Annotated in this window: 33 protein-coding genes, 1 tRNA gene and 1 pseudogene (1 of these 35 only partly in view); 16 read left to right on the forward strand and 19 right to left on the reverse strand. The window is 61.6% G+C overall.

Annotated features, from left to right (window positions below):
* The 6 genes in view from VMA09_11780 to VMA09_11805 are tightly spaced (at most 30 nt apart) and all read left to right on the forward strand, a layout consistent with a single transcriptional unit that may run on beyond the window.
* On the forward strand, positions 1-293 hold the 3' portion of the coding sequence (locus tag VMA09_11780) for a type II secretion system protein GspJ (GenBank protein HUA34279.1). The gene continues 367 nt to the left of window position 1, outside the view; only the last 293 of its 660 coding nucleotides appear in the window; its start codon lies beyond the left edge, outside the window; it ends in the stop codon at positions 291-293.
* Positions 287-1240: a type II secretion system minor pseudopilin GspK gene (gene gspK, locus VMA09_11785; GenBank protein HUA34280.1), complete on the forward strand. Its 954-nt coding sequence runs from the start codon at positions 287-289 to the stop codon at positions 1238-1240. Before VMA09_11780 ends, gspK begins: the two co-directional genes overlap by 7 nt.
* Positions 1241-1249: 9 nt before the next feature.
* Positions 1250-2743 (forward strand): type II secretion system protein GspL, encoded by a 1494-nt coding sequence (gene gspL / locus VMA09_11790; protein ID HUA34281.1) that lies wholly within the window; start codon positions 1250-1252, stop codon positions 2741-2743.
* A 3-nt stretch (positions 2744-2746) separates the two neighbouring features.
* Entirely contained in the window at positions 2747-3436 is a 690-nt protein-coding gene (gene gspM / locus VMA09_11795) for a type II secretion system protein GspM (protein ID HUA34282.1), read from the forward strand.
* Positions 3429-4283 carry a type II secretion system protein GspN gene (gene gspN, locus VMA09_11800; GenBank protein HUA34283.1) on the forward strand — a complete coding sequence of 285 codons (855 nt, stop codon included), beginning with the start codon at positions 3429-3431 and terminating at the stop codon, positions 4281-4283. Before gspM ends, gspN begins: the two co-directional genes overlap by 8 nt.
* Before the next feature lie 30 nt (positions 4284-4313).
* A complete protein-coding gene (locus VMA09_11805; protein HUA34284.1) occupies positions 4314-5312 on the forward strand; it encodes an LLM class flavin-dependent oxidoreductase in 999 nt (332 codons plus the stop codon).
* A 110-nt stretch (positions 5313-5422) separates the two neighbouring features.
* Here the strand turns inward: VMA09_11805 and VMA09_11810 are convergent, their stop codons facing one another.
* Positions 5423-6229, reverse strand: a complete 807-nt coding sequence (locus tag VMA09_11810; GenBank protein ID HUA34285.1) for an enoyl-CoA hydratase-related protein — start codon at positions 6227-6229, stop codon at positions 5423-5425.
* 135 nt (positions 6230-6364) lie between these two features.
* Here VMA09_11810 and VMA09_11815 point away from each other — a divergent pair, with 135 nt between their 5' ends.
* The 6 genes from VMA09_11815 to VMA09_11840 all read left to right on the forward strand — a co-directional run bounded on the left by VMA09_11815 (position 6365) and on the right by VMA09_11840 (position 14463).
* Positions 6365-8224 (forward strand): ABC transporter ATP-binding protein, encoded by a 1860-nt coding sequence (locus tag VMA09_11815; GenBank protein ID HUA34286.1) that lies wholly within the window; start codon positions 6365-6367, stop codon positions 8222-8224.
* Entirely contained in the window at positions 8217-10196 is a 1980-nt protein-coding gene (locus VMA09_11820) for an ABC transporter ATP-binding protein (GenBank protein ID HUA34287.1), read from the forward strand. Before VMA09_11815 ends, VMA09_11820 begins: the two co-directional genes overlap by 8 nt.
* A gap of 77 nt (positions 10197-10273) precedes the next feature.
* A complete protein-coding gene (locus VMA09_11825; protein ID HUA34288.1) occupies positions 10274-11764 on the forward strand; it encodes a circularly permuted type 2 ATP-grasp protein in 1491 nt (496 codons plus the stop codon).
* Positions 11764-12705 carry an alpha-E domain-containing protein gene (locus VMA09_11830; GenBank protein HUA34289.1) on the forward strand — a complete coding sequence of 314 codons (942 nt, stop codon included), beginning with the start codon at positions 11764-11766 and terminating at the stop codon, positions 12703-12705. The genes VMA09_11825 and VMA09_11830 overlap by 1 nt, the downstream gene beginning before the upstream one ends.
* Before the next feature lie 6 nt (positions 12706-12711).
* Positions 12712-13614, forward strand: a complete 903-nt coding sequence (locus VMA09_11835; protein ID HUA34290.1) for a transglutaminase family protein — start codon at positions 12712-12714, stop codon at positions 13612-13614.
* A gap of 120 nt (positions 13615-13734) precedes the next feature.
* The gene (locus VMA09_11840; protein HUA34291.1) at positions 13735-14463 is read left to right on the forward strand and encodes a tyrosine-protein phosphatase; all 729 of its coding nucleotides are present in this window, start codon (positions 13735-13737) and stop codon (positions 14461-14463) included.
* Positions 14464-14519: 56 nt separating this feature from the next.
* On the opposite strand, the gene VMA09_11845 is transcribed toward VMA09_11840, so the two are convergent.
* The 9 genes from VMA09_11845 to VMA09_11885 form a co-directional block, all read right to left on the reverse strand.
* Entirely contained in the window at positions 14520-15185 is a 666-nt protein-coding gene (locus VMA09_11845) for a zf-HC2 domain-containing protein (protein ID HUA34292.1), read from the reverse strand.
* A 258-nt stretch (positions 15186-15443) separates the two neighbouring features.
* Positions 15444-16040 (reverse strand): YkgJ family cysteine cluster protein, encoded by a 597-nt coding sequence (locus VMA09_11850; protein ID HUA34293.1) that lies wholly within the window; start codon positions 16038-16040, stop codon positions 15444-15446.
* 2 nt (positions 16041-16042) lie between these two features.
* Complete coding sequence (locus VMA09_11855) at positions 16043-16942, reverse strand: hypothetical protein (protein HUA34294.1); 900 nt, start codon at positions 16940-16942, stop codon at positions 16043-16045.
* Between the two features lie 74 nt (positions 16943-17016).
* Complete coding sequence (locus VMA09_11860) at positions 17017-17433, reverse strand: VOC family protein (GenBank protein ID HUA34295.1); 417 nt, start codon at positions 17431-17433, stop codon at positions 17017-17019.
* Positions 17434-17447: 14 nt separating this feature from the next.
* Positions 17448-18605 (reverse strand): acyl-CoA dehydrogenase family protein, encoded by a 1158-nt coding sequence (locus VMA09_11865; protein HUA34296.1) that lies wholly within the window; start codon positions 18603-18605, stop codon positions 17448-17450.
* A 6-nt stretch (positions 18606-18611) separates the two neighbouring features.
* Positions 18612-19016, reverse strand: coding sequence for a cobalamin B12-binding domain-containing protein (locus VMA09_11870; GenBank protein HUA34297.1), 405 nt, complete (start codon positions 19014-19016; stop codon positions 18612-18614).
* Entirely contained in the window at positions 19016-20650 is a 1635-nt protein-coding gene (locus VMA09_11875; GenBank protein ID HUA34298.1) for a methylmalonyl-CoA mutase family protein, read from the reverse strand. Before VMA09_11875 ends, VMA09_11870 begins: the two co-directional genes overlap by 1 nt.
* Positions 20651-20658: 8 nt before the next feature.
* Positions 20659-21804 carry an acyl-CoA dehydrogenase family protein gene (locus VMA09_11880; protein ID HUA34299.1) on the reverse strand — a complete coding sequence of 382 codons (1146 nt, stop codon included), beginning with the start codon at positions 21802-21804 and terminating at the stop codon, positions 20659-20661.
* Positions 21805-21971: 167 nt separating this feature from the next.
* On the reverse strand, positions 21972-22751 hold the full coding sequence (locus VMA09_11885; GenBank protein HUA34300.1) for an enoyl-CoA hydratase-related protein: 780 nt from the start codon (positions 22749-22751) through the stop codon (positions 21972-21974).
* Positions 22752-22943: 192 nt separating this feature from the next.
* Here VMA09_11885 and VMA09_11890 point away from each other — a divergent pair, with 192 nt between their 5' ends.
* Entirely contained in the window at positions 22944-23402 is a 459-nt protein-coding gene (locus VMA09_11890; GenBank protein HUA34301.1) for a hypothetical protein, read from the forward strand.
* Between the two features lie 304 nt (positions 23403-23706).
* Here VMA09_11890 and glpX read toward each other — a convergent pair whose 3' ends face one another.
* The 7 genes and pseudogenes from glpX to VMA09_11925 all read right to left on the reverse strand — a co-directional run bounded on the left by glpX (position 23707) and on the right by VMA09_11925 (position 31811).
* Entirely contained in the window at positions 23707-24660 is a 954-nt protein-coding gene (glpX, locus tag VMA09_11895) for a class II fructose-bisphosphatase (protein HUA34302.1), read from the reverse strand.
* A gap of 14 nt (positions 24661-24674) precedes the next feature.
* Positions 24675-25901: a cofactor-independent phosphoglycerate mutase gene (locus tag VMA09_11900; protein HUA34303.1), complete on the reverse strand. Its 1227-nt coding sequence runs from the start codon at positions 25899-25901 to the stop codon at positions 24675-24677.
* A gap of 27 nt (positions 25902-25928) precedes the next feature.
* Positions 25929-27029 (reverse strand): threonine synthase, encoded by a 1101-nt coding sequence (gene thrC / locus VMA09_11905; protein HUA34304.1) that lies wholly within the window; start codon positions 27027-27029, stop codon positions 25929-25931.
* A 2-nt stretch (positions 27030-27031) separates the two neighbouring features.
* Positions 27032-28339: a homoserine dehydrogenase gene (locus tag VMA09_11910; GenBank protein ID HUA34305.1), complete on the reverse strand. Its 1308-nt coding sequence runs from the start codon at positions 28337-28339 to the stop codon at positions 27032-27034.
* Positions 28340-28370: 31 nt separating this feature from the next.
* The gene (gene alaC, locus VMA09_11915) at positions 28371-29576 is read right to left on the reverse strand and encodes an alanine transaminase (protein HUA34306.1); all 1206 of its coding nucleotides are present in this window, start codon (positions 29574-29576) and stop codon (positions 28371-28373) included.
* A gap of 124 nt (positions 29577-29700) precedes the next feature.
* Positions 29701-30966, reverse strand: a pseudogene (locus VMA09_11920) (MFS transporter).
* Positions 30967-31175: 209 nt separating this feature from the next.
* Positions 31176-31811, reverse strand: coding sequence for a class I SAM-dependent methyltransferase (locus tag VMA09_11925; GenBank protein ID HUA34307.1), 636 nt, complete (start codon positions 31809-31811; stop codon positions 31176-31178).
* 71 nt (positions 31812-31882) lie between these two features.
* On the opposite strand from VMA09_11925, the gene VMA09_11930 reads away from it, so the two are divergent.
* Together VMA09_11930 and VMA09_11935 are read left to right on the forward strand one after the other, a co-directional pair.
* Positions 31883-33256, forward strand: coding sequence for an AarF/UbiB family protein (locus tag VMA09_11930; GenBank protein ID HUA34308.1), 1374 nt, complete (start codon positions 31883-31885; stop codon positions 33254-33256).
* 83 nt (positions 33257-33339) lie between these two features.
* Complete coding sequence (locus VMA09_11935; GenBank protein HUA34309.1) at positions 33340-34209, forward strand: inositol monophosphatase family protein; 870 nt, start codon at positions 33340-33342, stop codon at positions 34207-34209.
* A gap of 2857 nt (positions 34210-37066) precedes the next feature.
* Here the strand turns inward: VMA09_11935 and VMA09_11940 are convergent.
* The gene (locus VMA09_11940; protein HUA34310.1) at positions 37067-40309 is read right to left on the reverse strand and encodes an AAA family ATPase; all 3243 of its coding nucleotides are present in this window, start codon (positions 40307-40309) and stop codon (positions 37067-37069) included.
* Positions 40310-40544: 235 nt separating this feature from the next.
* Positions 40545-41342, reverse strand: a complete 798-nt coding sequence (locus tag VMA09_11945) for a class I SAM-dependent methyltransferase (GenBank protein HUA34311.1) — start codon at positions 41340-41342, stop codon at positions 40545-40547.
* A 91-nt stretch (positions 41343-41433) separates the two neighbouring features.
* Here VMA09_11945 and VMA09_11950 point away from each other — a divergent pair.
* A tRNA-Arg gene (locus VMA09_11950) sits at positions 41434-41505 on the forward strand.
* Positions 41506-41702 lie beyond the last annotated feature (197 nt).

Raw genomic sequence — 41702 nt, forward strand, 5'->3', positions numbered from 1 at the left:
TCGGAAACCCGCATCATCCGGGATGGCTGATGCTGCGCCGCTCGCAGCAGAGCGGGCTGCTCGACACCAACGACTCGGGCAATCCGGTGATCTTGGCGCCCAACGTAATCTCACTGCATCTGCGCTATTTCGACGGCGATCAGTGGACCGAGAACTGGGATTCAACGGCCCTGCCTCCCGGCCGCCAACTGCCGGTCGCCGTCGCGATCGAAATGCGGATGGCCACGCCGTCAGGCAGTATTCTGGATTTCGGAACCGAAGTAATGATTCCGATGGCGGTGTCGCAATGGTAAAGCGCGTTGGCAAACGCTCCGAGCGCGGCGTTGCTCTGTTGGTCGTGCTGCTCGGGCTCGCGCTGATGACGCTGATCGTGGTCGATTTCGCGTCCGAGAGCGGCCTCGGTTTCGTCTCGGCGGCGAATCAGGCCAATGAGATACGTGCCTACTACCTCGCGCGATCCGCGACCGGGGCCGGCCTCGCGCTGCTGGCCCAATCCGCCCGCATGCAGATGCTGTCCCAGCAACCGGCCGACTCGTTGCAAGACGTGTGGGCGGCGCCGTTTCCGCCGCTGAATCTGGATGGCGGCCAGGTTTCGCTCTCGATCGTCGACGAAGCGCGCAAACTCAATATCAATCTCCTGATCACCAATGAGGGCCAGCCCAATCAGCCGCAACTGCTGATTTTCGAACGCCTGTTCACCGTCCTCGGCGTCGACCCGCGAATCCTGCCCGCTATTATCGATTGGCTCGATCCCGACAGTATCGAATCACCGGGCGGCGCGGAGTCCGATTTCTACCTGCGGCTGAAACCGCCTTACCAGGCGCGTAACACTCCGATGCCGACGATCGGCGACCTCAAGATGGTGCGCGGCGTCACCGACGCGGTCTTCAATCGAATCGCGCCGTTTATCACCGTGATGCCGGAGACGCAGGTCAACGCCAATACCGCCCCGCCCGAAGTGCTGATGGCGCTCGATCCACAGCTCATGGAAGATCCCAAGGGCGTCAAGGAAATAATCGAGGCGCGCACGGTCAGGCCTTTCACCCAATCGACGGACGTGGCAAATTTGCCCGACATCCAGTCGTTCGGTACCCGTATCGCCCAGCTCTTAACCACCCGCAGCCAATTCTTTACTATTACCGGGATCGGTACGTACGCTGGGGCACGCAAGATTGTGACTTCAACTTTTCATCGCGAGCAGACCGGGGTCGGCACGTTGACTGTGTGGCACGAGGAATAGCGGGCGGGGATGGCGCAGCGGATTCTTGCAATTGAACTGGCCGGCGATCGGGTTCGCGCCGCTCTGGCCGAGCGCGCGTGGAGCACGTTCCAGTTTCTGGGCACCTTCGAAAAGGTTCGCGCCAACGATGAGCCCGATCTGAGCGGCGCCCTGAAACGCCTTGCGGGCGAGGCCGGCCCGGTCGATATTGTCATCTCGTCGCTGTCGGGCAGTCTGGTAGTGAAGCGGCTCCTGGAGCTGCCGTTTGCCGATATGCGCCGGCTGCATCAGGTGGTTCCCTACGAGCTTGAAGAGCATCTGCCGTTTCCCGTAGATGACGGCCTGGTTGCGTTCGCCCGCGTCGGCACCAATGGCGAGAAGACGCTGGTGATGGCCGCGATGGCGCGCAAGCAGGACCTCGAAGCGCATATCGCGCTGCTCGCCGGCGCGGGCCTCGATCCCAAGATAGTCACGCTCGCGCCTCTCGCGCTGGCAGCGCTTTTCGGCCGCGCTCAGAATGGTGCGACACCGACGTCGCATCTCGTGATCGAAGCCGATCAGAGTTTCACCTCGATGGTGTTGCTCGATTCCGCGGGGATGCCGCGCGCGCTGCGCACTCTCGATCGCAGTCTGCTGAGTCCTGACGGCACGCCCGCGCCCTTGAACGTATCCAATGCCGTGGTCGCCTCGGTGCGGCAGACCTTGCTGGCCCATGGCAGCGATGGCGAGCAAACCGATTTGATTCTGGCCGGCACCGCGTCGGCAGCGCCCGCAGTCCGCTCGATGCTCTCGGATGCGCTCGCAATCGCGGTGCGCGATCCGACTGAGTTCGACTATTCAGCGATCTTCGAAAACGGCACGCCCGCGAGCGGACGTTTCGCGTCATGCGTGGCGATGCTACTCGGTGAGATGCCATCGCGGCCGGTTGAACTGCTCAACTTTCGACAGGGCCAGTTCGCCTTCCGCGGAAGCGTGCGTGGCGATTTCTCGCCCTTCTATACTTCGGGAATCCTTGCCGGAGTTGCGCTCCTGTTCGCCCTGATTCACTTCGGCTTCGGCGTCGCCGCGGGACTGCATCAGCTGCATCTCATCAATGAACAAATCAGCGCTGTAACGAGGCCCGTCCTTGGGCCGACCGATCCGGCGCAGGCCGTGACGACGCTGCGCTCGGGGATCGCGCAGATGGACAAACGGCTCAAGCTGATCGGTGGCAACCTCGCGCATCATTCGCCGCTCGAAACGCTCGCGGTCGTGTCGCGCGCCCTGCCCGCGCGCTTTCCGGTTGAAATCGAGGACTATCAGCTCGACGAAAACGGCGTGCACATGAGCGGACAGGCCGACTCGTACACCACGGTGGATCAGGCCAAGCGCGCGCTCGACATGAGCGACTACTTCGGCGCGATCGAAGTCTCGCACGCCAAGGCTGGCACCGACGCGAGCAAGGTCGATTTCAAAATCGATGCGACCTTCAAGGACGCCGTCGCGCCCAGCACGCCAAGCTCGAGCGACCAGGGGGACAACTAGGCGATGCTGCGCGATTGGTTCGACTCCGTCCGCGAGCGCATCAGCGCGATTGTCGGTCCACCGCTGCGCGCGGCGACAAACCGCGTCGGCATCCTTGTCGCGCCCTATGCGCGGCAGGCCGGCGCACAGATCAAGCCGTACTACGATCAGGCGCGCTCGCGCTTTCAGAAGCTTGAGCCGCGCGAGCGCCTGCTCGTCCAAATCGCGGCCGGGCTGGTCGGCGCGCTGGCGGTCTACAATTTCGTTTATCTTCCGATCGTGAATATCGGCGATGACTTGCAGCAGAAGATCATCCAGCGCCGCGTCGATCTGATCCAGGTGCGGCATCTCGCGATGACCTATATCGATCTCAAGGCCGACCTGGCGCAGGCCGAGCATCATACGGTCCCGCTGAGCCGCGACTTCGCGCTCTTCTCAGTCGTCGAGACCGCGATGACAAAGAGTTTCGGCCGCGACAAGATCGCCGCGATCGTTCCCGATCCGCCGCGCAAGGTGTCCGACAGCTTCACGGAGTTCAGCGTCAAGCTGAGCCTCAGCAACGTCACCCTGCAGCAGGTGGTCGACGCGCTCTACGGGATCAGCTCACTGCCGGTACCGGTCGGAATCGACGATTTGCACATCCAGCGCCGCACGCCCGACACGCATTCGTTCGACGTGAACATGACCTGCGTCGCGCTCGCCCGAAATGGCTGAGCCGCAGCCGCGCGCGGCCAGCTACTCGCGCCTCACCTACGCGGCGTACGCGATTATCGGGTTATCGATCTTCTTCGCGTTCCTGGCCGCGCGATTTCCCTATCCGCAGGCGCTCTCCGACGGGCTCGCGCCGATGGGCTACAGCATCACGATCGGCTCGCAAGGCTATAGCTTCCCGTTCGGCGCCGAGCTCGACAACGTGACGGTTGCGCCGCTCTCGCCGCCCGGCGCGGCAGTATTGAGCAGCCCGCGTGTAATCGTCGCCCCGGCGCTTCTTTCCATCCTGATCTTTCATCCTGGCCTGCACGTCAAAGCCGATCTCTACGGCGGCAATATCAATACGGTCGCGCGGCCCAGCGCGGGCGGCACGCTGATCAGCTTTAAACTGAGGAACCTGCAGCTCGCGAACCTCAAGCTGCTCGATGTCTGGGGCCTCGGGATGGCCGGCGCGCTGTCCGGCAAGGGCACGGCCTGGGTGCCTCCGGTCAACCCCGTCGCAACGTCGGGCAACCTCGAGCTTGACGCGGAGAGCGTAAATCTCACGCCGCCGCCGCCGCTACCGGCGGTCGCGGTCGGTCAGGCCGAAGCGACGATCGGGGTGCAGAATCAAATCGTGACTATCCAGAACTTCAAGACGAGCGGCGGCGATATCGAAATCAGCGCCACGGGAACCGTGCAGCTCGCCGCCGATCCCCGCAACAGTGAACTTGACATCCAGTTTACGCTCAACGTGACACCCGACGCGCAGCAACGCCTTGCCTTCCTGCTCGCCGGCCTGCCGCATCCGCCAGGTCCGACTCCTTATCAGCTCACGGGCACGTTCCAGGCTCCCCGCATCACCGGCTGAAACGATAAGTTGCACAACAAGGAATCAATCGTGGCAAACAAACTTGGCTTGCAGACCTCGCTAACCAGCGGTCCCATGAACGAACGCTTCGCCCTGCTTAATGAAGCCGAAGAGGCGGGCTACACGTCGTTCTGGATCGCCGAAGTATCAGGCCCGGACGCGCTGGTCAGCCTCGGTGCGCTCGCGCTCAATTCGAGAAAGGCCGAGCTCGCGACCGGCGTCATCCCGATCCAGATTCGCACTCCGGGCGCGATGGCGATGAGCTTTCTCACCATCAACGAGTTCTCCGGCGGGCGTGCGATCGCGGGCCTCGGCGTGTCGAGCCCAATAATCGTTGAGCGCTGGCATGGCGCGTCGTATCGCAAACCGATCACGGCGATGCGCGAGTGCGTCACGATCATGCGCCAGCTCTTCAGCGAGGGCCGCTCGAAGTTCGCGGGCGAGGTTTACAAGTCTGATTTCCGCCTCGGGATGCGGATCACGGCGTCCCGTCCGCCGCGGATCTATCTGGCCGCGCTCAACGAGCCGATGCTGCATCTCGCGGGCGAAGTCGCCGACGGCGTTTTGATGAACTATTCGCCGCCCGAGGCGATTGCGCCGATGGTCGAGCAGATTCGGGCGGGCGCGATCGGCGCCGGGCGCGATCCCAACGCGGTTGATGTCGGAATCTACATCCGCATGTGTATCACGGAAGAGGAAGACAAGGCGGTCGACACTTTTCGACGCGAGCTCGCCGGCTATGCGTTCGTGGATAGCTACAACAAGATGTTCGCGCGCTACGGCCTCGCCGAGGAGTTCGAGCAAGTTCGCAAACTGTGGCGCGAAGGAAAACGCGACGAAGCGCCGCAGCAGATCAGCGAGGCCTCGTGCCGTAAGATCGCCGCCTTCGGACCGCCACAGGCCGGCCGCGACCTCGTCGCCCGCTTCCGCGCGGCCGGCGTAACCCATCCCGTCGTGTTCCCGATCGGCCCCGCCCAGACTGCCAAGCGCGATTATCCAAACACTGTAAGAGCGCTCGCCGGCGCCTGATACTGATTCTTTTTGAATCCCATCTCCTTATTGTCTGATCTCCTCTCCTTATCCTAGGAGAGGGGACCAGAAAGATACTGAGAGGCGCAGAAAGGGTGCTCACTGCGCGTTTATCTTCCTTTGTAAACCGGCTTGCGCTTTTCCATGAAGGCGCGGGGGCCTTCCTTGGCGTCTTCGGAGAGCATCACCTCGCGGGCGCATTCGTTTTCGATCTTGAATGCTTCCTCGTAGGGCCGGCCGGAGGTGCGGCGCACCGCTTCCTTGATTGCTTTCACCGCGAGCGGTCCGTTCTCTGCGATCGTCGCCGCCAGTTCTTCTGCTTTCGCGAGCAGCTTCTCCTGCGGCACGACGTAGTTAACGAGTCCGAGCCGCCACGCTTCGTTCGCGTCAATTCGATTACCCGTCAGGAGAATCTCCATCGCCTTGCAGTAAGGAATCTGACGTTGCAGACGCGCGAGCGAGCCGGCGCCCGGGATGATCGCCCACTTCACTTCCTGGAGCCCGAAGCTCGCATTCTCGGATGCGACGCGGAGGTCGGTGGCCTGGATGAATTCCATGCCGCCCGCGATACAAAAACCGTTGACCGCGGCGATTACGGGCTTTGAGGTATTGTAGCCGCGCAGCAGTGCGATATCGCTGAGCTTGCGCTTCGCCAGCAGCTTGCGATCCCATTCGTCCTCGGGCTTGCGCGCTTTCGTGAACAGCGGAATCAACTTGCCGAGATCGGCGCCCGCAGAGAATGCGACCTTGCCGGCGCCTGAAACGATCACGGCGCGCACGTCGTCATCCTTGTCGATCTCCTGCCAGGCCTCGCCGAGCCTGACGATAAGCTCGGGGTTGAATGAATTGTGGACTTCGGGACGATTGAAGGTGAGGTAGGCGATATGGTTGCGTTTTTCGAACAGGAGAGCCGGCATGACGAACTCCTCGCAGCGAATTTACTGCGGCGACGATAACATCGGCTGCCTTTACGGGGAACTTTCCCAGGCAGTATGATCCGGGCGTACACAATGGCTGAGCGCGCGCTCCAATGATGCAAGGTGCTGAATCTGATGCCCGTCTCTGAAATCGCAGCACCGCCCGCGCAAGAACTCAGCTTTCCCCATCCGCACCACATCCGCTCCCGCGACATCTTCCGGCTCTACAGCAGGATCTGGCCGTTCGTGAAGCCGTACCGGCGGCATCTGATGTTCCTGATGTTCGCGATCCTCCCCCTCGCGCTGCCGGTTGGGGTTATCGCGGTCGCGATCGCGCGCATCCTGTTCGACGTGATCGGCAACGGTCATCCACTAACGCGCATCGAGGCATTCCTGATCCATGCGCCGCTCGATGCGAGCCGCCAGACGGTCCTGATGCATCTGGTGGTCACTGCCGCAATCGTCGGCGCGATTGTGCTGCCGATCGTTGCGCTCGGTTACGGATATGTCGTCTGGATCCTCCAGCAGGTCACGAACCTCTTTCGCGTCGATCTCTACGCGCGCTTGCAGGATCTCAGCCTGCGCTTTCACGGCGAGGAGAAGATCGGCGACGCGATGTTCCGGATGTTCCAGGACTCGGCCGTCTTCTCGCGGGTGATCGCGACGCTGGTTATGCGGCCGCTGCTGGGCGTTCCGTTTATCGTCGCCGATCTGATCTGGCTCGCGCTTTTGAATCGTCCGATGGCGATACTGCTCGCGTTGCTCATCCCCGCCGCCATCGCGCTGGCGGTTTATTACAGCGCGAGCCTCAGACGCGCTTTCGTGACGGAACGCGAAGGGATGGCGCACGCAATTACCCGCATCGAAGAAACACTCGCCTCGATCAAAACGGTCAAGAGTTTTGGCACCGAAGAAAACGAGGGCGCAATCTACGCACGCGACAACTGGGACGCGTTCATGGCGGCGCGGCGGGCGCGCATGATGTTCGTGCGGTACAAGGTCATAAACAACACGATGCTAGGCATCGCGCAGATCGCGGCCATCTGGTTGGGCGCACGGCAGGTTCTCCTTGGGGGCGCGTTCCTGAGCGCCGCGGCCTCGCTCGGGACCTTCCAGGGAACGCTCGTCATCCTTAAGCGTTCCACCAAGCGCACCGCCGACCTGGTGAACGACTGGGGAGCGTTGCAGGACACGACGATCGCGATGGCGCGCGTGCTCGAGTTCCTCGCCACGCAAGGCGATTCCGAGTTGAAGAGCGGCTCGGAATTGCCACCATCGAAGATCGACGCGCTGCGCTTCGAGCGCGCCAGCTTCAGCTACGACGGCGGAGAGCCGGTGCTGCGCGACGTGAGTCTCGAGGCGCGCGCCGGCAAAATCACGGCGGTCGCGGGCGAAAGCGGCTCGGGCAAGAGCACGATGCTCAACCTGATGCTGAGATTCTTCGATCCCGCATCTGGAAAAATCACCGCGAACGGAATCGACATACGCGATTTTCAACTGGTTGCGTGGCGCGGAGTTATTTCCGTCGCGCTGCAGGAGAACCCGCTGTTCGCCGCATCGATTCGCGACAATATTGCCTATAGCAATCCGGCTGCATCGGAAGAGCAGATCCTGGTTGCGGCGCGGCGCGCGGGCCTCGAGCCGTATCTTCGCTCGCTTCCGGACAGACTCCACACGCTGCTTGGTGAGCAGGGATCGAAGCTTTCGACCGGGCAGGCACAACGAATCGGATTGGCGCGCGCCCTGCTCCGCGACGCGCAGATACTTCTGCTTGACGAGCCGACGGCCTCGCTCGACGGTGCTACCGAGCGCCAGGTCCTCGCGGGAATCCGCGAATGGATCGATGAAGCGCCGACGCGGATGGTGATTGTGGTGACGCATCGCGGCACGACTGCCGCGCTCGCCGACACGGTCTTTCGCCTCGACGCGGGCCAAATCGTCGCGAGCGATTCTGCTTCGCTCGATATAACGCTGGCCGGAGAGAGCAATGCCTGACGGCGAAGCGCGGCCGACACGTCTTTATCGCGACGAAACAGCCCCGCTCAGTGCCGCCGAGGCATGGCGCGTTCTGAAAAAGAGCTGGCCCTTCATCGCCGAGCATCGCCGCCTCGTGACGCTCAAGTGCTCGATCATTGCCTTCGCGCTGGTCTTCTATCTGCTCGGACCGTGGCCGATGAAGATCATCATCGACAACGTGATCGACGGGCATCCGCTGACCGGCCTGCCCGCGGCGATCCTGTTGCCGATCGTAGGTCCGGGACGATGGTCCCTGCTTACGGCGGTCATCGTGTTCTTAGGCTTCACCCTCGTTTTGATTGGTGCAGCGGGCGAGCAGCCGACCGGCCTCGATACCGAAGTTGGCGGTGGCAGCCTCGACCAGGCGGGATCGACTGGCAACGGTGCGAACGGCGGCGGCAGCGATTGGAACGGCCTGTTCGGGTATCTCGAAACGGCGATAACGATCGATCTCACGCAGCGCGTCAACCAGTCTGTACGAACTGCGGTGTACGATCGCTTCCTCGGCGCTCCACTGGCTGTTTACAACGATCAGAAAATCGGCGACGCGGTATTTCGCGCGATGAACGACAGCCAGTCGATCAACGACCTGCTCTACAACGGCATCGTGCGGCCGCTGCTGTCGTTGTTAACCTTTGTCTGCACGATTGTGATTCTGTGGGCCCAGTTCCGCAACGAGCCACTGATCCCGCTGATTGCCGCGCTGATGCTGCCGACGGTCGCGATCGGCTCGGGAATCTTTGGCCGGCTCTTTCGCAATCAGAATCAGCGGATGCGCGAGCGCGGCAGCGACGTGATGGCGGCCTTCGAAGAGCGCCTCGCTCACGTTCAGTTGATCAAGGCTTTCGGCCAGGAAGCCCGCGAAGCTTCAAATATCGACACCGCCAGCCGGCGCTCCTACACGGAGACGCTCAAGCTTATCGCGCTCATCATGGCGTGCGCGTTCGTCCTGGTCCCACTCGTCGCGATGCTCGCGGGCGTTGCCTTGTATCACCTGCTGCTCGAAGTGATTTACGGCCGCATCACATTGGGAGACGTCCTGCTCCTCGTCACCTATGGCGCAATGCTGATCGTACCGATGGGCTACATCGGCGTTACCTGGGCGAGCCTGCAGAGCGCGGTTTCCGGGATGCGCCGCGTGCATAGCGTGCTGGACAGCCTCGGCAGCGACAATAGCCTCAGCGGCAACGGCGCGATGCGGCAGTCGGTGACACAAATCGAGTTGAAGAATGTCGCGCTCGGATACAATGACGAACCGATCTTGCACGAGGTATCGCTGTTGATGCGGCGCGGCGAAATGATCGCGATCGCGGGTCCAAGCGGCGCCGGCAAGACCACGATCATCTATGCGATTCCGCGCTTCATCGAAACGCTCGCCGGCGATATTGATTTCGACGGACATTCGTCGCGAGCATTTTCGACTCGCGAGCTTCGGCGCCGCGTCGGCTTCGTCTTCCAGCAGGAGGCGCTGTTTTCCGCATCAATTGCCGACAACATCCGCTACGGCGTCCCAAATGCCTCGCTCGATGACGTAAAGGCGGCGGCGCGGGCGGCGGGCGCCGCGGATTTCATCGAGCAAATGCCTCAAGGATATGCGACGATGCTCGGCCGTCGTGGCGCACGGCTGTCCGTGGGTCAGAAGCAGCGCATCGCGATCGCGCGGGCGCTGCTGCGCAAGCCCGCGGTTCTGATTCTCGACGAGCCTACCGCTCCGCTGGATTCGGGCAGCGAGCACTCGCTGATGGCGACGCTGCGCGAGCTTGCACGTGATCGCATCGTGCTGATTGTCGCGCATCGCGCCAGTGCCATTGCGGCCTGCGATCGGGTATATTTTGTCGACCAGGGAACGATTGCCGCATCAGGGACGCATGCCGAGCTGCTGACCAAGTGGCCAGCCTACTCCCGCTATCTCGCAGGAATTCAGTCTGAAATCACCAGCCGAACGGCATAACGCTTGCTCATCCGAGCACGGGCTCGGATGCAAGCGCGACTAAATCGCACACATAGTCGGCACCGGGCGGAGGCTGGATGAGTACCACTGTAACCGAAATCAGCAAAGCGACGCCTCTTTGGGCGGCTTATCGGTCGCGCGATGGCGTCTTCGATGAGATGCTCGACATCTCGCGGCGCCCTGGCGCGGGATGCACAGGGATCGCCAACGCCCTGTTCTCAACTCCGCCGGATCGCCTCGCCGACCTCAGCGTGCGCGCCGAGCGGATGTTCCGCCGCATGGGCGTGACCTTCAACGTCTATGGCGAGGAAGCCGGCACGGAGCGCATCTTCCCTTTCGATCCGATACCCCGCGTGATTGACGCTGAGACCTGGCGCGAAATCGAAGCCGGACTGATCCAGCGCGTGAAGGCGCTCAACGCCTTCGTCGGCGACGTCTATGGCGAGGGCAACATCCTCAACGACGGTATCGTGCCGCGCGAGTTGGTGCTCGGATGCCCGCAGTTCAGGCGCGCCGCCGTCGGCATCCGTCCTCCGCACAACAACTTCGTGACCGTCGCGGGAATCGACCTCGTGCGCGGCAGCGACGGCCGATTCTACGTGCTCGAGGACAACGCGCGCACGCCGTCGGGCGTGTCATACGTCCTCGAGAATCGCCTGGTGATGACGCGCCTGATGCCCGACCTGATTCGCGCTTCACGCGTGCGCAGCGTCGAGCGCTATCCCGCCGACTTGCTCGAGAGCCTCAAGGAAATCGCACCGGGCGAGAAATCGAATCCGGTCGTTGCGCTGCTCACTCCCGGACCGTACAACTCAGCCTTCTTCGAACACGTTTTCCTCTCGCAGCAGATGGGTATCGAGCTGGTCGAGGGCCAGGACCTCGTCTGCGTTGATCACAAACTCTACTCGAAGACGGTTCACGGCCTGAAGCAGATCGACGTGCTGTACCGCCGTATCGACGACGACTTCCTCGATCCGCTGGTGTTCCGCCCTGACTCGCTGCTCGGCGTGCCGGGCCTCACGTCGGTGCTGCGCGCGGGCAATGCGACGGTCGCCAACGGTATTGGCACCGGAATCTGCGACGACAAGGCGATTTATGCCTACACGCCGGCGATGATCCGCTACTATTTCAACGAAGAGCCGATCCTGCCGATCGTCGAGACCTTCCTGCTGCGCAACCCCGACGTGTGCGACACCGTGCTCAAGAATCCCGAGCGCTACGTGATAAAGCCGACTGGCGCTTCGGGCGGCTATGGCGTAGTGATCGGTCCCAAGGCCGACGAGCGCGAGCTGGAAAAGGTGCGTCAACAAATTGTCAAGGATCCGGCTGCGTTCATCGCGCAACCCGTGGTGCAGCTTTCGGTGCATCCGACGATCATCCACGGCCGCGGCGATGCCTCGACGCGGCTGGGCCCGCGGCATATCGACTTCCGCCCCTTCATCCTGCTGGGTCAGAAGGCGCGAGTATTGCCGGGCGGACTCACGCGCGTGGCGCTGCGCGAAGGTTCGTTGATCGTGAACTCGTCGCAGGGCGGAGGGAGCAAGGACACCTGGGTGATCGAAGCCTAGTGCTGCGGCGCATCGCGAATCATCTGTTCTGGCTCTCGCGCAATCTTGAGCGCGCAGAGTGGCGGGCCCGCGTGGTCGATGTCAACTATCACCTGCTGATCGAGACGCCGCCGCGCGACGCGGCGCCGTGGGACCCTGTGCTCGCGATCTTCGGCGAGCGCCGCAACTTCGAGGAGCGTTACAACAGCGCCGACGAGATGTCGGTGCTGAATTTCATGACGCTCGACCTCGAAAATTCCAACTCGATTCGGAACTGCATCAATGTGGCACGCGAGAACGCGCGCGCGATTCGCCATCATATCTCCTCGGAGCTCTGGCTCGACATCAACACGCTTTTCCTGAGCGCCGCGGAATGGAAGCCCGAGATGTTCAGCTCGCCGGGCGTGTTCATGTTCTTTGCCGATCTGAAGGACTGCTTCTACCGGATCGCGGGAATCATGCAGAACACGATTCCGCGCGACCTTTCCTACGATTTCATGTGGCTCGGGATCATGATCGAGCGCGCCGAGGATGTGTCGCGGATGCTCGACGTGAAATATCACTTCCTGCTGCCGCGGCTCGAGGACGTGGGCGGGCCCATCGATTTGCTGCAGTGGGCGGCGGTTCTGCGCAGCGCGTCGGGCCTGGAGGCTTATCGCAAGCTCCACGGCAACAATATTCGCGTCGACAAGATCATTGATATACTGCTATTCGATCCTACGTTCCCGCGTTCGGCGCGATATGCGATCGAGGAAGTTGCGAGCGCGCTTGATCGTATCAGGCGGGGCTCGCCGCGCGAGGAAGGCGGGACGCCGGCGTTGGGCGAGCTAAGGCGCGAGCTTTTAGCGCGCCCGGCCAAGGATGTTCTCGAAAAGGGCTTGCACGAGTTCCTGCTTCGGATCCAGGATTCGTGCGAGGAGATATACGGTCAGCTATTCGACCAGTACCTCAAGACCGACTAATTCAAAATGCTGCTCCGGATTTGCCACACCACCAGCTTCAAGTATGAGAAGCCGGCGTATCAATCGCAAAATGAACTGCGGATGCGCCCGCTCGACTGGCGGCGTCAGCGCTGCCTCGAGTTCGAGCTCGTGATCGAGCCGCAAGGGTCGGTCTACGAGTTCACCGACTACTACGGAAATCATACGCATTCGATTTCGATCTACCCGCCGCACGAAACGCTGACCGTCAGTGCACGCTCACTCGTGGAGCGCGATCCGGAGCCGACCGAAGAGACCGAGCGGCTCGCCTTCGGCGAGTTCCTCACGCATGACGCCGAGCGCGTGAGCCGCGAGTTCGATTTTCTGAGCCCCAGCCATCACGTGCCGCACAGTCAGTCGCTGCGCAAATTCTTCTGGATGGCGCGGCCCGATCCTGATGAAGACGTCGCCGAATACACCGGGCGTATCGTGCGATTCATCCGCGATCAGTTCGCGTACGAGCCGGGTGTGACAGTCGTTCATTCGACCGCGGATGAAATTCTGCGCGTGGGCGGTGGTGTGTGCCAGGACTTCGCGCATCTGACGCTCGGCGTGCTGCGCCTTGCGGGAGTGCCCTCGCGATATGTCTCGGGCTATCTCGCGCCGCCGCCGGGCTCTCCGGGAATCGAGCAACTCGGCGCGCAGGCCAGTCACGCATGGGTCGAAGCGGAACTGCCGGGCCTCGGATGGGTCGGATTCGATCCGACGCACGGATGCCGTGCCGATGAGCGTCACATCCGCGTCGCCGTCGGACGCGACTATGCCGACGTTCCTCCGCTGCGCGGCGTGTATCGCAGTCAGGGCGCGACCCAGATCATGTCGGTCGATCTGACGATCGAACCGGTGTCATCGGCGCAATCGCAATCGCAGAAGCAGGTTCAGCAGCAATAAGTTGAGTCGCCTTCACGGCCTCGCAATCGCGCTTTAAGCAGAGTTTCACGCCCGCCGCAGGACGCGAACGGTTCCCAGCCAGCATCGGCTCCGGTTAGAATAGATTCGAGGCATGAAGCTTTGTCTGACGAAGCGAAGAATCCGAACAACACCGGTTTCCAGGCGCCCGAGCAGCGCGTCGTTATCGATTTCGACCTGCTGCGGCGGATGGCGGCGCAGAATTTTCGCGATCTCGGCGGGCATCCAGCGCACGAAGGCCGACGCGTACGCCGCGGCAAGCTGTTCCGCTCATCGCATTTATCGGAAGTGCCCGATCATTCGCCCGTCAAGCAGCTCCCGCTGAAGACGCTTGTGACTCTGCAAAGCCGGATGGAAGTGAAGCATCTCGGCACGCCCGTTCCGGCGACGCATCCGAACGTTCGGTGGGCGCACATCCCGATGGGCGACGAATGGTTCAATAACACCGGGTTTACGCGTATCAACTCGCAGCCTGGCAACGAGCACCTGGCGCTCGTGATGCATTTTCGTCACGACTGGCGCACGTTCTTCAAGCTCCTGGCGGAGCGCGACGTTTATCCCCTGCTCTTTCATTGCTCGGCGGGCCGCGATCGCACCGGAGTCGCCGCCGCGATGATCCTCTCAATGCTGGGCGTCGATCGTGAAAGAATCGTCGCCGACTTCCTCGCCAGCAATGAGACCTTTCCCCACGCTCCGCTGACGCCTGCCCAGCTCGATCCCGTTTTCGATCTTATAGACGAAAACGGCGGCATCGAAGGATTCATGAGCGACGTGATCGGTCTCGATCGCGCCGAACTCGAATCGATCCGCGAAGACCTGCTCGAAGATTGACTAGAAGCTTAGAGAACTCACCACAAAGAGCACAAAGACACCAAGGATACCGGCGACTAGCCCGCGGGATGGACGCGGCGGTCGACGCGGGCGGAGATCTGATGTGCCGGGCCAACGATCATCGAGGGTCGGATTCGGAGCAGCAACGACGTGCCCTGTGTTGAAGGCGCGGTGCTGTAGATGAACGCGTCTCCGGGTTTGACCCGGACCTCGGTCGTCATGGTGCGGTGGTGCCCGTCCATCAGCACCAGGCGCATCGCAATCGTATCGTCGTCGAGGGCGCGCGCGCGGACGCGAAGGATGTTGCCGTTGGGCAGCGGAAATGCCATCGCCTCGCCATGGACCGCTTGCTTGGCGCGATGAGCCACGACGCCATAGCCGAACCCCTGCTCGCTGATCGTCAAGACGGAATCGACACGAACATCGACGGGCCGCATCGCAACTCGAACTTTGCTCGGAACTCCACCGTGCATCGCGAGCAGGAAGAACAGCAGCACGACGAGCTTGCCGATCTTGTCCATGACTGAGCGGCTGAAGCCTTCGAGCTTGGGAATCTTGATAATCTTTTTGAGTTCGTTCCGCAGCAGCGAATAGTCGGCGAGGCGCGTGACGCAGATGGTACAGAGCGCGAGATGGGACTCGACCTGGCGGCGCGCCCACGGCTCAAGTTCGCCGTCGCCGAAGGCGCTGAGCATTACGCCGATTTCATTGCACTCGGCCATCTGACCGCTGCATTCCCTGATAGATCCGCCCAATCAACAAATAGACGGCGCGTTGTTTAGCAAAATTCACCTAGCCAAGCCCCGCGAAATTTCAGCTAACAGATTAGATTCGCCCGCAGGGTATGTTCAAGTACTGCGGCGCTTTATTTCGCTGCGGATTTTTTCGCGGCGCCCGTCGCAACCGCCCGGGGCAATTTCCGGCCTTTTGCGGCGTGGGCCTCAAGTTTCTCTGGCGCGTTCTTTCTCGAGCGTGAGCTTTCAACTAATGGAGGATTTCTCGGGAACACCGACATCAAAGTCTCCTTTTTCAAAGCCGACAATTCTTAGACTCCGCACCAGTCGCAACGGCAATCCGTAGACAGCGGCGAGCGCCGCGAGTGACGTCGCTTTTCTCGCCGTCAGTTCGGCGCGACGGGTACGAGCGAACCAACGGTCGGCAGCGTCGACCGAAAGACTGCCTTCATCGTGATCGAAGCTGGGCGATCGTTCCGCATACATCCAGAAGCTCTTCGGATCGGCAATCCATGGCCATCCTGCTGGTCCCGCTTTGCACATCAACGGTTTGAAGTCGTGAACGCTGCATCGCGAGTCTTTAAGAAACACGCAACCAGTGCCAGCGATGTCTCTTGCCAATCCAATTCGGTATTGGCCGCGGCCGTGGGCCATCCACTTCACCACAACACAGTACTGATTCAGGAATATCGGGATACTCAGGTCGAGACGATTCGCCAGACGCCTGACATCGTCACGATAAAGGAATACATGACCGCTCCAACGACAGCATGCGCCGCATTGTTCGCATCGGTGCCTTGAGAGCATTGCGAGGAGATCCGCATTGGCGTAGCGCGTGATCATCGCTATGCCGAATCCACAAAGCGATAACGCAATGAGTATTTGAGATTTTGTCTAGCCAGAGTGACATTCCACATCATCGAAGAACCATCGTCACTGAGCCGCGGCTTTTTCTGACGCTTGGTCTCGGAATCGTTTCGCGAATGGTCGGCGTTGAGAACATTAAATTCGTGCAGGACGATCTTGTAAGCGGGCGGAGCATGGATCGCGACATTGTAAGCGAGCGTATTGAAGCTCACCGAGCGCGCAAACTCGGTTCCCGCCGCTGTGAATGCTTCGGCTTCAACATCGCCGTTCGCCGTGATTCTGCATACTACAGTGCAATATTCACCGGCCGCGAAAGGCGGCGTGAACCGCGCCGTCTGATGATAGAATTCTATGTTTTTACCATCGATCAGATTCCAGGTCTCATGGACCGGTGCACCTATCATCTCTATCTGTGAGGCAGTGCGGGACTCTTGTTGAACTATTTGTGCGACGACGCTCCAATTGTCGAGAGCGTTCCAGTAACCGTCCTTGAAGGTCGAAAAATCCACGATTGGGCCGTCAGTACGATTAATGCACTTGCTCGTCTCAACTACGCTGTACGTTCGAGCGTCAGGCGGCGAATACTGCGCCTCCACTGTCACTTCGCGGCAGACTAGTTCATTGAGCTGAAATCGACTGGCGAGCAATGAGAAGTAGGCCCAGAAGGAAACCAGGATGGTAATCGCCAATGTCGCCAGCGAAGCATAATGGAGGATCAACTTCGCTTGCGGGGCGTCCTTAAACCAATGACTTCCCGCAACATCGCTGATGACGGAGATCCCTCCCGAAATCAGCACTAGTAGCCATTGGCTCCTATAACGATTGGCTAGCGCGGGAGCGGCCTTTGCCAGAATGTAAAGTTCTCGAAGAAATTGCATTCCCCCTCGCTATGAAATCAAAGTTCTCCTTTCGAAGTGGTTAGTCGAGATTCCCCGGAGCGTCAACCGAGGTTTCAGTTTGATCTAACCTTTCCCAGGCGGGCTTCGATTTCTGCCGGCGCAACGTCGTCGATATGAGTCGCGATCTGCCAGGTGTTGCCGGCGGGGTCGCGAATTGTCGCGCGGCGATCGCCATAATGCATGTCGCGCGGAGCGTCGATCGAAATCGCGCCGCCTTTCAGAGCGCGCGCGTAGGCTGCGTCAACGTCTGCCAGGTAGAGGTACAAGTAGGCGGGATTCGACGGCACCCCTTTGGTGATGCCGCTGACCATCACGATCGAATCGCCGATGCGAATCTCAGAGGGCCTGTTCTGATTGTAGGTTCCCGTCGCAGCGAACGCGTGCTTGAGAAACTCGACGAGTTGCGCAGGATCGTTGGCGACCAGGCGCGGGGTGACCGAATGCCATCCAGCGGGGATTGGTTTGGCCATCTCCCCTGCTCCGCTCAGAACGCCGGGTAGCCTTCCTTGAGTAGCGACTTGGCGATGATCATACGCTGGACTTCGCTGGTGCCTTCGCCAATCTCGGAGAGCTTGGCATCGCGCATAAAGCGCTCGACGGGAAAGTCGGTGACATAACCGTAGCCGCCGTGGATTTGCACCGCCTTGGTCGTCGACCACATCGCGGTTTCCGACGCGAACAGCTTCGCCATCGCGGCTTCGCGCGCGAACGGCTTGCCGGCGTCCTTGAGCGCGGCGGCGCGGCAAATCAGCGTCCACGACGCATCGATCCGCGTCGCCATGTCAGCGAACATCCACTGGATCGCCTGGAAGTCCGCAATTCTTTGCTCAAACTGCCTGCGCTCGAGCGCGTAGGTCCGCGCCTCTTCCATCGCGCCGCGCGCGATACCCATCGCAAAGCCGGCGATCCCGATGCGTCCGCCTTCAAGCACCTTCAGCGTCTGCCGATACCCCGCGCCCATCTCGCCTACGAGATTCCGTGCCGGCACCGTCACATTGTCGAAGATCACTTCCGCAGTATCTGACGCGCGCAATCCGAGCTTCTCGATACGGCGGCCATTGGAGAGGCCTTCGGTCTTGCGATCGACGATAAACGCCGAGACGCCGTCGCGGCCGCGAGCTTCGTCGGTCACCGCCATCACCACGTAAACGTCGCCGACGCTGCCGTTGGTGATGAACATCTTCGAGCCGTTGATGGTGAAGTTGTCGCCCTTGCGCACGGCCTTGGTGCGCATCGCAGCGGCATCCGAGCCCGAGCTCGGCTCAGTCAGACACCATGCCCCGAGCTTTTTTGCCGCGAGCATGTCGGGAACGTAATGCGCGCGATGCTCTTCGCTTGCGAACGAATGGATATGCCCGGTCGAAAGCGACATGTGCGCCGCCGCGGTCAGTCCAATCGACGCGTCATAGCGCGACAGTCCCTCGACGACCAGCGCTTGTGACAACGTGTCAGCACCGCCGCCGCCGTATTTTTCAGGGAACGCCACGCCAAGAAAACCGAGCTGGCCGAGCTGCTCGATGATATGGCGCGGGAAAATCTCTTCCTTGTCCCACTTGGTCGAGTGCGGCTTGATCTCGCGCTCGGCGAACTCCGCGAGCGTCTCGCGGATCTGGCGCTGCTCGTCTGTCAGATCGAAATTCATCGGATGCTACTGGCGCGGCTGCACGTTCTCGCGCACCCACTTCACGATGTCCTCGGTCGAAGCGCCCGGCGTAAAGATCTCCCTGACGCCCACCTCGCGCAGCTTCTTCGCATCATCGTCGGGTATGATCCCGCCGCCGAAGACCGCGACATCGCCCGCGCCGCGCTCCTTGAGCTGGCGCATCACCTCGGGAAAGAGCGTCATGTGCGCGCCCGACAGCACGCTGAGGCCGACAGCGTCGGCATCTTCCTGCACGACGGCCTGCGCGATCATCTCGGGCGTCTGATGGAGCCCGGTGTAGATAACTTCGAAGCCGCCATCACGCAGCGCGCGCGCGATAATCTTCGCGCCGCGATCGTGTCCGTCGAGCCCGGGTTTCGCCACCACAATTCTGAGTCGTTTGTCCGCCATTAGAGCCAGCCTGGATCGGTGTACACACCGAATTCGCTTCTGAAGATATCGCTGATCTCGCCGACTGTCGCCTCGCGGCGCACCGCCTCGCAGATCGGTTCCATGAGATTCTCGCCCGAGCGGCAGGCCTCGGCGACGCGGCGCAGCGCATCCTTGTGCGCGCTCGCGTCGCGATCGCGCTTCATCTTACGCACGCGCTGAACCTGCTTTTCCTCAATCGCGGCATCGATCTTGAGCGTCTCGATCGGAATCTCTTCCGGAATCGAATACTTGTTCACGCCAACGACGACCTTCACGTCCTTCTCGAGCTGGCGCTGGTAATGGAACGCGGCCTCGGCGATCTCGCGCTGCGGATAGCCGGTCTCGACCGCTTTGATCATACCGCCCATCTCGTCGATTTTGTTGATGTAGTCGAAGGCTTCGCGCTCCATGCGATCGGTGAGCGCCTCGACCGCGTAGCTGCCGCCCATCGGATCGATCGTGTTGGTGACGCCAGTTTCTTCGGCGATGATCTGCTGCGTGCGCAGCGCGACCATCACGGCCTGCTCGGTCGGCAGCGCCAGCGTCTCGTCCATCGAATTGGTGTGCAGCGACTGCACGCCGCCCATCACACCCGCGAGCGCCTGGATCGCAACGCGCACGACGTTGTTGAGCGGCTGCTGCGCGGTGAGCGAGGCGCCCGCCGTCTGCGCATGAGTCCGCAGCAGGAGCGAGCGCGGATTCTTCGCGCCGAAACGCTCCTTCATGATCGTCGCCCACATCCGGCGCGCCGCGCGGAGCTTGGCGACCTCCTCGAGGAAGTCGTTGTGGATATTCCAGAAGAACGAGAGGCGCTGCGCAAAGTCATCGACGTTGAGGCCGCGCTTGATCGCCTCTTCGACGTAGCAGATACCGTCGGCGATCGTGAATGCGAGTTCCTGCACCGCGGTCGAGCCGGCCTCGCGGATGTGGTAGCCGGAGATCGAAACCGCGTGCCAGCGCGGGACTTTGCGTGCGCAGAACTCGATCATGTCGGTGACGACGCGAAGCGCTGGACGCGGCGGGCAGATCCATTCCTTCTGCGCGATATACTCTTTCAGCATATCGTTTTGGATCGTGCCGCCGACTTTCTCCCACGGGATTCCGTTTTTCTCGGCGACGACGAGGTACATCGCGAGCAGGACCGACGCCGAGCAGTTGACGGTCATCGAGGTCGTGACTTTGTCGAGCGGGATCTTGTCGAAGAGCCGCGCCATGTCGTGGACGGAGCTGACCGAGACGCCTTCGCGGCCGACTTCGCCGAGGGCGCGCTCATGATCGGCGTCGTAGCCCATCAGCGTCGGCATATCGAACGCCGTAGAGAGACCATCCTGGCCCTGGCCGAGCAGGAAGTGGAAGCGGCGGTTCGTATCCTCGGCGAGGCCGAAGCCGGCAAACTGGCGCATCGTCCAGAAGCGCCCGCGATACATCGAGCCGTAAACGCCGCGCGTGTACGGATACTCGCCCGGGTAGCCGATCTTCTCGTCGGCGTTGCCGGTCACGTCGGCGGCGGTGTAGAGCGGATCGAGTTCCATATCGGACACGGTTGAGAACCGGGCCGGGCGCTCGCTCGCCTGTTTGTAGGTAGATTCGAACCAGCTGTTCTTTCTGTCCACGGCTGACCTCATCGATTCCCGAGCACCTGGCCGGCAATCACCAGGCGCTGAATCTCGGAAGTTCCTTCGTAAATTTCGGTAATCTTCGCGTCGCGAAAATAGCGCTCGACCTTAAATTCCTTGGTGTAGCCGTAACCGCCGTGAATCTGCACCGCTTCGGTCGCAGCCTTCATCGCAGTTTCGGAGGCGAACAGCTTCGCCATCGCGGATTCCTTCGAGCATGACACGCCGCGATCCTTGAGCGTCGCCGCCCGCAGCGCCAGGAGCCGCGCCGCATCGACCGATACCGCCATGTCGGCGAGCTTCCACTGGATCGCCTGGTAGCTCGTGAGCGGCTTGCCGAAAGTCAATCGTTCGCCGGCGTACTTGAGCGACGCTTCGAGCGAGGCGCGCCCGATTCCGATCGCCTGCGCGGCGATTCCGATTCGGCCGCCGTCGAGCGTTTTCATCGCGACCTTGAAGCCCTCGCCTTCATTCAGGATCAGGTTGTCGCGCGGCACGCGCATATCGGTGAAGCTGAGCTGCGCCGAATGAGCGCCGTGGATTCCCATCTTGTCTTCGACGCGCGTCACGGCCCATCCGGGCGAAGAGGTCTCGACGGCGAACGCGCTGATACCCTTGTTGCCCTTCTCGGGATGCGTCATCGCGAACACAATTGCGACACCGGCCTGAGGCGCATTGGTGATGAAATTCTTGGTGCCGTTGATGACGTACGAATCGCCATCGCGGACGGCGCGCGTCTTCTGTCCCGCGGCGTCGGAGCCGGCCTGCGGCTCGGTGAGCGCGAAGCATCCGAGCCATTCTCCCGTCGCCATCTTTGGCAGGAAATGTTTTTTCTGCTGCTCCGATGCAAGCCCGAGAATCGGCCACGAGGCGAGCGACGAGTGCGCCGACACGATCACGCAGGTCGACGCGCATTCGACGGCAAGCTCTTCGAGCACGAGCGCATACGCAACGTGATCGAGGCCCGCGCCGCCGTACTCCTCGGGAATGAAGATGCCGAGCATGCCGAGCTTCGAGAGCTCAGCGATCGCCGCGGCAGGATAGCGATGGGTGCGATCGGCTTCGACGCCGATCGGGCCGAGCTTTTCGCGCGCGAATCGGCGCGCAGTGTCGCGCGCGCCTTGTTGTGCTTCGGTAAGTTCCAGTTCCATTTCAAACGACGCGCCGCGCACGCGATCTGACCGTTCGAGGAAACGCGCCAATGCGTCGATAAACAATTAGCTCAGTCGACGCGCAGAATCGATAGAAACGCGACGGCATCGGCGCGAAATGTCTGAACAATCGTTCAGACTATGCGCTCAGAATCCGGATTGCTTACTTACTGATGCTTCCATGCCGGCTGGCGCTTTTCGACGAATGCCGTCGTGCCTTCGACACGATCGGCGCTGGCGAAGGTAACGCCGAACGCTTCCTGCTCAAAGCGCAGACCGGCATCCTGCTCCATCGTGATGGCGGCACGGAGCGCGGCTTTCGCCTGGCGTAGCGCGAACGCTGATTTGGTGACGAGCTTGTCGGCGAGCTGACGCGCCGTCGTCATCAGTTGATCGGCGGGCACGACCTGGTTGGCGAGGCCCCATTCGAGGGCGGTCTTCGCATCGAACATCTCGCCGGTCATGATCAGTTCGCGCGCCTTGTTGTGGCCGATTCGATGCGGCAGGCGCTGCGTGCCGCCAAAGCCAGGAATCAGGCCGAGGTTTATCTCGGGCTGACCGAAGCGCGCCTTTTCGCTCGCGATGATCAGATCGCAGGCGAGCGCCAGCTCGAGGCCGCCACCGAGCGCAAAGCCGTTGACCGCCGCGATCACGGGAATCGCGAGGTCCTCGAAACTTTCCATCACGCGATGACCGAGGCGGCCAAATTCCAGGCCATCGGTTGCGGACATCTTAGACATAGCCGCGATATCGGCGCCGGCGACGAAAGCGCGATCCCCCGCGCCGGTGACGATCAGCACGCGCACGCTCGGATCGTGGCGCACCTCGCGAATTACGCGCGAGATTTCCTCGAGCACGTTGCGATTGAGCGCGTTCAAGGCATTCGGGCGATTGACAGTCAGCGTCGCAACCGCAGCTTTTTCGAAAACGATGTCTTTCAGTTCCATCGGAAAACTCCTCGCTTCTATTTCGCAGGCGCGCGGCCCAATCGCCAGGCCCTGCATCCTTAATCCACTATGCTGAACCAGGGATCAATGCTCGCGGTGGAAAGCACCTCCGAAGCGTTGGCGACGGTGCGCCCTCAGCCGCGTGGCGGATTCGGGCTTGCGCGATACTTGAGGCCACGAAAAAATGCGCGCGTGGCAACTTCAGGGATTCGTTCGTTCGTCGCGGCTCTAGGCTTGCTGGCTTTCTCGGTCGCTATTGCGGCCTGCCCTTCGCCCGCGGAGAAGGTCGAGCAGAACATCAACACCAAGGCTGACGAGAGCTGCAAGTCCGGCAACGAAGCCGCCTGCCACACGATCATCCAGGTGATGGGACCCTCGCATATCGCGATCGAATCGACGCTGGCGCTCGATGCGACCGCCGATCAGTGCAAGCAGAAAAACCAGGACGCATGCGAGCAACTCGCCGCCATGCATGCGGAGCTGAGCTCATGGTGTTCGAGCGGTAACACGAGAGCGTGCGCGGAGTTGCAGAGCGACAAATGGCCCAAGGACTGGGATGAGGCCGCGCTGCTCGACGCCGCGCGCATCAAATGCGTAAGCGGCGAGCTCAAGAAAGTGTCCCCCACCTGCAAAGCGCTTAATGACATGTAGTTCGTGTTAGACTAGTCGAACTAGCCAACAAGTCGACTTCAAGGCCCCCACAGATCGTCACGCGATTTTCCAACCTCGACTTGAAGTACTACATGGATGAAGCTTCGAGCGGGATTCTGTGGATTTGCGATGGCTGTGGGTGGAGGCTACGGCTCAAACCCGACGCTTGGCCGCCCAGCGAACATTCCGAGGAGTTCATTCTCGCCCATTGGCCCGACAGTCCTCGCGACCTAACCCTCTACGAAGCATCGTTCATCCCGCGCTGCGGAGATCCGCGTTGGCGCCGCTTGGCCTGACGTAGCGCTTAATACTCGGGCTTGAAGTCGAAATGGTGGATGGCTTCGATGAAGCGGATGGTGCGGGTTTTGGAGCGCATCACGACGCTGTTGGTCATTGCGCCGCCGGAGAAGAAGCGCACGCCGCGCAGGTAGTCTCCCGTCGTGACGCCGGTCGCGGCGAACATCACGTTGTCGCCGGCCAGTTCCTCGAGCGTGTAGCGATGCTTGAGGTCCATGATGCCCATCTTGAGGCATGCTTCGGCTTCGTCGGAGTTGCGCGGCACGAAGCGGCACTGCATCTCGCCGCCCGCGGAGCGAATCGCGGCCGCGGCGAGCACGCCCTGATGTGCGCCGCCAACGCCGATCAGCATGTCGATTTCGCTTTCGGGACGGGTCGTCGCGATCGCGGCTGACAAATCGCCGGCGCTCAGCATCTTGATACCGGCGCCCGCGCGGCGGACCTCGGCAATCAGCTTCTCATGGCGCGGGCGATCGAGGATCGCGATTCGCAAGTCTTCGACATAGACGTTTTTCGCTTCCGCCAGCGCTTTCAGGTTGTCGCCCGGCGAGCGGTCGATGTCTATCACGCCCTTGCCCGCGGGGCCGGTTGCGATTTTGTCCATGTAGGTGTCGGGGCAGAGCAGGATCTTGCCGCGCTCGGCGAGCGCGACGCACGAAAGCGCGTTGGGGCCGCCGGTCGCCGTGATGATCGAGCCCTCGAGCGCGTCGAGCGCGACATCGACTTCGGTTCCCGCGCCGGTGCCGACGATTTCTCCCGAGTAGAGCAGCTCGACGTCGTCCTGGGTGCCTTCGCCGATGACGACCTTGCCGTCCATCGCGACCGAGTTGAGCGCCTTGCGCATCGCCTCGCCCGCGGCGCGATCGGCCATGCGCTCGTCGCCCTTGCCGATGAAGCGGGACGCAGCTAGAGCGGCGGCTTCGGTCGCGCGTACAACTTCGAGGGCAAGATTGCGCTCCATTCAGAGGTCTCCCTTTAGTTCGTTCCCAAACGGCTGCGATCGAACATCGTGCCGAGCAATTCGTATCCGTGGTCGAAACTGATTCCGGTTTTCTGGCCGTCGGCCTCGGTGTACCGCCGGGCGTTGCCGGATGCGGCGCGGAATTGACTTGCAGTCATCATCGCAAACGGCACCGGCTCGGACGAATGGGTCTTGAGCTTGCTCGGCGTCGCGTGATCGGGCATCAGCAGGATCGTAAAGTCGCCCATCGCGTCGAGCCCCTTCAGCATCGGGCCGATGATCAGCTCGTCGATGCGCTCGATCGCTTCCTTCTTGAGATCGGCGCGGCCCATGTGACCAGCCTCGTCGGGCGCCTCGATATGAAGGAGCAGGAAGTCTCGCGACTTCAGCGCTTCGAGACCGTAACGGCCCTTCGCCGCGTAGTCGGTGTCGAGAAACCCGGTCGCGCCGGGAACTTTGATCAATTGAAGTCCCGCGAGACGCCCAAGACCGTTCACGAGGTCGACCGCCGAGATCACCGAGCCGTCGACGCCGAAGCGCTCCTTGAGCGTCGGCACCGCGGGGCGCGTGCCCTGCCCCCAGAACCAGATCGACGTGGCTTCGGGCTTACCGGCGGCGCGCCGCGCCTTGTTCACCGGATGATCTTTGAGGATATCGGCGGCGCGCGTCATCAGATCGCGCAGGAGATCGGCGCCCTCGCCTTTCGGCAGGCTCGATTCGGCGTCCTTGCCGGTGATGTCGTGCGGAGGCGTGAGATTGGTGCGCGTCGTGCCGCCATGCCAGAGCATCAGATGGCGGTAGCTGACGCCGTTGTGAAACTCGATCGCGTCGCCGCCGAGCTTCTTATTTATATCTGTGACGATCTGCGCCGCTTCCTCGCTCGTGATGTGGCCCGAGGTGAAGTCGTTCATCGTGCGCGCGCCGCCGTCGCCGGGACCTATTGACACGAGATTCATGCGGAACACGACGTCGCTCGGCGCCATCTCGATTCCCTGGCTGGCGGCCTCGATCGGCGCGCGCCCGGTGTGATAGCGCGCGGGATCGTAGCCGAGCATCGTCATGGTGCCAACGTCGCTGCCCGAGGGCATCCCCTTGGGAATAGTCGCGACCATGCCGAGCGTGCCGCGCGTCGCGAGCAAATCCATGTTGGGCTTGTTGGCAGCCTCGAGCGGAGTCTTGCCGCCGAGCACGTCGCACGCCCAGTCGGCCATCCCGTCGCCGTGTATGATGACGTATTTCATCGCTTGGAATCGTCCGTGATTGTGCGCCTAATCGCCATCGATGATCTTCATCACCTTGTTGAGGTCCGGCTCGCAGACAATCGTGTTGCTGAGATTCTTGAGCGCAGTGTCGGGATCCTTGAGGCCGTGGCCGGTGAGAGTACAGACGACTACGGACCCCGGTTTGATTCCGCCCGTCGCGCCGAATTTCAACAGGCCGGCGACTGAGGCCGCGGAGGCAGGCTCGGCAAAAACGCCGCCCGTCGCGATCAGCCGATACGCCGCGAGGATCTCCGCGTCGGTAACCATGTCGATGATCCCGCCGGATTCGTCGCGCGCGGCCGTCGCGCTCTTCCAGGACGCCGGATTGCCAATTTTGATCGCGGTCGCGACGGTATGCGGATCGTCAATCGGATGGCCGACGACGATCGGTGCGGATTCCGCCGCCTGGTAGCCCATCATCTTCGGAACCCGAGTCGCGAAACCTTCCTGCTTGTACTCCTGGTAGCCAGCCCAGTACGCGGTGATATTACCGGCGTTGCCGACGGGCAGGAAATGATGCGTCGGAGCGTCGCCGAGCTGGTCGCAAATCTCAAACGCGGCGGTCTTCTGCCCCGCGATACGATCGGGATTGACGCTGTTCACGAGGCGAATCCGCAGGGGGTCGCGCTCGGCGAGATCGCGCACGACCTTCAAGCAGATGTCGAAGTTGCCGATAATTTCGAGCACGCGCGCGCCATGCATCACGCTTTGCGACAGCTTGCCAAGCGCGACCGATCCTTTGGGAATCAGAACATATGCTTTAATTCCGGCGCGGCCCGCATACGCCGCCGCCGATGCGGCGGTATTGCCGGTCGAAGCGCAGATGACGGCCTTGGCGCCCTCGCCCACCGCTTTCGACACGGCGACCGTCATCCCGCGGTCTTTGAATGATCCGGTGGGATTGGCGCCGTCATACTTAAAGTAAACCTTTATATCTGGGCCGATGCGCTCCGCCAGCGCCGGCGCCTCGATCAGCGGCGTGTTACCTTCGTTGAGCGTGATGACGGGCGTCGAATCGGTGACGGGCAGGAAGCGGCGGTAATGCTCGATCAGTCCGCGCCAGTAAAACAGACGCGGCTCGGAATCCTTGTTTTTCGCGGCGGCCATTACTAAAGCTGCTCCTCGATTCGAATGAAGGCGGGCGGCTCGTCCACGATTCCGCGGCGGCGAATCTCGCTCAGCGCACGCTTCAAGTTGCGCTCGGGCGATTCATGCGTGCGCATGATTACCGGCACGGTCCGCTCAGCCTCGCGGCCCTTTTGTATCACCGTCGCGATCGAAATTCCCCGCTTGCCCAGCTCCTGCGCGATCGCCCCCAGGACGCCGGGCTTATCCCGCGCCATGAAACGCAGGTAGTACTCGAATACCACGTCGTCCATCGGCTGGACACTAGCCCGCTTGATCATCCCGACCGGCAGCCCCAGCGCATGGCCGCGCGCACCGCCGTTCGATGAGCGATGGCGCGCAATCTCGAGAACGTCGGCCATCACCGCTGTTGCCGTCGGCAGCTCGCCCGCGCCGAGCCCGGAGTACATCGTCCAGCCCAGAGCCTCGCCGTGGATATACATCGCGTTGAAGGCGCCGCCGACGCTCGCCAGCAGATGCCGCGCCGGGAGCATCGTGGGATGCACGCGGGCTTCGATCGAGCCGTCGTTGTCCTTGGCAATCGCGAGCAGCTTGATCACGAAGCCGAGCTCGCGCGCGTACGCGATGTCCGACTGCGTGATCTTCGTGATTCCTTCCGTGTAAACCTGCTTGGGCGTGAGCAGCGTGCCGAACGCGAGCGTCACCAGGAGACAAAGCTTGTGCGCAGCGTCGTGACCTTCGATATCGAGGGCTGGATTCGCTTCGGCGAGGCCCTTTTTCTGCGCATCGGCGAGCGCGGTCTCGAACTCGATACCTTCCTCAGTCATCGTCGTGAGAATCGAGTTGCAGGTGCCGTTGACGATTCCATAAACGGCGCGCTGGCGATCGCCTGCGAGTGATTGCTTGAGCGTGCGGATAATCGGCACTCCTCCGCCGACGCTGGCCTCGAAGCCGACCGCGAGTCCGTGCTTCGCCGCCGCCTGAAAAATCTCGGGTCCGTGCTCCGCGAGCAGAGCCTTGTTGCCCGTGACGACGTCCTTGCCGGCAGCGAGCGCCTTGAGAATCAGCGAGCGGGCAGGCTCCACGCCGCCGAACAGTTCGACGACGATATCGACATCGTCGCGCACGACAAGTGCCGCGCTGTCACGAGTGATCAGCTTGGAAGTAATGCCGAGAGATGGAATCGGCTTGAGACTGCGATCGGCGATCGCGACTAATTCGAGCGGCGCGCCGAGCTTGTTCTCGTATGCCGCGGCATGACGTCGCAACAGCTTAACGACGCCGCCGCCGACCGTACCGCATCCGAGCAGGGCTAGTCTTACAGGTTTCACCGGTGACCCTGGCAGGCGCGATGACTTCGGTTCAGGAAACGCTGGCGAGACGCGGCGACTGACCCTGTCCGCGTGCGAGGGCCTGCTTGATGCCGCGCAGCGCCTGGCGGGTGCGATGCTCGTTCTCAATCAGCGCGAAACGCACGAACCCATCACCGTCGGCGCCAAAGCCAATTCCAGGCGACACCGCGACCTTCGCTTCGGCAAGCAGGAATTTCGCGAACTCGAGCGAGCCCATCGCGCGGAACGGCTCCGGAATCGGCGCCCACACGAACATCGTCGCCTTGGGCTTCTCGACCGGCCATCCCACCTTGTTGAGTCCATCGACGAGCACGTCGCGCCGCCGCTTGTACATCTCGACGATTTCGCCGACGCAATCCTGCGGACCGTTGAGCGCCGCGATCGCGGCGACCTGCACGGGGGCGAACATCCCGTAATCGAAATATGACTTGAGCCGCGCGAGCGCGCCGATCATCTCGCGATTTCCGACCGCGAAGCCGACGCGCCATCCCGGCATGTTGTAGCTTTTCGACAAGGTGTAGAACTCGACGCCGATGTCCTTCGCGCCCGGCACCTGCATCATCGAGGGCGCCTTGTAGCCGTCGAAGCACAGGTCGGCGTAGGCGAAATCATGCGCCACCATGATGTTGTTCTCGGTCGCGAACTCGACGACGTGTTTCATGAACTTGAGATCGACCGTCGCCGTCGTCGGGTTGTGCGGGAAGTTCATGATGAGGAACTTGGGCCGCGGCCAGCAGTGCTCGACCGCCGCCTTGAGCTCGTCGAAGAATTCCTCGCCGCGCCGCAGCGGAACGCCCTGCACCTGCGCCCCCGCAATGATGCATCCGTACTGATGAATCGGATACGTCGGCGTGGGCGCTAGGACCACGTCGCCCTGGTCGAGAATCGCAAGCGCCATGTGTGCGATTCCCTCTTTGGAGCCGATCGTAACGATCGCTTCGGAGTCGGGATCGAGCTCTACTCCGTGGCGCCTTTTGTACCAGTCTGTAATTGCGAGGCGCAGCTTGTAAACGCCGCGCGATACTGAATAGCGATGGTTGGCGGGCTTGGCGGCAGCCTCGACCAGCTTGGCGACGATATGCGGCGGAGTCTGGTCGTCGGGATTTCCCATGCCGAAGTCGATAATGTCCTCGCCGGCGCGGCGCGCTTTTATACACAGATCGCCGATGGCGTTGAAGACGTAGGGAGGCAGCCGCTTAATTCTAGGGAAATCCATTTTTTGCGTTCCCGCGTTGGTCGGGTGTTTGCGCAAAACCCGAACGTATAAGTTTTAACCGACGGCCCGCACCTCCGCTAGTAGGAGTGCGCTGGCGGGCCGCCGGCGCTAGTCAATCTCCGCCTTACTCGACCTCGCCTGCCGCGATCACTGCCTCTTCCGTCCGCGGCCGCAGCATCCAGTAGATCGGCGCCGCGCACATCGAGAGCAATCCAGCGAGCTGCCACGCCAAGGGAATCCCATAGGCGTCGGCGATGCGTCCGTTGGCAAGGAGTCCCATCGATCCACCCGCGGTCTGGAACGTGCTGTTGAACGAAAGCAGCGTCGCGCGCTGGTCCGATTCGATCTGCTCGTTGAACCAGCTCTGCAAGAGCGGTTGGAGCGCGCCGAACGACAGGTTCATCGCGAACAGGCAGCCGAGCATCAGCCACGGCATCCCGCCGCACAGTCCGGCGATCGAGAGCCCGGCGCCGGTCATTATCACCATCCCGACGACGCGGTTCGCGCGTATCGTCTCGTCGCTGTACATGCGCGAGACGACCTCGGCGCCGATCATTCGCGCGAGCGCCAGCGCGCAGTAGATCCAGCCGATGATCCAGATGCCGACGTTGAACGACGAGTCGAATACGATCGGCCATTCGACCCAGTATGGCGCCCAGGCCGCGAATGCGATCGCGCCCGCCGTGCTCAGCATCAGGACATTGCGCGCCGAGAATCCGCTCTTGAGGCCGCTGCTGACGCGCTCTGCAACCTGCGCGGGCATCGCGCTCAGCTTTATCGCGACGGCATGGCTGCGCGTGTCGCGCATCATGAACCATGCGACGACTCCGCAGCACAGATAGCCGCTCGCACCCAGCAGCCACGGATACGCGATGTCGATATCGGCGACATAGGCCCCGATGATCGACGACGCCATGAAAAACATCGTCTGAAGCTGCGACAGGCGCGAGAAGAGTCGATCCTTCGACCCGACATGACCGGCATCGTCGAGCGCATCGACGCCCCAGGCATCGATCGCACCGTTGCCGAATGTCGTGCCGATTCCGTCGATACTCTCGGCGAGCAGGAACGCATAGTAATGATGCGCGAAGAAGTACATCGTGAACGCGATCACGCGCAGGGTCGCGCCGAGCACGCAGGAGCGGCGGCGGCCGAGCGCATCGGCAAACGCGCCGGTCGGCACATCGGTCAGAAACAGGACGATGAAGTACGTCGCGAGAACGCTGTTGATCTGAAACTGCGTGAGGCCGCGCGCACGCAGGAATAGCGGATAGACGCCAAACAAAAAGCCGCCCGCGAACGAATACATGCCCCACACCGCGTAGTAGCGGCGCAGCACGCTCCGGATTGCGTCGGTATTCGTAGCCATTTCCCCACCCTCATCACCGAAAAAGAAAAGCCCCGAGGCTCGTAGGCCTCGGGGCTTTTCTGAGCCAGGTACAGTTGTGCGACTAAGTAGCCGTAGCTACTGCGGCAGCCGGTTTGTATGCGCTGGTACCTGACATGTTCCCGCAGGTTAATAGGCGCCTATGAGACAGTCAAGGAGTGAAGGTTCAGGGCAATTCAAATCGCGGCCGCAGTGCGGCAAGGGGAGATCGACTACACGTTGCCCCACGTTGTCCGTATCTTGACGAGTCCCGATTCCGGATCGTCGAGCTGCGTATTGCCGGTGACCGCGAGCCCGATGGCCTCGAAGTGCCGGCGCGGATCGTCAGCGCCGGCTCTGTGACGGACGAGAAAACCGCCGGGGCCGTAGGACGAGAGAATCACGCGGCCGCCAGGCTTCAGGTACAGCGAGGCGATCCGCTCGAGCATCGCAGGGCATCGCTCGGGCGGCACGAAATCGGTGAGCGCCGTCACGTAATCAAAGCGGATCGGCGGCGCGAATGTCATTATGTTGCCCGTCCAGATGCGGTCCGCCCATTGCGGAAACCTGAGCCGCGCGCGCTCCGCAATTCGCGCCGACAGTTCGAGGCCGAATGGCTCGATCGTAAGTCCCTGCTCCGCCGTCCATTGCCTTAGCGTATGCATCAAGAGCCCGTTGGCGCATCCGACATCGAGCCACGCGCCATCGTGATCGAAGGCACGCGCAATGATCCGCCGGCGCTTCGCCCAATACGCAAGATCGCCTGAGGAGCCGGAGCCGCCGCAAATGTCGCCACGCTCATCAGCCGCGACATATGAGTCCTCGAGCAACCGCAGCACGCGTTCGTGATAATCCGGATCTTCAGTCATCGTCGCGGGCCCCCTGTTCTTTGGCGAATTCGTATCACGTAAGATTAATTCGAGAGCGTGATCTTCACCAGATGGCTGCTGCCGCCGATTCCTTCGATTTCAAATCCGATGTGCCCGAGCCCGGTATTCTGACCAGGGCTTGGCGCTTTCTCAATGTCGTATGGCTCGCCGTGTATGTGTACCTCGGCTACAAGAGCGTGCAGCTCTGGACGAAGTTCGTTAGCAATAAGAACCGGACCGAGCTGTATCGCCGTCAGGATCTGCGCGCCGCGCGTGCGCTGTATGCGACGGCGATTCGCCTCGAAGGATTACTGATTAAGGCGTCGCAGTTCATCGCGACGCGTGCCGACGTGCTGCCCGACGAATGGGTCAAGACGCTCTCCGGTCTGCACGATCGCGTGCCGCCCCGCCCTTTCGACATGATCCGCGCGCAGATCGAGCACGAGCTTGGCCGTCCGCTCTATTCGCTCTTCGCCGAGATCGATGAGAAGCCGATTGCGTCAGCTTCGCTCGCGCAGGTGCATCGCGCGCGATTGCTCGACGGCCGCGACGCGGCGGTGAAGGTCCAATATCCGGGAATCGAAGGGATCGTGCGCGCCGACCTGCGCAACATGATCTTCGTGCTCGAAATTCTCGCGCGCCTCGAGCGCGACTTCGATTACCGCATCCTGATTCGCGAGGCACTCAAGTACGTGCCGATGGAACTCGACTTCGAGCACGAGGCCGACAACTCCGCGACGATGCGCCGGAACTTCGCCGCCGATCCTCAGGTGATGATTCCCGAGGTGTATCGCGAGCTCACCTCGCGCCGCGTACTCACTATGGAGTTCGCGCCCGGCATCAAGATAACCGATGTGCCCGCGCTCGAAGCCGCTGGAATCGACAAGCATGCCGTCGCGCAGAAGTTGGTCGAGGTGTTCTGCGAGCAGGTGCTGCGCGACGGTTTCTTCCACGCCGATCCGCATCCGGGAAATATCCTGGTGCAGCCGGGGCCGCGCCTCGTGCTGCTCGACTTCGGCCTCGCCAAGGACTTTCCGCCCGCCTTTCGCGACGGGATCGTGCGGCTCACGTTCGGAATACTCACTTCGAATCGCGAGGGAATCGTGCAGGCCTTCACCGATCTCGGTTTTCGCACGCGCAACGGCTCGCCCGACACTCTGCTCGCGATGTCGGATCTTTTCCTCGGCAACACGCTCAAATCGAAGAAGGCCTATGCTGACAAAGAGTTAATCGAGCAGTTCTCCGAAGAGCTGCCGCGCGCAATCAAGGCCAATCCCGTCGTCGAAGTGCCGGGCGATGTACTGCTCGTGAGCCGGATGATGGGGCTGCTTAGCGGGCTCGGCAAGTCGCTCGATTCGCAGGTCGATCTGATGACGACGATCATGCCATACGCGCAGCGGCTGATGATGCCATCCGTACCGGCGCCATCGCCCGCGGCCGAATAGGGCGTTAAATTTTTCTCGCGCTGTCGATTGATCAGCATTGCGCGCTGGACCATCGCCTGATCCTCGCATATCTTCGTCGCACCGTGACCAACGAAATCGAACAGGTTGCATTGCGCGCAGCCCGCGCCGCCGGCCGGATTCATCTCAAACGCCTCAGCCGCATCAACGTCAATCGCAAGTCGAACTCGATCGACCTGGTCACGGAGGCCGACCAGGAATCCGAGGCTGCGATTCTCGACGTGATTCATCGCGCATTCCCGACCCACGCTTTTCTCGGCGAGGAGACCGGCGCGAGCCGCCACCAGAGCGACCATCGATGGATCGTCGATCCGCTCGACGGCACCACCAACTTCGCGCATGGCTATCCGCAGTTCTGCGTATCGATCGCCTACGAACACAAGGGCCGCGTGCAGTTCGGCGTGGTGTACGACGCGTTAAAAAAAGAAACCTTCAGTGCTCATCGCGGCCGCGGCGCCCGCCTTAACGGCAAACCGATGCGCGTGAGCACCTGCGATTTTCTTTCCGCCGCGCTGCTCGAGACAGGGTTTCCGTACGATCGCCGCGAGCGGCGCCGCTTTTACATGTGCTTCTGGGAAGCGTTCATGATGCGCGCGCAGGGCGTGCGGCGCACGGGAGCGGCGGCGCTCGATCTTTGCTACGTCGCGGCCGGACGCGTCGACGGCTTCTGGGAATTCGGTCTGAAGCCGTGGGACGTTGCAGCGGGCGCACTCATCGTCGAAGAATCACGCGGCCGCGTCTCGAACATGGATGGCACTCAACTCGATCTTACCGCTGGTAACATTGTCGCGAGCAACGGCAAGCTTCATGACCAGATGATCGAGACGATCAAAGAAGCGAAGCCGGAGGCTGAGCGCCGCCACGCCGCGATGCTCGCCGAAGAAGCGGCCGCCGCCCAAACCGATCCGCCGCGCATGGCCGCGCGCAGCAACTAATCTATCACTAAAACAGCCTGACGAGTCTGGCTGCCAAGCGGTTCCTACATCACCCCGCCCGCGACGTGCGCCGCCGGAGGGCGCTTAAGCTCCATTAACACTCTAGTGGAATAATTGACTCACTCCTGTTGTGCCGGCCGGGTTTAGAAAAGTTATCGTGTACGCCGTGCTGACGCTGGGCTTGATTGGTGCCGAGCTAGTACCGCTCACGCCGCCGCAGACGAAGGTGCTGGTCGAATCGTCGTATTGATAGCTATACGCGGTCGGGCAATCGTTCTTGAATTCAACATCTATCGGCTCTGCCTGACCGAGCCACGTGCCACTGCCCACGGCTGACCCGAAGGCTGGGGTCGCTTGGCCCTGCGGCAGTTTGACACCGGTACATGTTCCGGTACCGCAATCCGCGTCGGTGCCGCAGATATTTCCGGGATGATCGCCACCCACACACCTCGCCCAAAGCGCATAACCACAGCAGGTTTCCGCGGTTGGAGGAGGGCTGGCTCCGGCATCGAAGCACGAGTTGCTCGGCGTGCAGCAATACAAGTTGGTATTGGTGGGCGCCCATGGAACCGTAGTCGTACCCTTGCAAGCAAGGCCTGGGGGTTGGGTGACACCGGCTTCAGGTTGGCATTGCGAGCAGGCGCTGCCGCATCCGATGTACTTGCTGCAGGTTCCTCCCTGGCCGCAATCCGTGTCGTTGCCGCACAGCGCTCCTTTACGAGTGCCCCCAACGCATTCTCGAATCTGCAGATCGGGCGGGCATTTGTTCTCCGCCAGCAACTTCCATTGGCAAATGGGCAGGTATGGCGCGCCCGGAGGTCCCGCCTTGCCGCAGTCCTCGGTGGCGCCATTGCACCCCGGACTGGTGCATTCGTATGCACTGACGCACGCGCCGTCGGCTACATCGCAAGCCGGATAGGCAGGTTTAGACGGTACGGCGTTCGCGCACTGAGTATTCGAAGTGCACGGATTGATACAGATTCCACTCGATAGAGGCGCGAAGGGCGCCGGCGCTTTAAAGCACTTGGTGAAGGGTGTTTTGGTGCACTCGCTGTCCGAAGTACAGGAAGCCGCGCACTTTCCGCCGACTGGGCCGAACAACTTCGGATACGATGTCGGGCTGAAGCATTGATGGTTGTATGGCGCGGCGTTAGCAGAGCAGTCGCTCGCGTTAATGCAGCTCGAGCTGTCAAGCACATCCACTCCGATCAAGTTGGCGGTAACCTCGTAGGTGTTGTGTACCGGCGTCACGACCACGGGTAAGTTCCCGCCGTCGATCCCTAACTGCACGTCCATGAAATCACTCGCCGCCGCCATCTGGTTCGGCGCGCTACAGGTGCCGCCCTTTTTTTCGCACGGCGGACCACAAGGTCCGCCCAGAGAGCATACTCCAGGCGCAGCCAGCGCCAGCTCAGCGAGCGTGGCTGGCGCCAATCCCGCGCTGGTGCAATACAAAGAGTAAGTATTTCTGCCACATGTACCTAGATTGGCGCAGGAGCCGGTATTGCATTTGAAGTCTCCGCCTCCACAATTGGCGTCCGTCGCGCATTGCTCGCCTGCGTTCGGACCGTTGGGGCAAACGCCCGGACAATCCGAACCGGTACTGCAGGTTTTACCGTTGTTCTTGCCGCCCGCGCAGGCCGCTGGACAGTCCGCCCCATCCGTACAAGTGTTTCCGGCATTCGCGCCCCCCGAACAGGTGAGCTGCGCTCCCGCGCACGAGCCAGTCGCGCAGCAACTGCCGCCCGAGGCGCAAAACGCTTTGCCGCAGGTTCCAAAGTTACAGATACCGGGGGCCGCGCAGCTGGCGCCGGTCGCACAGTCTTTGCCATCGTCGGATCCCCCTGAGCATACGCCTGGGCATTGAGAGTTGTCGGTACATTCACTCCCGTTGTGCCTCCCGCCAACGCAGGCATTCCTGCAATCGGCAGTAGTCGCGCAGGCCGAACCCACCGTGACAGTTTGGCCTTGACAGCTTCCGCCGCAGCTCGTCTTGAGCGCGCCCCTCTCTGGGCTCCGTGAAATTGCAGCCAGTGCGCGCCCACATTCTGCCGCCCCAGGTCGTAGGGACGCATATATCTTTCGAAGCGCCATTGCTGAGCTCGAAGCCGTTACCGTCGCCAGCAAGGCTGCCGCATTTGCCGGTGCCGGTATAGCAGATCGGAGATTCACTGCTGGTGCAGTCCTGATTCCTGGCACACGTCAACGAGTCGTAAGTGACTGTGCCGCCGATCGGCACCGATCGACAAAAGCCCACCGTCGGGTCGCAGAACTCGTTCGCCTGGCATTGACTGTTGCTGGTGCACGTTGGCGGGTTGGGAAGCGTGGTTTGAGTCGTACCCAGCGCTGCCACCCAAATCGTATTGCCCGATTTGTTCTGGACCGTGACGCTGCGATCCGAGGCGGTGCAGTTCGCCGCCGATGCCGGCCTCAGGATGGTCAAGGCTGCGAATGTGATCGCAACTGCAGATATCGCGGCCAGCCTTAGTCGTAGGGGTTTGTCCACCATCAACCTCCCCGCAGCGGGAGTTGGGCAAACTGGTTGGGCTAGCAGAGCGGTGGGAAATACACGCCGAAATGGCTAGGTCGCACTCGACCCTTATTGTCGATAGCGACTTCGAACCGATATGCCCTGGGCGATGGCAAAGTCAATAACTCGATGAATTAAGCTGGCTAGATTTGAATTAATATAAATTCGCACGGTATATGCGATCGCGAAGTCGCGCGCCGATCACATTCGCCAGCGGCTCATTTTTACGGCGGTAAAATGGCTCAGTTCGTCAGCGTTGCAGGTAATAGCCTTTCCTTCGACTTGCGCCGCCGGCGAAGGTCGCGGGCGATGGCTATCGAAGGCTCATCAGAGGTTATTCAGGTTTAGAGAGTGCCTCGAAGCCAGCCGCTCGGTGGCTCTGATCCATCCGCTCATTCCAAGCTGTTCGAACTGATCGTGCGCCTTGTGCAGAAACGAAAGTGCGCGCATTGGATCGCCGGCTTCGCCGCGCCGCAGGTACATCAGGGCTTCGTCGTAATCGGCGATCGAGCGCAGCGTGCGCGAGCCGTGCGTATCGAGAAAATCGCGCGACTTGTCGAACCATTGCGATGCTTCGTCGTAGCGGCCTTGCAACGCGCAGAGCCGGGCAAGACACAGCCGCGAATCGCTCATCGGAAAATGGAAATCCGGCTTGAGCACTTTCTCGCGCAGGTTGCGCTCGATTATCTCGATGTAATCGGTGCGCTTGAGCGACCAGATCGTCGTGGCCGCCATGCAGATCGTACCAACGTAGTTGAGAGCCCAGGGGGCGCCGCGCTCGATTGCATTTGGCAACATGCTCAGGAAGTTGAGCGCGATTTCGCTTTGACCAGCCGCGGCGAATGACCGCGCGCTGTAGGCGAAGCCCAGCGACATCCCCCATTTTCCTTCCGGTCCCATGCCCTGGATCATATCGAGGATTTCCTCGTCGCCACCGCCGAAAGCCTTGCGGATGTCCTCGACCAGCTGCTTGATATCTTCGTTCATTGCCAGATGCATTTCGACGCGTGCCGCGTGGAGCGCCAGCCGCCCGAACGTCGGCCGCGCGATTCGCGCCGCCATCGCAGTGGCGTGATCGAACGCCGCCTGAGCCTCGGGAAAATTGCCGATCATGTTCTGGCATCGCGCGACTCCCGCCCACGCTCTGACCGCGTGCGCGATCGCGCCGCGGCGCTCACTCTCGCTGGCCTGCTGGCGCCAAGTAGCCTCGGCAACACGATAGTCACCGGTCATCATGACGAGGCGGGGACCGGGGGCCGGATCGGCGAGAAGTTGCTCGCGCGAAAGATGTATCAACTCGATATTGCGCGACGCGACTTCTTCCTGCGGCAAAGCGCGGAGGACCTCCGCCAATGCCCGACTCTCCGGGCTATCAAGCGCGACGCCGGGGCCGTTCGGGTCCTCGCCCTCGGCGCGATTGATGTCGATATCGGTCAGACTCGCCCAAGTGATGTCGCGCCGGGCGCCGATATATCGAAGTCCCACTTTAGCTAACTGCCAGGCCGGTCGCGTCAGTCCTGCAGTGTACATCGCGCGCGCCGTCTGCTCGTAGTAGTCCGCCGCCGCATCGGGGCCCGCGGTTTTCAGGATCAGCGCGCCGGCTTCGTTAGCAGTGGTGAGCGCAGCTTCAGCATCGAGCGCCCAGGTCAGAGCCTGGCTGAGTCGCGCGAGGGTCTGGCTCCGCCGCGGATCGACCGGCGGCAGGAGATCGAGCGCGATTCGCAGGAAGGTCGCAACATCGTCGTGCGCGTACGACGCGGCCGCGTTATCCGCGGCGGCGAGCGCATACTGCGCGCCCTTGTCGGTTCCCTTCGCGGCCGCAGCGCGCCAGAAGTGGAAAGCGACTTCCGCGGCGTGCTGTCCAGCGCGCTCGCCCCACGCGCGTTCCATTTCTTCGGCGATCCTGCGATGGAGCCGCGCGCGCCGCACCGGGTTCAGGTTCGCGTACAACGTATGCCGCAGCAGCGAATGGGTGAAATCGAATGTATCGTGCGTGGCGCCCGCGCGCAGCAGTTGCGCCTCCAGCGCTTCGTCGATCGCGGTCAGCGCGGTGTCCTCGTCGAGTCCGGCGGTCGCCGTGGCTACCTCGAACGAGAACGATCCGTTGAATGCCGACGCAACCGAAAGCAGTTCTTTGGCACTCTCTGAGAGGCGCGAGAGTCGCTGGTTGATAACCTGGCGCACGCCCTCCGGAATTCGCAGCTCATCAACGTTCAGACTGGATGCCCAACTCTTTCCTTCAACAAGAATCTTGCCTTCCTCGAACAGGTTGAGGAGGACCTCGCGCAGAAAGAGCGGATTACCCTCGGTCGCATGGCCGAGGGCGCTGGTGAGCGCCTGCGGTGCATCCTGATGGGCGATTCGTTCGAGCAAGGCCGCTACGTCCTCGCCCTTGAGGCCCTTGAGCGTCACCGCCTCGAAGCCTCGAAGGCGGCTGATCGCCGCCAACGCGGCGGTAAGCGGATGCTGCCGGTTCACTTCGGCGTCGCGATACGCACCGATGACCAGGATCGGATACTTCGGCGTGAAATGCGCAACATGATTCAGCATCGAAGTAACGCCGCGGTCCGCCCAGTGCAAATCGTCAAGAATGAGGACCAACGGGGCATGGGCTGTGATCCCGATGAAGAACTGCGCGACCGCATCATAGAGCCGGAACTGCTCGTCTTCGCCGCCAATTGCGTCCGGTGTCGCGACGTCGTCGATCAGATCGTTCAGCACCGGTGCCATGCGGGCGAGCACTCCCGCGCGCTTGCCGATTATGGCGGCGAGCTCGGAGCGATCGGAATTGCGTGCATACTCGGTGATCGCTTCTGCGAATGGGCCGTAGGGCCGTTGCCATTCGCCGTCGTAGCAGGCGCCGCGCAAAACGGTGACGCCGCTGGTCGCGGCAATCTGGCTGAACTCCTCGAGCAGGCGAGTCTTGCCGATACCGGCTTCGCCGCGCAGCATCGTCACCGCACCGCGTCCGTTCATCAGATCGTCGAGCTTCGTACCTAGCCATTTGATCTGCTGCTCGCGCCCGACGAATGGCGTCCGGTTGAGCATCGCGGCCGGATTCGTCAGCTCATAAATCAGCTCGCACACGCCGACCGGCGCTGCGATTCCTTTGAGCATGTGATTTCCGATGTCGCGAAACTCAAATGAGCTGCGCGCGGAGAGCAGTTCCGCAACCGTGCGGCTGCAAAGGATCTGGCCGGTGTCCGCTTTGTCGCAGAGCCGGCGTGCGATCACAATTGTCGTACCGAAGTATCCGTCTTCACGGCGAATCACTTCACCAACGTGAAGGCCGACGCGCAGGGCAAAGTTCGCCCCCTCCGGCGCGCTATGCGACGCCTGCTGCATTCGCATCGCGCAGGTCACCGCGTCCGCGGTCGAGCCGAACGACGCGAGCACGCCGTCGCCCATCCATTGCAGTTCCCTGCCGCCAGAGGCCTCGATCGCATCGCTCATCAGCCGATGTTGAATATGGAAGAGCCGCTCCCCCGCCTCATCGCCGGCCCGCTCGAGATGCTCGGCCGAGTTGACGATGTCGCTGAAAAGCAGAGTTACGGTCTCTGATTGAGTCATGACTGTCCGGACGTCGAACCCTTCTTTAAGCCAAGTTTTCCAACCGATTGTAATTATATTGGCTCAAGCGCGGTTGCAACGAAATAAGAAACAGTTCATCGGCGGCAATCAGAATCATGAAAATATGGAATCTGAAACGACACCACGTGGCAACATTGAAGTCCACTAGCGAGTCAAAGCGCGCTAGCTGAAGTTGATCGTGACAGATGCGAAAACCCGCCGCTCGGCATGCCAATCAAGCCGTGGCGATAAGAACGCCGGTGTCCTTCTTGAAATGAAGCGCGCCGTGCGCGCGAATTTCGGCCTCAGCGAATGCCTTGAATGCGCGCTTCTGCTCCTCGCTCGCGAGCTTACCGAGTCGCGTCGAATCGATGTAATCGATGAGCGGCTGCGCCTCGGTGACATTGAGAGCATCATCGATTTTGCGGACTTCGACGTGCGGGAAAACCTTCTGCATGTGCTCGAGCCCGGTTTCGAGGCCGAACCGGCGCGCCGCGCGATTCGTGGAGATGCCGAGGAAGCGCTGGGCCAGCTCGTCGAATTCACGCATGTTGTTGAGCCCCATCGTTGCCGCATAACAGCAGCTTCCCGGCTTGAGCACGCGGCGAATCTCGTTCAGCGCGCGCGCTATGTCGGGCACGTGATAGAGCATGTGGTTGGCGATAACTGCATCGAAGGAGCGATCTGGAAAAGGCAGCGACTGCGCGTCGATCTGCATGAAAGTGAACCGATGCGGGATCGACGCGACGGTGCGCCGCACGTCGTCGAGCATCCCGGCTGAATAATCAGAGAGCGTGATGCGCCATCCGGTAGGGATTCGCTCCTGGTTGCCGCGCCAGAAAAGCGCCGTGCCGGATCCGAGTTCGAGGACGCGCGCATCGGCAGGGAGTTTCATCTGATCGAAGACGAAGCGGAACATCCCGCCGCGATTGGTGCTGAAGCGTCCGTGCAGCCTGACCCGAGCGTTGAAGTTGACGGGAGTCTTGTACTGCTCGCGCAACTCCTCGCGGCTGGAAATGCTTTCCGATGGCATGGCGCGATCGTTTCGCAGATCGAGGGCGGGATCAACGAGCAGCCTTACTTGTCCCCCCATCGCGACTGATATATCTCATGAGTCTCAGCACGCCCCGGTAGTGAAAAGGACATCACGGAGGTCTCCGGAACCTCAAGTCCGGGTTCGACTCCCGGCCGGGGCAATGCGAAAGATACGGATTTACCTACATCTTTTGACTGTCGGTCGATTCTTCGCTGTCGCAGCTCGCGCGTTTGTCACAATTCTGTCACACTCAACAACGATGCCCACCATACGCAATCGTGGCGGCAAATGGATCGTCATGGTCAAACCGACGGACGGAAAACGTCGCGTCAGGCACGAACTCACCGACGGTCACGC

Source organism: Candidatus Binataceae bacterium (assembly GCA_035508495.1).
Classification (GTDB): Bacteria; Desulfobacterota; Binatia; order Binatales; family Binataceae; genus JASHPB01.

Bases quoted from the DNA above. Each gene is read 5' to 3' on its own strand.
- gspK (HUA34280.1), top strand. From the start codon at position 287: ATGGTAAAGCGCGTTGGCAAACGCTCCGAGCGCGGCGTTGCTCTGTTG.
- gspL (HUA34281.1), top strand. From the start codon at position 1,250: ATGGCGCAGCGGATTCTTGCAATTGAACTGGCCGGCGATCGGGTTCGC.
- gspM (HUA34282.1), top strand. From the start codon at position 2,747: ATGCTGCGCGATTGGTTCGACTCCGTCCGCGAGCGCATCAGCGCGATT.
- gspN (HUA34283.1), top strand. From the start codon at position 3,429: ATGGCTGAGCCGCAGCCGCGCGCGGCCAGCTACTCGCGCCTCACCTAC.
- VMA09_11810 (HUA34285.1), bottom strand. From the start codon at position 6,229: ATGCCGGCTCTCCTGTTCGAAAAACGCAACCATATCGCCTACCTCACC.
- VMA09_11815 (HUA34286.1), top strand. From the start codon at position 6,365: ATGCCCGTCTCTGAAATCGCAGCACCGCCCGCGCAAGAACTCAGCTTT.
- VMA09_11820 (HUA34287.1), top strand. From the start codon at position 8,217: ATGCCTGACGGCGAAGCGCGGCCGACACGTCTTTATCGCGACGAAACA.
- VMA09_11825 (HUA34288.1), top strand. From the start codon at position 10,274: ATGAGTACCACTGTAACCGAAATCAGCAAAGCGACGCCTCTTTGGGCG.
- VMA09_11835 (HUA34290.1), top strand. From the start codon at position 12,712: ATGCTGCTCCGGATTTGCCACACCACCAGCTTCAAGTATGAGAAGCCG.
- VMA09_11845 (HUA34292.1), bottom strand. From the start codon at position 15,185: ATGGCCGAGTGCAATGAAATCGGCGTAATGCTCAGCGCCTTCGGCGAC.
- VMA09_11850 (HUA34293.1), bottom strand. From the start codon at position 16,040: ATGATCACGCGCTACGCCAATGCGGATCTCCTCGCAATGCTCTCAAGG.
- VMA09_11855 (HUA34294.1), bottom strand. From the start codon at position 16,942: ATGCAATTTCTTCGAGAACTTTACATTCTGGCAAAGGCCGCTCCCGCG.
- VMA09_11860 (HUA34295.1), bottom strand. From the start codon at position 17,433: ATGGCCAAACCAATCCCCGCTGGATGGCATTCGGTCACCCCGCGCCTG.
- VMA09_11865 (HUA34296.1), bottom strand. From the start codon at position 18,605: ATGAATTTCGATCTGACAGACGAGCAGCGCCAGATCCGCGAGACGCTC.
- VMA09_11870 (HUA34297.1), bottom strand. From the start codon at position 19,016: ATGGCGGACAAACGACTCAGAATTGTGGTGGCGAAACCCGGGCTCGAC.
- VMA09_11880 (HUA34299.1), bottom strand. From the start codon at position 21,804: ATGGAACTGGAACTTACCGAAGCACAACAAGGCGCGCGCGACACTGCG.
- VMA09_11885 (HUA34300.1), bottom strand. From the start codon at position 22,751: ATGGAACTGAAAGACATCGTTTTCGAAAAAGCTGCGGTTGCGACGCTG.
- glpX (HUA34302.1), bottom strand. From the start codon at position 24,660: ATGGAGCGCAATCTTGCCCTCGAAGTTGTACGCGCGACCGAAGCCGCC.
- VMA09_11900 (HUA34303.1), bottom strand. From the start codon at position 25,901: ATGAAATACGTCATCATACACGGCGACGGGATGGCCGACTGGGCGTGC.
- thrC (HUA34304.1), bottom strand. From the start codon at position 27,029: ATGGCCGCCGCGAAAAACAAGGATTCCGAGCCGCGTCTGTTTTACTGG.
- alaC (HUA34306.1), bottom strand. From the start codon at position 29,576: ATGGATTTCCCTAGAATTAAGCGGCTGCCTCCCTACGTCTTCAACGCC.
- VMA09_11925 (HUA34307.1), bottom strand. From the start codon at position 31,811: ATGACTGAAGATCCGGATTATCACGAACGCGTGCTGCGGTTGCTCGAG.
- VMA09_11930 (HUA34308.1), top strand. From the start codon at position 31,883: ATGGCTGCTGCCGCCGATTCCTTCGATTTCAAATCCGATGTGCCCGAG.
- VMA09_11940 (HUA34310.1), bottom strand. From the start codon at position 40,309: ATGACTCAATCAGAGACCGTAACTCTGCTTTTCAGCGACATCGTCAAC.
- VMA09_11945 (HUA34311.1), bottom strand. From the start codon at position 41,342: ATGCCATCGGAAAGCATTTCCAGCCGCGAGGAGTTGCGCGAGCAGTAC.